Below are 47,653 nucleotides of genomic sequence, written 5' to 3' on the forward strand. Positions count from 1 at the left end.
CCCCGATCCCCCTATGGCAACAATTTTCTCTGTCCATCCTGATAATCCCCAAAGCCGTCGAATACAAGAAATAAAGGAGGCACTGAAGAGTGGAGCAGTAATGCTTTACCCTACCGATACAGTTTACGCGATCGGTTGTGACTTAAATGCTAAATCGGCGGTAGAACGGGTGCGGCAAATTAAACAGCTAGCGAATGATAAACCACTGACGTTTTTGTGTTCTTCCCTTTCAAATGTGGCAACTTATGCTTCGGTAAGTGACACAGCTTATCGAATTATGAAGCGCTTGATTCCTGGACCTTACACATTTTTGTTACCTGCAACCAAGTTAGTACCGCGACTCGTGCAAAGTCCCAAGCGGAAAACTACGGGGATTCGCGTACCAAATCATCCAGTGTGTTTGGCACTGTTGGCAGCTTTAGAAAATCCGATTATTTCGACTTCGGCACATTTGCCGGTAGATAAAGAAGATGAGGAAATTGAGGTAGACATAGAGGATATTCTGTCGCGAGCAGATTTATTTGACCGTTTGGACAATTTGGTAGATGTAATTGTGGATACTGGCGAGGAACCCACATATGAAGTATCTACTATTTTGGATTTGACGGGAGAGGAACCAACGATTACTAGACGGGGTTTAGGCTGGGAGGAAGCAGTAGTTTGGGTGTAATAAGATTACTTCACATACTGCCTCGGTAATTTCGGAAAATGACAAAAAAGATGCTCCAGTTTTTAAATTGTCATACTGATAAGGCTGGGAGCGGCTATGATTGGAATGACGGGAAAAGTCGGAACAGCAACGGTTATAAGCGATTTTCCGCAATGGCACATAGCCTTGTGCCAGTCGCTATCCGGTTGCTAATGAAAAAACCGACACACCGACATCGCCGTAAATGATTGCATATTCTTTATACTCATACATATATGTGAGCAGCCCTTGCGATAAATATCAGTTCGCTTACTTTGGATGCTGTGTCTGCTTGAAGTTACGGTGCTATACCCCTCCTAGGAAAAGTCATGAAAGTTAACCTCGCCAATCTACCCATATCTGAGCCATCTTTAGACAGCCAAGTTACGAGCGAAGAATTGTCAGCAAGCAACGCCGATGCTTTGATCAAGCTGCTATGTAAGGAAATGCAAGCGGTTGTGAAAGCTACGCCTGCGAGTGTAGAATCTGTAGTCACACGCATCGCCAAAGAAGTGGAACGTATTTGCGATAAGAGCCATCGCATCCAAAATTCTGGCGAAATAAAGTCTTGGCAGCTAACATTAGCAAGGCATCGCCAGCAAAAATGCCTGCGTTACTATCAATTGGGTTCTAAACAAGGGCGCGTAGAATTACACAGCCATCTTGGTGCGATTGTTTACCGTCATATTGCCACAGCGGGCGGCGAGTTAAAATTTGAAGCTCGTTACAATCTGATTGAAGATTTCTTACAAGCATTTTACATCGAAGCGATCAAAGCTTTTCGGCGGGAAAACGAACTACCAGAGAATTACACTCCCCGCACTCAGTTGGAATTAGCAGAATACATGGCGTTTACAGAGCAGTATGCCAAACGCCGGATTAATTTACCAGGTGGTGCCAATCAGCAATTGATTATACTGCGTGCCCAAGGTTTTGCCCGTCGTCAGCCACAAGAAACTACAGTTGATATTGAAATGGCGGTGGAATCTGCTAAGGGTGAAGAAGGAGAATCTTATCAGCGGAACTCAGCAGTGCAACAAGTGCGATCGCAGATGCTTGCTCAAGCTAGTTTTGATCCAGCTGAAGAATCTGAGCGCGATCGCGTTATCGCTGAGTTGATGAAATATCTAGAATCTCAAGGTCAATCTGACTGCGTTGATTATCTCACCTTAAAACTCCAAGACCTCTCAGCACCAGAAATTGACTCTATTCTCGGTTTAACCAGTCGTCAGCGCGACTATCTGCAACAGCGTTTTAAATATCATGTAGAAAAGTTTGCCAAGCAACACCATTGGCAATTAGTACATCAATGGTTGGGTGCCGGTTTAGATCACAAGCTGGGACTATCTTCCCAGCAGTGGGAAACCTTTTTGAGCCAACTTTCACCGCTGCAACGGCAAATCTTGCAGTTGAAAAGTGCAAAACATAACGATCAGGCGATCGCCAAAGCAATTAAATGCACCCCCAAACAACTGCAAAAGCGCTGGACTCAACTTCTAGAACTTGCATGGGCTATTCGTAACAATAACTCTGAAGCCCAGGCTGGTTAAAGCTTTCGTATAGTAGGGTAATATTAAGTAATATCAGCAAATTTTTCTACGCTTTATCCTAATTTTGCAAGCTTTTATTCTAGATGTTTTATCTAACCTTCGCTTCAATTAATCTTCCTTATCTTTCCTCCCTACAAAGGGGGGAATTTAAGTATTGGGCGATTTATTATATTTTAAAACTTACGCACTGTTTCACGCATGGGAGAAACCGCATCTCCTATTCTCAGGAATAACAACGTCACCAATGTGGTAATTTGGATTAACACTGCCAGCAATCCCGCTGATTCTTGGTAGTATTGCTCGTGTAACTGTTAATGACTCCGAACTACCTAATGTAATAAGATTATTTATTCTTTCGATTAGTGTATTAGTCGCTATTTATATTTATCCAAAATTATATTTAGTAGTAAATAACGATACCACCCCCGATATAAGCATTTGGCACTGCAAAATTAATCGTAATACGTAGTTGCTATTGCTGTTGTTGTAGCGGTTGTTGCAGTAGTTGGTCTGCTTGCTGTTGTTGCAGTACTTGGTTTGCTTGCTGTTGTTGCAGTACTTGGTCTGCTTGCTGCTGTTGTTGCCGTCGTTGCTCCTCTTGTTGCTGTTGCTGCTGTTGTTGCAGTAGTTGGTTTGCTTGCTGTTGTTGCAGTACTTGGTCTGCTTGCTGCTGTTGTTGCAGTACTTGGTCTGCTTGCTGTTGTTGCAGTAGTTGGTCTGCTTGCTGTTGTTGGTCTGTTTGCTGTTGAGACGTTATGATTGTTGTCCACAGAAAGAATAGAGAAATGAAAACCGAAAACCACACTAAATAAGAGCCAGTATCCATTGAATTATCCTATTTTCTTTAAAAATTCCAATGACATTATTTTTTCACAGATCACCGCACCACTCATTAAAGAAAAAACATGATTCAAAATGTCAAGCCAAACACAAGCAGTAGTAAATAAATTTGAAGCGTAGGGTGTGTTAGGCTTCGCTAACGCACCATATTTAATTGTCGATTTCGGTGCGTTAGGCTAATGCCGTAACGCACCCTACATTAAGTTAATACATTTGTATTTATTTAGTACAAAATTACCATCTTATTTTTACAAAACTAGTCTTTCCCATCTCCAATTGAAAATTCATATTAACTAACTGATAATTTGCTGCTGCTTCTGTGGAATCCTAAATTTAGAAACAAGATAGAAAATTATCAGGATCGAGATGACTCAAGGTGGAAGAGCAGTTACTTCTGGCAATGTCTTGGAAAAAGCTGTAGAAGGTGCTTTACTGGGGCATAGATATACCGAAGTGGGTTATGAGTTAGCAAAAAAACAACGTCTCGGATGTCTTTTAAGCTCAAACAGCATACCAAAACGATATGCAAAACAGGTTCACATTGGACCAGGAATTTATGGTAGTGAAATATATGTAGATTTTTTTATTATTGGTGCTGCCTCAATTTCTTCTGGCTTGATTATTGAGTGTAAATGGCAGCAAACTAGCGGTTCAGTTGATGAAAAACTCCCTTATCTCAACTTAAATATTCAAAATTGCTATCCGGCACAAGCAGTAGTATTAATTGACGGAGGAGGAATGAAACCACAAGCTATTTCTTGGTTAATCAAGCAAGTTGGTGACAATGAAAATTTGCTAGCAGTTCATAGCTTAAGTTCATTTATTGTCTGGTCTAACAATAACCTTTAATATGAAGTTAGTAAAATCTCGTTAATTTTTCCCCTTTTTTTAGCATGAGAATTAATTGACCTTGCTGCTGATATAGTGTGGATATTAAAATCGGTATAAAGATTGCGAATAAACTCGCAATCTGAATTAGATAACATAACTTTTACACCACGTTCAGATAATGTCAAACATATATCTCTGAGTTGAATTTGCTGATTTTCTTTAAAAGAATAATTAGTATAAGATGTAAAATAACTAGTTTCACTTATGGGATAATATGGGGGGTCAAAATAAACGAAATCATCACTAGTAGTTGCATGATTGAGTATTTCTGTAAAATTAGCCTGTTTAATTTCAGCTCCCTCAAGTGCTTCGGAAGCGGCAATTAGTAGATTTTCCGGACAAATATTAGGATTTTTGTATTTGCCTAAAGGTACATTGAATTTATTTTGTGAATTGACTCGATAAAGACCGTTAAAACAAGTTTTATTCAGATAAATTAGACGAGCAGCTTTTTCTAAATCGGTTTTTCCAGGATTAGCTCGTACACTATAATAATAATCTCGACTATGTTTGCTTTCATGCTCTTTTAACAGAAAAATTAATTCTTGAATATGATCTTTCACACAGCGATAAGTAGTAATTAACTCGGCATTAATATCAGTTAAAATACCATTTGAAGGTTGGAGATGAAAAAAAAGAGCACCACCACCTAAGAACGGCTCATAGTAATTTTTATAAGTAGTTTGGGATGGTAAATGAGTAAGATATTGTTTAATCAACTTACTTTTGCCGCCCGCCCATTTTAAAAAGGGACGCGGTAAAGTTGATTGAGATTGACTTAACATTTAATTAAAATAATCGCGACTAAGACTAAATATAGCTAATATAACTTACGAACTATATTTTAGATTGATTGAGCAATTTACCAACCTCATATATTACAATTAAATTGATCGAGTACATCAAAACAAAGCTATAGTCTATAACAAGGCAGTATAAATTCAAATGTTTGACGGATTTTGGGATAATATCTTACGTTACTTCCGCTACTTTATTACTACCCTCTTAGGTGTATTGCTGAATACGTTTGCGCCATTAGCACCGTTGTTTAAAAACCCAGTTACTTCGATCGCTGTTTTCGGGTTAATTCTCGGTAGTCTCGTTTTTGTTACTCTTACCTTACGCGCAATGCTTGGTTTGAGTACGGTTTAGACCATGAGCATACAATTGCTTATAGCGTCAAGGGTGGTGCGATCGCTGCTTTGTTTAACTAGTATTCTATTTGTTTAGTTGAACCTCTGTGAGGAGGCATAATATTTATGGCTACAACTCGCCGTGTTTCCCGCGTTGCTGAATTAATTAAACGGGAAGTTAGCCAAATGCTGCTCAGTGGCATTAAGGATGACCGTGTAGGTACAGGAATGGTAAGTGTTACCGATGTTGATGTTTCTGGCGATTTGCAACATGCCAAAATTTACGTCAGCATTTATGGTAGTGACGAAGCCAAAGCCGAAACAATGGCAGGCTTAAAATCAGCAACAGGTTACGTTCGCAGCGAACTTGGTGCCAGGGTGCGTCTGCGTCGCACCCCAGAGGTGCTTTTTGTCGAAGATCGCTCAATTGAACGCGGTAATAAGGTGCTGTCCCTATTAAACCAATTAGAGAATAGCCGTCCTAAGGAAAATCAGGCATCAGACGACAGCACCGATGAAGATGATGATTTTCCTGATTGACATCCTCACCCGCCATTATCTTGATAAATTGGCGTCAGTATGCATAAGCTAATATCCCTCAGCTTAATTGGGTAATCAATAGTTCCAAATCACATAAAAGTGAAAATTAAATACGCGTCAACCAAACCCCAAGAGACCCGATCAAACGAAGTCTCTACATTCTTTTCCACGACGTTTGTCTAATTAAGCTGAGGGGATTGAGCGCTAAAGCCTTCACTACGAAGAAGAAATTCTTAAAATTCTTCTTGGTTCAGTATTAAAGTGTAAAAATCTTCTAGGTTATTTGATTCTTTTACCTCTGAAATTAGTTTACCTGCAATTGTGAATGCTGCCCAGTAATAAGGGTGATTGTAAAGCTTTTCATCGGCTGCGATTTTTCTAGTTCTATACATTTCTGTTGCTAAATACGCTTTAATTCTAAATTCATCGACAGGCAAAGTATTTAGCAAATTTTCATACCATTTTGTCAATTCTCCAACTGTTAGTTCTTTCAGCCATTTTGTAGCTTCTGCTAAGGCTGTTGCTTCTAATTTGTTTGGCTGTCGTCGTCGATAAAACTCAATCATTAATAAAGCATTTGCAGTTGATTCTACAGTCCACAAGGTACTAATTACATGAGTCGAACCACGACTTAAAAAAGCATTCGCTAAACCTAGATACTCGGTGGTGATAGTTTGGTTAGTAATAGCAGTTTCGCAAGCTGAGAGAGTAATTAGATTGTAGCTTGTAAGTGTTTTTTGGGAGATTTCTTCTAAGGTTAATTTATCTTCACCTGATAATACCAGTTGTGATTTTTTCGGCTCAATAAAATTGTCGATCGCATGACCTGTAAAATGAAATATATTGTAATTACTAGATAAGGCATCTTCCACTACATTTTTAGTTGCTTGTACTCCTTGGTATCGTTTGGGATTATCGAACATTTGGCTTATAGTTTCCGATTCAAGTTTGGCAAATTTTAGTGCCGGATAATCTGTACTGTTAGGATGTTCAATACTTAATAATTTCTCTTGATTTGCCTGGGGTTCTAGTTGGCAATTTAGAGATAAGCCGATTTGAGCGCTTGGCAAATAGGTAATTGTGTAATTTGCATTGCTCGATGATTCTTCTTCTTCTTCTTCAGAAAAAAGATTGAAAAGGGCATGAAGAGGAAATGTGTGTAAGTTGCGGTGGGGAATTAGTATTAATTGGTCGATCCCTTCAAGTTCGTCTTTAATTGTGGAAATATTAAGGATATTTTTCAGATCCAAAAGCCTCTGTTGCATATCCACTAACCAGGAATGGTTATCTTTGCTTTGTTTGTCTTGATCTAAGCTGCGATATTCCTGATACTGTTGATTCCAATCGTCCAACCAATCTTCTAATTCCACCAAAATTTGCACGGCTTCAGGTAAGGGAAATTCATCACCTACCGGGGTACTGATTATGGGTGTAAAGACAGGGATGGGTTCTGGGGCATTATCTTTGATGATGAAGGTGCGTAAAGCGTAAGGGCTGATGTGCCAGTAAATAATTGCGGTTGTAGGATTAAGTAGCTGTTGAATTTCTGGATAATTGGGTGAATCAATGTCATCAGTCCAACCAAAAATCAGCCAAGTGAAACAAGCATTTTTGTTGTATTCGACGATTTCTAAAGCTTGTCGCCATTCGCCAGATTGTATGGCTAAATCAACTGCTAATTGTCCAAAACTAGCAAATTTCAAAGCTAAATCTTTTTGACTTTCTTCAGAACTTTGTTCATTTAATAAACGTTTCCATGCATCTGTAGCGTGTTCTAATAATTCTTGTGCGAATGTGATTTCCCCCAAACCTAAAAGCGTTTTAATGAAGTTTTGCAATACTTCTAGATGCAGTTGGGGAAAGTCTTCTTGTGTGAGGGTTAAAAGCGCCTGATTGTACTCAGATACGGCTTGATGCCAATAATAGCGGGGTGTGGGATGTCTTTTTCCTCGGTCGTAGTGTGCGTTGGCGATCGCTAAATGTAATCTTCCCCAACCTTCTGGGTGTGTATCTTGGCGAACATAGTCCAATCCAGCTTCGTAACTGATCAATTTTGCATCATAATCGCCTTCTTTCAAAATCGGATTTACCGCCATTCCTGCCGATGTACCTCGACCAATCCAAGCTTCCCAATAATCTGGTTGAAGTTGCAAAGCACCATCATAAGCAGCGATCGCTTCTACAAATTCTCCCATATGAAACAGCGAAGAAGCTTGGTTGTACCAAGCTAAGTGAAATTCGGGATTGATTTCTATCGCTTTGTCATAAGAGGCGATCGCTTCAGTTTTCCGTCCTAAATTGTCTAAGGCAATACCTCTATTGAACCAAATTAAGTAAAAATGCGGTTGAATTTCTAAAGCTTTATCCCAAGACTCAATTGCTTCTGACCATTGTCCTAATTGTCCTAGCACTACCCCTCGGTCGATCCAGACTTCGGGATAATCTGGATCAATTGATAGTGCATTGTCGTAAGAAGCGATCGCTTCGGAGTTTCGTTGATCTACTGCTAGTGCAATTCCTCGGTAATACCAGTTTTGAGGGTCGTCTGGTTGCAAATCGAGTGCTTTGTCGTAACTAGAAACGGCTTCTGATAGCCTTCCTAATTTCAGCAGGGCAAAACCTCGGCTAGACCAAGCTTCTTCGTAGTTTGGCTGAATTTGCAGTGCGACATCCAAGGAGGCGATCGCTTCAGAGAACTGTCCTAATTCGCCTAAGATGCCGCCTCGATTGTACCAAGCTTTAGGAGAGTCTTGTTTGATGAAGAGCGCTCTGTCATAAGAGGCGATCGCTTCAGAGAATTGTCCTAAGTGAAATAATGTCAAACCTCGATTAAACCAAATATCATACATCGACGGGTTAATTTGTAAAGCTTGATCGTAACAAGCGATCGCACCTGACAAATCACCAGTCTTGGCTAGCTGAAGCCCTTGATAAAACCATTCTTGTGCCTGAGTATCAGTACTAATTAGTTGTGTTGGTTCAGATGAGTGAATTGCCAGTCCGGAAGCAAGTTGCTGGACTAAACTGGTACTTTGGTCTAGCCTGACCAACAACTCATCGAGTGTTTGGGCTACATCTGGTTCTAAATTTGCGAACGACTCATCCCAAGTTGTTTGTGGGGATGCTTCTGGGCTATTTTCCGCCAAGGTTTCAGAAACAGACATTAGGCGATCGCCTATTACCTCTTCCACAACAGGCGTTATACTTTCAGTTTCTTCTGCTTGATACTCCCATACTAATTCGCCAAAGTTCTCGATCAATTCTTCTTCGCTTTGAGTTTCCTCTGGTGTAGGCGTTATACTTTCAACTTCTTCTCCTTGATACTCCCATACTAATTCGCCGTTTTGTATTGCCCCCTTTGCGGAAGCCCTTGGCACATCCTGAGTACTAGTTTCGCTAACAGGTGCTTCATACTCCCATTCCAGTTCTTGAAAGTTTTCCCCCGTTTCCCCAATTTCGATAGAGGTGAGAATTGCTGTAGACGTTGTAGATTCAGCATTTTCCTCGTTTTCCTCCCAAGAAATTTCCCCTAAATTCCGCGTCAACAACCGGATACCAATGTCATAAGAAAGATCGCCAATTACGCCGACACCAAGTTCACCCAGTTGCACCATTCGCGTTGCTAACTGATTATTCGGTGCGGGTGATGCTAACAATTTTTCGCCAAAACTCAGCAACCAATCAAGCCAGCGGTCAACACTAATCCGATTTTCCATCCGTTGCAGATATTTCTGCGCCCACTCTTTTCCTCGTACCTGATATACGCCTTCTAGTAGTTGGTTATACAAAACTTCCAGATCGGCGTTTGTCAATTCCGGTGCTTGATGCACCACATTTTGTTTTTTGATCCGGTTTTGAGAACGAGTCCGTTTCCTGCCAAAGACGCGTTTCCAAAATTTATTAAGCCACTCTACTAGCCGCTTGAGCATCTGCCGCACTCTGGATGTTGTTTCTCATAGATTTTAACGAGGGCTGTGTTAAAAAAAGCAAGCATTACGTAAAAACCTAGTAGATTATAAGGGGGAATGGGGATTAAGGCTATAAATATAGGAATAATGAAGAATTATATCTTTTGGACAATCCCCAATGCCCAATCCCCAATCCTATTGATTAGCAGCTTGAAATTGATTAAACAATTCCTGGACAATCAATTGCGGATCGTCTGTCTCAATTCCTAACTGTTGGGAAATTTGCCTGCGTAAGCTTTCATCCTGCTGCAACATCACAAACAATTCGTCTAAAGTGACGGTTTGCAATTCTTCTGAGGGCACAGTTTCTAACTCTGCTGTGGGTGCTGGTTGGTTTGGTAATTCTTTCTCCGGCAGAGTTTCTAACTTTACTGTGAGTGCTGTTGCTTTATTTGTTTTTTCGGGTGGAGGACTGGTCTTGATAGCATCTGGTCCGTCATACTCCCATACTGGTTCGCTGACATTGCGTGTCAATAGCCGCATTCCAATATCATAGGCAGCATCGCCGACTTCCCCGACTTCCAACTCACCCAGATCCACCATCCGAGATGCTAATTCATTATTAGGTGCAGGGGAAGCAAGCAATTTTTGACTAAAGCCCTGTAACCATTCCAGCCAACGTTGAGTTGAGATGCGATGTTCAATATTATGCAGCCACTTCAGCGCCCAAGCTTGCCCTCGTGCTTGATGTACTCCTTCTAAAAGTTCGCTGAAGAGAAATTCCAGATCCGTATCTGTCAGGGGTGGAGCAGGTTCTTTTTGAACATCAGCCACAGATGACGATGAAGTCTGTTTTTTGCCAAACAAGCGTTGAAAAAACCTTTTAAGCCAGTGAAGGAGCCTATTGAGCATCTGCTGCACCCCTGAGTGTTGGTTATTTTAAGATTGTAGCGATGTCTACGACATACTTGATCGGGGAAGCGCTGCAATTGCAAATTATAAATTACAAATTAATAATTAATAATTTGTAACAATCTATATGAATTTTTATGTTGATGTAGACGAGAAAATCAACCTTAACCTAACGCCGTAATTCCCCATCCGTCTAAGGGCGTGGGGATTAATTACGCATCAATCCCTCTAGAATTAGTGTTACTATAACTGTAGTTAATATCAACGCTCATTAGCAGTATAAAAGGTAATATTGAGTGCTGAGGACAGTAGTCAAAGTTAGGCTCTGCCAGGGTGGGGTAGTTCACAATGGTTTCATGGCAAACTCTGATGAAGTGCTGACTTAGAAATCAATTGAATTCCATGTCTTACGAACCGCTGCACCATAAGTATCGCCCAAAGAGTTTTGCTGAACTGGTGGGTCAAGAGGCGATCGCCTCTACTCTCACTAATGCCATTCGCACAGCTAAAATAGCCCCAGCATATTTATTTACTGGTCCACGAGGTACGGGGAAAACTTCGAGTGCAAGAATTCTCGCCAAATCCCTCAATTGTCTTAATAGTGACAAACCCACAGCAGAACCTTGCGGCATCTGTGATGTATGTAAGGGAATCACTAAAGGCTATTCTCTAGATGTAATAGAAATCGATGCCGCCAGTAATACTGGTGTCGATAATATCCGCGAACTAATCGAAAAGGCGCAGTTTGCCCCAGTTCAATGTCGCTATAAGGTTTATGTCATTGATGAGTGTTTAACAGGAGACTCTCTAGTTTTAACCAGTGAAGGTCTTGTTAGGATTGATGACTCTAACATTCAGGGTAAAAAGGTTCTCAGTTACAATGATGCAAATCGAAAGTGGGAATTCCAAAAAGTTGTCAGATGGTTAGACCAGGGAGAACGTCAGACTCTGGTTATCAAGACAACAAACGGAGAAATTAGATGTACGGATAATCATTTAATCAGGACAGTTGAGGGATGGATACCAGCAAAACACCTGAAAAAAGGAGCGAAGATATTATCCCCTGGGAGTGTGGAATCTAAATTTAGGCTCGTAGTAGGCACTAAAGTGCCTAAAATAAGCGCTAAAGCGCTTACTACGAAAAATATTCCATACCCGCAATGGACTACAAGTTTGGAAACGGTCGAATCTGTGCACCTCGCTGGAGTTGAGCAAGTTTATGATATTGAAGTTGAGCATAATCACAACTTTGTGGCTAACGGTCTGTTAGTCCATAATTGTCATATGCTCAGTAATGCGGCATTTAATTCGCTACTAAAGACATTAGAAGAACCACCGAGACACGTTGTCTTTGTTTTAGCGACAACAGACCCGCAAAGAGTTTTACCAACGATTATTTCTCGCTGTCAAAGGTTTGATTTTAGGCGAATTCAGGTAGAACCGATGGTGAAGCATTTAAAAGCGATCGCCAGCCAAGAAAATATCAATATATCTGATGACGCTGTAAAATTAGTTGCTCAAATTGCTCAAGGTGGATTGCGCGATGCAGAAAGTTTGCTCGACCAATTAGCACTATTATCGGGTGAAGTGACACCAGAGCGAGTTTGGGATTTAGTCGGTTCGGTAAGCGAACAGGATTTGTTGGTATTGGTGAACGCGATCGCTGACAATAATCCCGAAGCCGTTCTTGACAACACCCGCAAAATCCTTGACCGTGGTCGCGAACCTTTAACTATTCTTCAGAATCTTGCCGCATTCTACCGCGATTTACTCATCGCCAAAACTGCACCCAAACGCCAAGATTTAGTTACTTGTACTGACCAAACTTGGAAAGCGATCGTTGAATTCGCTCAACAGTTGGACCTAACTACAATTTTGGCAGGACAGCAACACCTGCGAACTGCTGAAGTGCAAATCAAAAACACCACTCAACCCCGTTTGTGGTTAGAAGTAACATTGCTAGGTTTATTACCCAGTGCCAACACTCAACCCGCAGTCCCAAGCCTACCACCCATCACTACCGCAACAGCATCACCAAGCAATCATCGTCCCCCATCTCCCTCACCTCCCCCCACTCCCCCTCTCCCCTACTCCTCCACTCCCCCTCTCCCCCACTCCTCCACTCCCCCATCTCCCCCCACTCCTCCGTCGGAATCCAACGATGCAACGCTAGCAGAAACTTGGCAAAAGGTAGTGACTTACCTACCAATTTCTACAGGTTCATTGTTGCGTCAAATGTGCCATCTGATAGAGTTTGATGGTAATGTTGCCCGAATTGGAATTAAATCTCCAGCTTGGTATAAAAGGCTTCAGACAGAGCAGCCGATAATTGCTACAGCCTTTGAAAAAGCTTTTCAGCGTCAAATAAAAGTAAATCTAGAATTAATCAGCGGTTCACCACCTTCTACCCCCCCAAAGCCTAACAGCGTCAAAGCGCAGCCTCCACCGAATTATCAAACCAATAATCAAAGCCATAATAATATAACGCCGCCAGCAGAAGTTTCCCCGCCAGCAAGACAACCTCCTGCAAGAACTGAATCTCCTTCAGTTCCCCAAGCAGTGCAAATGCCCCCACCGCGATCGCTTTTTCCCCCAGCAGCCATTGATGATATGGAAAATGCTGATAAAGTGGCGATCGCAGCTCGAAGTGTGGCGAAATTTTTTGATGGTCAAATTATCCGCTTCACAGAAGAAGTTGTAGAAGTCTCAGATACAACTACACCTGATTCGTTAGAAGAAGCGGAAGAAGATTAGGGAATTGGCAATGGAGAATGGGTAATTGGTAATTGGGAATTGGGCATTAGTCCCGGTGGGGGAACCCCCCTAGTCCCCCTAGTCCCCCTAGTCCCCCTAGGGCGTGTTTTCCCCTCCCTAATCCCTAGTCTCCAGTCCCCTGATGCACTGTTTTCACCCATTTGAGCTGCTTTGGTCTGACTGACACACGGGCAGTGGTGCTGCTCATGACTACAAACCAGTGGAACATGTATATAATTCCGCGTAATGTCTGAAGCAGGGGGACAAAGTAGCTAGAAACGCGAAATTTTTTCTCTTTATCTTGACGTATCCGCTTTAGACCTGCGAACATACCTGCCATTGACATGGTGACTGTCAAGCCGCTGACTGGACTTAATATTGGTAGACGATGCCGAGCGATCGCCATCAATAAATCTGGTACTGCTGCTGTCGGTAAAATATACATAATCAGCAGAAACATTAGCAAATCCCAGGTTTTACTTCTCCCCATACGGTTGCGAAGAATTAAATCCCAGTAATCCAAATAGCGCTGATATCCACCTTCTGCCCAACGATTGCGCTGATGCCAAAGAGCTAGCGCATTCGTCACACCCTCTTCTTCCACCGCTGGATTAAAAGCACAATCAATATCCCAGTCGTTTAGATGCAGACGGAATGTCAAATCCAAGTCATCGGTGATGGTTTCTTCATTCCAGCCACCGCAGCATTCCAAGGCTTCGCGCCGGACAAATTGACCATTTCCCCGCAGCTCGCCGATTCCACCAATGGCAATCCGTCGCTTTTGGAAAACGGCATCAACTGCCATTTCTGCCATTTGACCTTTTGTCCAAAAGTTTTCTTTGGCGTTGGCGATCGCTTTTCGCACCTGCACCGCGCCCAGCTTTTCTTTAGCGAACAAAGGTACTACCCGTAACAACAAGTCTGACGACACAATCGCGTCAGCGTCAAACACCGCTATAATTTCCCCTTGCGTCAGTGGCAAAACTTGATTTAATGCCCCTGACTTACCGCCACTCGCTTCTGCTGAACGTCTTAATACTTTTAGGTTATTGTATTTTTCCGTTAGTTGTGCTAACAACTGCGGCGTTGTGTCGTTGCTATTATCGTCAATTATCCAGACTTCGTAATCACCTTGCGGATATTTCAGACTACAAAGATTCTTGACTAAATTGGCAATAACTGCTTCTTCATTTTTCGCCGCCACTAACACAGATACTTTTGGTAAATTACCCAGCATTTCCTCTTGGTAGGGGAAAATAATTTCTTCCCCTACTAAGTGTTCTTTGCCTGGTCTAGCAAACACAATCCTCAGGGCATGAATTCCTAAGACAGTGGTCAATCCTAGGATAAAAATAGAACCCCAAGAAACTAAATGTAAAGCGATCGTGCCGCTCCAGACAACAGTCAAAACTAGAGCGGCTTTTTTTCTCCGACCTTGAAACCGGGATGGTAAAAACACAGGATCGGTTTCTACCTCTTCTATCTCCAACTCATCATCTCCTGATAGGTCAGAAAATAAAGAGTTGAGCGGATCAAGCTCGTTGTAAGAATCGTTTTCGGGCCAGGAATTCGCTGGCATAAGTTACTTGATTCAATAACCAGTATTTGTCTACACCCATAAAGAAGCTGGGTATCAGGTAACACCAAACCGTGCAACCTTCACACACTTTTAGCTTACCTTGAGATTGGCGATACTCTTCTACTTCTTCAGACTCACGATACAGGTCATAAAGTCGCCCGTTAATCGCAACTCCAGTTTGGGCAAAATGGTAACAAGGTAGTAGCAGTTCGTCATTGGGAGAAATCGCAATCACGGCATCCACCGCCTTACAGCGCGGATTTTTGGTATCATTGCCCCCAGCTTCGATAAAAGCCAATGCAGCCTTATTGTAGCCGACATTTTTATATTTCCTCGCAGCGGTTTCGATTGCCGCTACCATTTCTGGGGTGGGATTCTTATTAGAGTTGTATTGGTCATAAGCCGTAAAAGCGGGATTTAGCCAGACGCGAGCAGCTAGTTTTTGTCCTAATGCTGCGACTTCTTGAATGCGATCGTAGTTTTGGGCAGTAACGGTATGATTTAGTACCGGGTACTCTCCTAAAGATTGAGCGATCGCTACCGACTCTACCAAATTGTCAAAAATCTTCACCCCACGCGACTGGTCGTGAGTTTCCGCATCCCCACCATCCAAGGAAAAATTCAAAAAGTCTACTAAACCTTGAATTTCCTTAGCTTTTTTCGGATACAAAATTGTATTCGTCGTCATGCTGGTATAAAAGCCCTGACGTTTTGCCTCAGTATAAATCTCCCCGACATCATGTCGCAATAAAGGTTCGCCACCCGTAAAATCTACATATTTAGTCCCCAAACGGCGTAAATCTTCTAAATTACGCTTAATAGTTTCAAAATCAGCTTCTTTGCCCGGTTCTAATGCCCAAATGTTGCAAAAGTGACAGCGGGCATTACAGCGATAGGTCAAGTAATAATTTGCAACCAGCGGAGCCATAGTCTAAACCCACTAAAAGTTTTCCTTAAGACATCTTTAAACGGAGTTAACCAACAGTCAACATTCTTTTGGTAGTGGTTGGTGGTTGGTTGTTAGTAGGAGCGTTGGAGCGTGAACCACTGCGTTGCTTATTTTCCACTCGGCACGTTTTGGGGGGAAGCTTCCACTCCATAGCTGCCTTTGAAAGTTGTAGCAAGTGGTGTTAGCGCAGCGATCTTCGATTTGTTGAGCGTCACCCGAAGGGTGGTTAGTGGTTATTGTACCAACCATTACCCATTCCCCATCCTCCATAGTTATGCATCACAATTTTTTGGGAACACTACTCAAAGTTACCTGCATCCCCAGTTGTCAACTAACTAGAGGAGTATTAAATTATGTCTTTTGAGCAACTCCAGCCAGCGACTCAACAACAAGCAAGCGTCTATTTACCTTACGTTCAGGGCAGCAAGCGAGATTTTTTGCGTTATGCCATCGGTCTTTATCAAAAAGGCGTTTTAGAAGGAAAACGCAAAATAGAAGGCAGCGAGCATGTTCCCTTTGTCGCTACTTGGAATATTGCCACCCTACCTTCAGACTTAACTCGTTGCCGATTGCAGTTTGATGGCGATGCGGAGTTAAGTTATGAACTGATGATGGCAAGTTTCGAGTTGATTAATTTTTTAATTGAACTGATGGAAAATTATAAGCGCTATCGCTTGACTGATTTTTCACAAGCATTTTACCGCAAACTGCTGCGTGTAGAGGAATAAACAAGGCAAAGCGGGGAAATATAATTCAATAATTCTCGGTTTTAGCAACTTCGCCCAAAAAAGGTACGATTTTGAGCTATCTATTAAAGTGTCCTTGAAATTTGGGCGATCGCTTCTATAAATCAGTTTGGTAGCAACCGGTAAGCGCAAACTTCGACCTAGAATTAGGATCTAGCTGGGTTCTACTGACTTTTAAAATAAGGAGTGCGTGTGTGCCGAAATCCGCTAAGTATTTGCTGATTGGCTCAACCGAGAGTTACAGTGGCAAATCTGCCACTGTTTTAGGTTTGTCGCATCAGCTACAGAAAAAAGGATTAGATATTGCCTACGGGAAACCGCTAGGTACAAGTTTGAGTGAATTTGAAGGAAACGTAGTTGAGGAAGATGTGCAATTTATTGCCAACAGCCTCAATTTACCTTCAAACCGGATTGCACCAACAATGCTTGCTTTAAATGAAGTCGCTATACAAAAACGCTTCCGTGGAGAAGACAAAACTGATTATCGTGCCTCTTTAGCACAGCAATATTTACAAATATCTAGAGGGGATTTGGTATTGTTGGAGGGTCCTGGGGATTTGTCAGAAGGTAATTTATTTGGCTTGTCTTTGCCGCAAGTGGCTGATGTTGTCGATGCGGCTGTGTTGTTGGTATGTCGTTATCAATCGCTGCTTTCAGTTGAGGGGCTGTTATCTGCGAAAGAGCGTGTAGGCGATCGCTTAATTGGTGTTGTCCTCAATGATATCCCCCCAGCCCAAATAGAAGCTGTTGATACCCAGTTGCGTCCGTTTTTGGAACAACAAGGTATTCCCGTACTCGGAATGTTGCCAAAAAATGACTTACTACGCAGTGTTAGCGTTGGCGAATTGGTCAAGCAGTTAAAAGCCGAAGTTCTTTGTCGTAGCGATCGCCTAGATTTAATGGTGGAAAGTCTAGCAATTGGGGCGATGAATGTCAACTCGGCGGTCAAGTATTTCCGCAAACGGCGAAATATGGCGGTAGTTACCGGAGGCGATCGCGTGGAAATTCAACAAGCTGCTTTGGAAACCTCCACTCAATGTCTCATCCTTACCGGACAACTCCCACCTCCCCTTTTTATCCTCAATCGCGCTGAAGAACTAGAAATCCCCATTTTGTCAGTTGACCTAGACACCCTCACCACCGTAGAAATTGTCGATCGCACTTTTGGTCAAGTGCGCGTCCACGAACCAATTAAAGTTCACTGCATTAGTCAATTGATGGCTGAACATTTCGACATTAACCGCTTGTTGTCTCAACTCGGCTTAAATCCCGCAGTGGCTTTACCCTGAAGCTAAATTTGTTCCAACACTGTGCGGGGCGCTTTTTTCCTAGGATGTAGCAGCAGTCCTTGAACATTATCTGACGACGGTTCGGGAATTTTTCGCTCCAAGTGAGCGGCACAGGGATGAGATAAACGGGTAAAATAACCTTCTGTTACCATGCGGCAGTGAGCCTCCAACCTATTTGGTAGGCTGCTGTCTGCTTGTTCCCAATGAACCACCGCAGCTTCATCGCACCAAGTTTGAATGTGTTGCATGGCTTGGCGGTGTGCCCCGGAGTTACGATAGTTCTTCATCGCCGACTGATTTTCCCAGGTGGTTATCGTCCAATAAGCCCCGTAACCATCTCTGAAAATCTTGCCTTTGAGAAATCCTGAGATATTGATAATTTGCCATGATGAAAGTACATTGTGCCACACAAAAGGTAGTAGATGGCGAGGGGACTTGAGATGTAAGCGCGTGATGGAAACGAACACCATAGTAAAATACCTCTTTTTGCTTGAATCTGGATGTGATTTTTGTGCAACTAATCTAATATTCAATTAGTTGAATATATTTCTAGTATATTCAACTAATTGCATAGGTCAAGTAAAGAATTGTTATGGCTTTAGCGCACGCGATATTGGCATCTCTTGTTGACAGTCCTTGTAGTGGGTACGACTTGGCAAAACGATTTGATGGCTCTGTGGGCTTTTTTTGGTCAGCGAGTCACCAGCAGATTTATCGAGAGTTGTCCAAGCTTGAGGATAACGACTGGATAACTGCCGAGATAATTCTCCAAGAAGGACGCCCAGATAAAAAGCTCTACCGCGTTACAGAGTCGGGACAACAGCAGCTTAACGAGTGGATTGCTACTCCTTGTGAACCCACACCAATTAAAGATGATTTACTGGTAAAGCTTTTTGCCGGCTATGTTGCCGATCGCCAGACAATATTGGCAGAACTAGAGCATCACCGCAAAGCTCATCAAGAACGATTGTCAACATACAAAGATTTAGAGCAGCGGTGCTTTCAGAATCCTCAACAACTACCACAAGCAGAAAAATTTCAGTACCTAACTCTCCTTAATGGCATTCGTTATGAAACGAATTGGCTGGTTTGGTGTGAAGAAGTAACCCAGCTATTAAATTGACCAAGCAAAAAATTGTATTAATCTTTCACCACAAGCAGATTCGTATCTACACTCTGTTTGGTAGAATATCTGGGTTGTTTAATCTGATTCTGTCCATCTTTGAGTCAGTCCATAGACCTTATTAACCTCGATACATTAGCCCAAGAACTGGCAACTATCCAGCAAACAGGTTCTAAACGAATCGCCTTGTTAGGGTCTCGCCACGTTCCGATTACGCATCAAAGCCTCATTGAGATGATGACCTATGCCCTGGTTTTATCCGGGAATCGAATCATTACCTCTGGTGCCACAGGTACCAATTCAGCTGCCATCCGGGGAGCAATGCGGGCTGATGCCAATTTATTAACGGTGATTCTACCCCAAAGCTTGGAACGCCAGCCCAATGAATCCCGCCACCAATTAGAACAGGTAATGCATCTGGTTGAAAATCCCAGTAACGATCATCTGTCTCTTGGTGAAGCTAGTTACCTCTGTAACAAGGAAATTGTTTCTCGTTGCCAACAATTAATTTGTTTTGCTTTTCACGACAGTCGCACTTTGTTGCAAACTTGTGGTGAAGCAGAAGAACAAAGAAAGGTGGTGACACTGTTCTACTTTGATTAGTCATTAGTTATTTGTACGAGTGTCGTTGGTATGTGTATTTTTCACTAATGACCAATGACTCTTAACTAATGACTAATGACTAACCCTCTTTTATCACTCTGGAGAATCAAGCCCTGACGACTGGAAGTCGCAGAGTTTACAGGCACACAAACGCTCGTCCGCATGACTTGGACTAACCTGAAAATAAAGTTTAAAATTTACTCTCGCAAGAGTAATAAAAGAGCGCTAATGACTAATGACCAATAACCAATGACTATTTTTTTGTACTCTATCGTAGCCGCTGCGGTGCTAATTTACCTGCCGTTTTTGGTGGTGGGTTATGCTCGTATGCGTGTGGGATACGATCAGTCGGCTCCCCGTGCTATGTTTGACAAACTTCCACCCTACGCGCAAAGAGCTACCTGGGCACATCAAAATTCTTTTGAAGGATTTATGATTTTTGCTGCCGCAGCTTTGATGGCATACGTAACCGGTGTGAATTCTCCTCTCGCAGCAGTGGCAGCGATCGCCTTTGTTGCGGCTCGGTTGCTATACTCAATCTTTTATATTTTGAATATACCCCTAATGCGATCGCTCATGTTTGCTGTTGGCTCCTTCAGTTGGGGTACTCTTTTCGCTCTCAGCATCATCCAAGTTAGCTAGGGATTGGTTGTACTGGGAACTGGGAACTGGGAACTGGAGACTGGTTGTACTGGGGACTAGAGAATGAAATAAAATTTTTCCTCACCCTAACCCTAGTCCCTAATCCCTAATCCCTAATCCCTAGTACAACCAGTCCCTAATTTCCACTACAATCAGTCCCTAATCCAAAATGTTCTATGGCTTCTACCTATTCCTTTGATATTGTCAGCGATTTTGACAGACAAGAATTGGTCAACGCCGTCGATCAAGTTGTCCGAGATGTTAAAAGCCGTTACGATCTTAAAGACTCTCAAACTACTGTCGAATTAGGCGAAGACAATATTACTATCAGCACCGACAGCGAGTTTACCTTAGAGTCTGTACACACCATCCTGCGCGAAAAAGCCGCCAAGCGCAGTCTCTCTCAGAAAATTTTTGATTTTGGCAAAGTTGAATCAGCCAGCGGAAACCGCGTCCGTCAAGAAATCAAACTCCAAAAAGGCATTAGTCAAGAAATTGCCAAGCAAATTTCTAAATTGATTCGTGACGAATTCAAAAAAGTACAAGCGTCAATTCAAGGTGACGCTGTACGAGTTAGCGCTAAAGATAAAGATGACTTGCAAACTGTAATTCAGCGGTTGAAGCAAGAAGACTATCCGGTGGCTCTACAATTTACCAATTATCGGTAAATAAAGTTGGCAGGAGCGGTAGAGACGTTCGAGTGGAACGTCTCTACGGTAAAAGTAGAAAAGCGCAAGAAGCGGAGTTAGTAGTTAGTAGATGGTGGTTAGTGGTAAATATTAACAACGCTCCAACGCTCTCACGCTCCAACTATCCACTAACCATTCCCGATGCTTTTTTGAAATGCTGGACGTTGAGTCATCTGCTTGATGTAGTTCGATACAGCTGGGTAAGCGCTCAAATCTAACTTCAGCATCATGGGAATGTAACCCAAAATAGAACCCACTGCTACATCAGCAACGGTGAATTCCTTACCTAGTATGAAAGGTTGCTGCTCTAGAATTTGATTCAGGGGAGTCATCAAGCACAGCATTTCTCGCTCTCGACTAGCTTCGACAAAAATTCCTGTAGCCAAGCTGGAATTGGCAAATAACACCCACTGAGCAATTATTGCGCGTTCCTCTACTGAAGATGGCATTTTGCCATATTTTTCGGCGAGATACAGCAAAATTGCTCCTGATTCCCAAAGCTGAAAATCTCCGTCTACAATTGCCGGGACTTTCCCCATCGGATTAATTGAGATAAATTCGGGTTTGCGGTGTTCCCCAGCTTGCATATCAAGCTTGACAAATTCCTAAGGAATAGCCAGTTCTTCTAGATACCACTTGACAATTGATGCGCGACTGCGATCGCCACCGTAAAGCTTCAACATAATTACCAAAGATAAATGAAGTATCAAGGATGAATGATGAACTGAAGAAGTGGGATACAATCCCTGAGTACCAACCGTGAGATTTACCTCATATTTTATACTTCACAGCAATTGAATCTTTTAAAGAACTTTGTGCGTGTGGGAATGTTGTTTAACGTTATCTTCCTTGTTAACAACTCGTTTAGCATTTAGTACCCGCTTGCGCTCAGTGGAATATTTGAAATCTGTATAAGTTGTACCCAGAGGAATCAGGGATTTTGCGATTTCGCGACGCTTGTATGTGCGAGCAGCTGCAAACGCTCTCGGCACGAATTCCTCTCCAAATTGAGCGTTGACAGGAAAGCCATCTGGTAAATATTGCGTATTTCCATCCAATACAGATGCCAAAGTTGTTCCACAAGCCAGCTTATACGAGGTGGGAATACCTTTGAAAATCGCTTCTAAAGCCGCAGAGGGGATAGGTTCTATAACTTCGACTTCATGAACTTCTCCATCTTCTTTGATGAAGCACGTAGCCAAGCCGATCACGATGTAATCATCAGTTGCTAAGTCGGGAGCGTTCGCGTAGGAAATTGCAGTTGTCATAAGAAAATTTTCGCTCTTATCTAAAAGTCAGATTCAGAAATTGGGTAGTGGAAAGAAAATTCTTACTTTTTTTGCAAAAATTTCTTCATTGATGTGAATGATCGCAAATTTTCTGGGAATAATAAACCGTCGAGGTTTTTAGGTTCGCCTAAACCCCTTGAAAAATAAGGGTTGTGTAAATTCATGTTTGAGTTTTACATTACCAATTGCTCATACCCAGTATCCCCTTTGTCTCTACAAAGGGCTTGTTGGCATTCTACCAAGTTGTCGCTCTTACTTGTTGACTAGTCTATTGGATTGAGAGATTGCTATTTCTGGAATAGGACTTGGGGATGAAGTATCTATTATCAGGTTGAAGCATCAATTATTGGTATAGGGCGAACACTCCTACTTATTCTTAATACTTGTACTCAAGTACTCATAGACACCTTAATAAGTGACACAGGGACGAGACCACTCTTAACAAGAAAATTATAAGTTGATCTTACAGAGCAAGAGGCTCAGGCAGGAAAATATGAATACAAACCCATTTTTAGCATCTGAGAGTGAGCAAAATTATTTAGAAAATATTGTATTAAAGAATACAAAAAATGCTCGACGACATCAGGCTAACAGTAGCGGGGAATCTGCTAATAAAGACAGTTACTTACGCTCTTGTGCTTTGAGATTAGCCCAAATCGGAGATTACACCGAAGCGATCGCCCTACTAAGTCAATTAATCAACCGCCATCCCCACAATGCCGTAGACTACAATAACCGGGGGCTGATTTATTTTCAAAGTGGTGAAAGACAAAAAGCCTTCTGGGATTACAACAAAGCACTACATCTCAACCCCAGGTTAGCTAGCGCTTATAATAATCGCGCAAATTACTACGCGGCTTGTGGAGAATTAACATCGGCAATCGCTGACTACGATCGGGCGATTGATTTGCACCCCAGCCATGTTCGGGCACAGATTAACCGAGGCATTACCTTACGTGACTTAGGACAATACGAAGAAGCAATTGACACTTTTGAGGTAGCATTGCTTTTCGGTCAACTAGAACACCATATTTTAGCTGAACGGGGCAGAACTTATCATCTGTGGGGCGATTGGAATTATGCGATCGCTGATTATCGCCGCGCTTTGAATCAACTACCGCTCCTAAGCACTCATAAAGATGAACCTAGCTGGCGTTTGCGTTTACAAGTCGAAAATTGGTTGGGTGAGTTGCTGTGTTCTTAGTCAGAAGAGAAAACACAGTAATATATTCTGACTTTTAAATCCTAACTTTTAACTCCGAGTATTTTTAGGGCGATCGCGCTTGCTGGAAGTCTGGGGCTATACGTACAAAGCCTGCTTAGGCAGGCTTCAAAAGGTTCAATAAATGGCAATACGGTTCACATAAGCCGAAAAAACAGTGGTAGAGACACGATTTATCACGTCTCTACATAGCTATGTGGGCGGGTGTTGTACCATTGCAATTAGTTGCTGGTGAAGCGATCGCTGATTCTCATTTCCAACCAGGATTACTCCACCGACTCCCGCGACACTCATTACACCCGCGTGCAGATAAAATTAAATGCATCAATTATGCCAATTGACGTAAGAAAAACTTCCGTCCCAATGCTCGTACTTTTCATAACATCTGTCAATCAGATTAATGTAACAGTATTTCCCATGAGCATCTAACTTGATTAACCCTTTCCAGGTTTGAGGATTAATCACACCATCGGCGGTCATTTGGCAGGATACCTGAAAATCTTTGACAGCAGCAGCAGTTTTTTGTTGAAAGACACCATCGACTGCACCAGAGTAGTAACCAGCGTATCTTAGTGCCTCTTGAACAGCTTTAACTACCGAACTAGCAGTGCCAACACGCAACCGTGGCAAGCTCCCAGGTCCTTCAGACAAGAAAGCCCAAGTTTTTGGTCCGACAATGCCATCTACCGGTAAAAAAGTCAGGCATTGCAGGTATTTAACTGCAATTAAAGTGTTTTGATTAAAGTAGCCAGTTTCTGCCACATTTTGGGGAAACGACGATGCGGTATCAAATTCGCTTAATCGCTGATTGAGAACTTTTTGCATTTGTTTGACCTCTTCACGACTTGCACCTAATTCTAGGGTCGGTCTGTGGAGAAAACATGGAATTACCCTCACCATAATCTAGATATCTCCTTGATGCTTTTTGGCTGATAAAAAAATATCCATATGGTTTATGCTGATTCCGGAGAATCTTTGGTGTAATTTTTTAGGTGTAGCTTGATGCCTACAGAAAATTAGTATAAATGCCCAAAGTATCCATTGGATTGGTAATACATTACCGAAAAGGGGAAAGGGGAAAGGAATTAATTCTTCATCTCCCCCCCTGCTCCTTTTGAGTAGTCAAAATGAAATTAACAAATTTTATACATATTAATCTAGAAAATACTGAACCATGAACTTGATAGCCAAGCTATATTAATAACTCACGTCATGTAAATGAAGTGTGCAAGGAGACGGGTGCATTTACTTACCATTGAATATGAATCAACATCAACCCCCAGATTGGGAAGATGTCCGTGCTGCTTTTCAAAAAATTTGGGGTTATGATGATTTTCGTCCGCCACAAGGAGAAATCATCCACTGTCTGCTGACAGAAAAGGACGCATTAATTATTATGCCCACAGGTGGCGGAAAGTCTATTTGCTTTCAGTTGCCGGCACTGTTACAAACAGGATTAACGCTAGTAATTTCGCCGTTAGTGGCCTTGATGGAAAATCAAGTGCAGGAACTACATCAGCGCAACTTGAGTGCAGCACTTTTGCATAGTGAATTGCCTTCTAGCCAACGACGTAGGGTTTTGCAAGCTTTGGAACGACAACAGCTAAGATTGCTGTATTTATCGCCAGAAACTTTACTGAGTCCGCCAGTTTGGGAAAGATTGTGTCAGCCGCAGTTAAAAATTAATGGATTGATATTAGATGAGGCACATTGTCTAGTTCAATGGGGCGACACATTTCGACCAGCTTATCGAAGATTGGGGGCGGTGCGACCAGCGCTGCTCAAATTCAAACCACAGGGAACACACATCAGCGTAGCCGCTTTTACCGCCACCGCCGATGCTCTGGCTCAAAAAACTATTAAAGAAGTCTTAAGATTAGAGCAACCAGCGTTTTTTCGTGTTAATCCGTACCGTTCTAATCTTAACCCCAGCGTTCGCATTGTTTGGACTCCAAGAGGCAGAAAGCAACATTTATTAAAGTTTATTCAAGAACGGAAACAAGAACCTGGGCTAGTTTATGTACGCACTCGGAGAGATAGCGAGAATTTAGCTGAGTGGTTGACACAAAAGGGTTATTCTACAGCTTCTTATCATGGGGGATTGGGTGCAGAAAAACGCCGTGCAGTAGAAGCGAGTTGGCTAAGTGGAAAAATCATGTTTGTTGTTTGTACTTGTGCGTTTGGGATGGGGATAAATAAGCCAGATGTGCGTTGGGTGATTCACTTCCACGCACCGCATTTGCTTTCGGAGTATGTGCAAGAAATTGGACGCGCTGGAAGAGATGGGAAACCAGCAGAAGCGTTGATGTTGATTAGTGAACCTACAGGATGGTTAGATCCAGAGGATAAGCAAAGACAGAAGTTTTTTGAGGAAGTAATGCGATCGCAACAACTTTCCGCACAACAATTAATGAAAAAACTGCCGAAAAAAGGGGAAGTAAATGCAGTAACCAAACAATTTCCCGATGGTGCTGTTGCTCTTTCTCTTCTCCACAGCAGCGGTCAGTTAAACTGGCTTGACCCTTTCAATTACAGCATTGGAGAAAGCCTTCCCAAGCAGTTAACGACGCAATTACATGCTGCAAAGCAAATGAATCAATATCTTACTACCAGACAGTGCCGCTGGCAATTTTTGTTAAATGCCTTTGGTTTTGACAAAGAAGCGGCAAACTGCCAATGTGGACATTGCGATAATTGCAGGAAGTAGTTAGTTCATGGTTGGAGCGTTGATGGTTGGAGCGTTGATGGTTGATATTTATTCACAACTAACCACTATCCACGCTCCTCCCAACTCCCAACTCCCAACTCCCAACTCCCAACTCCCAACTCCAAACTCCCAACTCCCAACTCCCAACTCCCAACTCCCAACTCCAAACTCCCAACTCCAAACTCCAAACTCCAAACTCCAAACTCCTAACTCCAAACTCCTAACTCCAAACTCCTAACTCCTAACTCCTAACTCCTAACTCCCAACTCCCAACTCCCAACTCCCAACTCCCAACTCCCAACTCCCAACTCCCAACTCCCAACTCCTAACTCTTTTAAAACTGCCGTAAAAAGCGCAAATCGCTATTGTACAATCTGCGAATATCATCCATTTGGTGTAGCACCATCGCAAAGCGTTCAACACCAAAACCGGCGGCAAATCCAGTGTAAACTTCTGGGTCGTAACCTACAGCTTTCAGCACATTAGGATCGACCATACCGCAGCCCATAACTTCTAACCAGCGACCATTCCACTGCAAATCGACTTCCGCAGAAGGTTCTGTAAACGGGAAATAACTGGCACGGAAGCGAATTGGTAGCTCACCAAACATTGCTTCTAAAAACAACTTAATAGTGCCTTTGAGGTCTGTAAAAGTTAGTCCTTCGTCAATTGCTAAAAGTTCGATTTGATGAAAAACTGCTGAGTGGGTAGCGTCTACATCATCTTTCCGATAAACTCGTCCTGGGGCTACAATCCGAATCGGTGGTTCTTCGGCTTCCATGTAACGAATTTGTACACAGGAAGTTTGAGTACGTAGGAGATTTCCGTCTGGGAGGTAGAAAGTATCCTGCATATCACGGGCAGGGTGGTCGGGGGGGGTATTCAGAGCCTCAAAGTTGTAGTAATCTGTTTCCATCTCTGGACCTTGAGCCACGGTGTAGCCCATACCGACAAAGATATCCAGCGCTTGGTCGATAATGCCATTGAGGGGATGAATACGTCCTTGAGGGCTGTAAATTCCCGGCATTGTTACATCTAGAGTTTCTGCTTCTAGTTGTGCGTGAATTTGAGCAGCTTCTAAAGAAGCGCGTTGTTTGTCTAAACTAGTTTGAAGGGTTTCTTTGACTGTATTGCCGATCGCCCCAATTGAGGGTCGTTCTTCGGCACTTAATTGTCCCATACTCCGTAACAGCGTGGACAATTCCCCTTTTTTCCCAAGGTAGCCGACTCTTAGTTCTTCTAAGCGTTCTAAGCTATCGGCAGAGAAGATCGCTTTTTCTCCTTCAATTCGCAGTGCTAAAAGTTGAGCCTCTAAATTGCTCGGCTGATTCGTCATTTCTTACAGTTATTAGTCATTGGTCAACAGTCAACAGTCAACAGTCATTGGAAAAATGACGCTAGACAAAAACCTTGATATGCCATTGATGAGTCAAAGGCAAGGGTTAAAGCAAACCTCTTTTTACCAGTTTAAAGGCTATTGTCCAAGGGAAGCATGTTTTTTTGTTCTTTGCCTGTGATGCCTGACATTGACAATTGTCTCTTAACTATTGACTATTGACTATTGACTATTGATTGAAGACTTATGAAATTATTAATTAGCAATGATGACGGGGTTGCGGCTTTAGGGATTCGGACTTTAGCCAATTGTTTGGCACAAGCTGGTCATGATGTGACTGTAGTGTGCCCGGATCGCGAGCGATCGGCAACCGGACACGGACTAACTTTACACCAACCAATTCGCGCCGAAATCATTGAATCTGTCTTTCATCCTGCTGTGAATGCCTGGGCTTGCGATGGTACTCCCTCTGATTGTGTTAAATTAGCGCTGTGGGCTTTGCTTGAGTCTCCCCCTGATTTGGTTGTTTCTGGCATTAATCAAGGCGCTAATTTGGGAACCGAAATTCTTTATTCCGGAACTGTTTCCGCCGCAATGGAGGGTATAATTGAAGGTATTCCCAGTGTGGCACTGAGTCTTACTAGTCACACCTGTAAAGATTTTCAACCTGCTGCTAACTTTGCAAAAATTTTGGTAGATCAAATATCGGCGAACCCCTTACCAGAATTGATGTTGCTTAACGTCAACATTCCTGCCATCAACTGGTCAGAAATTGCTGGAGTGACTATCACCCGTCAGGGAGTGCGACGGTACGTAGATGTTTTTGACAAGCGCATCGATCCGCGTGGAAAAACATACTACTGGCTAACCGGAGAAGTTTTAGAAGATGTGGAACCGCCATCGGATTTAAACTTACCACAAAATGTGCCTACTGACGTGGATGTTATCCGTAAAAACTACATCAGTATAACGCCATTGCAATATAATCTCACCTATGCAGGTGGCGTTAATCACTTGTCTGAGTGGGAATTTAAGTTGACTTGAATAATTTATGCACAAGCGAGGTAGAAAAGCTTGTTAAATGCATGACAAAAAAATTTAGGCTATAAAGTAGGAGCACTCTTGTAAAAAGATGATACATATACGCCGAAAAAAGTCAATAAATTTGCCTTGCAGGCTCCAATCAAAAGCAAGAGCAAGATAACCAAATTAAGCAAAACTTCCAAAAGGGTATGCTGTTTTCCCAATAAATTCTCCGTCTGACAAAGCGCGGAGATACAGCATAAACTTGACAAAATAAGTAACAATTTCTTTTATCGATCGCCCGCTCAGTATGCAGCAAGGCAACACCCATGTCTAGTAGGATAGAGAATCAATTTACCGTACAATTTTGGGGCGTTCGCGGCAGCATCCCCAGTCCAGGATTACATACCGTTCGTTACGGGGGTAATACCCCTTGCGTTGAGATGCAAGTAGGCGGTAAACGCTTAATTTTCGATGGTGGTACGGGACTGCATGTTTTGGGGCAATCGTTATTGCGCCAAATGCCCATAGAAGCTCATATATTCTTCACGCACTCGCACTGGGATCACGTGCAGGGATTTCCCTTTTTTAGCCCAGGTTTTGTCAGGGGAAATGACTTTCATATTTATGGTGCGATCGCTCCTGATGGTTCCACCGTCGAACAGCGGCTAAATGACCAAATGCTGCATCCAAATTTTCCCGTACCTTTGCAAATCATGCAAGCAAATTTGGATTTTTACAATGTCAAAGCCGGAAAGCCAATCAAAATTAATGATATTATCGTCGAAACGGCACCTCTAAACCATCCGGGTGAAGCCGTAGGATATCGAGTTAATTGGCGGGATGGTGCGGCTGTTTATATTACTGATACTGAGCATTTTCCCGACAGGTTGGATGAAAATGTGATGTGGCTAGCTCGTAACGCCGATATCCTCATTTATGACTCCACTTATACCGACGAGGAATATCATTCGCCAAAGTCGCCGAAAATCGGTTGGGGACATTCCACATGGCAAGAAGCTGTGAAAATAGCCAAAGCAGCTAACGTCAAAACTTTGGTAATTTTCCACCACGATCCAGCACACGACGATGAATTTTTGGATCGTGTCGGTCAAGAAGCGGCAGTGCAATTTCCTGGTGCGATCATGGCACGGGAAACAATGCAACTTCAGGTTCCCATATCCATGCCCTTATCAGAACCTATTCCTGTTAGTGAGTTTTCTGCTTAAAGGTTGTAGTCGAAGCGATAGGAGATTTTAGTTTAGATTGGTGATAAACAGCTTTATCGCCATATACCCCAACTATGAGCCGCGAAACCGTTAAAGGCTGGTGTAGACAGTATGATCCCCAACTTGAATTACAGGAATGCGGGTTCTTGCGTAGGAGCGCTCTGAAGCGGATGAATGGCAGTTAAGCTGAACGGCAGAAGCGAAAAGTTTGTTGAGGATGAATTTATTCTCCCGAAAACTCGCCTAGAAAAATGAATTTTTCCTGAACTGCTTCACAAACCTAAAATCCCCGAATCGACGTGGTAAATCTGTCTCAAAATGGGTGTGCTGTCTGGGTTGCTTCTTCTACCGAAGGGCTGAAGACGCCTACTGCTGTTGCACTGGGCAAATTTGATGGTGTCCATCGCGGGCATCAAAAAGTAATTGCACCAATTTTGCAACAAGCAAAGAGAGAAAATAGAGAGAAAGAAAGTAATACTAATTACATCTACTCAACAGTTGTCACCTTTTATCCCCATCCCCAAGAATTTTTTACAGGGATACCTCATGCTTTGTTGACACCAGTGGATGAAAAAGTGCAACAGTTGCGATCGCTTGGCATCGAACAACTAGTACTATTACCCTTTGGCAAAGAATTAGCCGCGTTGACTCCCGAAGAATTCGTAGAACAAATTCTCGTGCAACAATTGCAATGTCAGCAAATTAGCGTCGGGGAAGATTTTTGTTTTGGTAAAAAGCGCAGTGGTACCGCCAAGCATTTACAATTTATCGCCGCCAAGTATAACATTCCCGTTACCATCGTTGCCATCCAAACTCATGCAGGCAAGGAGAGTATCACTGACACACTAGAGGAGGCTCGTATTAGCACTTCACTAATTCGTCAACATTTGGCAAACGGCAACATCGAACTAGCAAACCAACTTTTAGGGCGTCCTTATACCCTCATCGGTGTTGTCGTCCAAGGTCAACAAATTGGTAGAACTATTAACTTTCCCACCGCTAACTTACAATTACCTAAAGAAAAGTTTTTGCCCCGTCAAGGTGTTTACGCGGTTAGCGTTTGTATCGAAGACAACCAAACTTCCCCCATCAAAGGCGTAATGAATATAGGCGATCGCCCAACTGTAAATGGCACTAATCTAACTGTAGAAGTGCATCTGCTTGATTGGGTTGGCGATTTGTACGGCAAAAATCTGACAGTGCAGCTCGTCAAATTTTTGCGCCCAGAACAAAAATTTTCTTCTCTAGAAGACTTAAAAACGCAAATTCAACTTGACTGCATTGCGACAAAACAAGTGCTGAGTGGGAATACTAATGAATGAGAGTTAGGAGTTAGGAGTTAGGAGTTAGGAGTTAGGAGTTAGGAGTTAGGAGTTAGGAGTTAGGAGTTAGGAGTTAACTTTTGACTGTTGACTGTTGACTATTAACTGTCAATCAACAACGCTCCAACGCTCCAACGCTCCAACGCTCCAACGCTCCAACCAACCATTCCCCCAGTACATGAGAGAAAAAATTGACGCCCTAACACAAAATCTCGCTCTGACCATCGTTGGCAAAAGTGAGGCAATACGCTTAGTGCTAGTTGCTTTGCTAGGTGGTGGTCACGCTTTACTAGAAGATGTCCCCGGAGTCGGTAAAACCCTGCTTGCCAAGTCTCTAGCTCGTTCTATTGATGGCAAATTTCAACGCCTGCAATGCACCCCAGATTTATTACCTACTGACATTACTGGTATCAATATTTGGAACCCAAAAAGTGGCGAATTTAGCTTTCTCCCTGGTCCAATATTTGCCAATGTGCTGCTAGCTGATGAAATCAATCGTGCGACACCCCGCACTCAGTCGGCTTTGCTGGAAGTGATGGAAGAGGTGCAAGTAACGGTAGATGGTGTTTCTCGCGCTGTTCCGACACCGTTCTTTGTGATTGCGACTCAAAACCCCATCGAATATCAAGGTACTTTTCCCTTGCCAGAAGCGCAGATGGATCGGTTTATGCTTTCCTTGAGTTTGGGCTATCCTTCTGAGGCAGAAGAATTACAGATGCTGCAAAGCGTCGATAAAAATATCAAAGTTGCTGATTTGCAGCCTTGTATTACTTTGGCAGAGGTGCAAGAATTGCGCCAAATTTGCGCTCAGGTAAGAGTGGAAAGCTCATTACAACAGTATATTTTGGAATTGGTGCGGGCGACGCGCCAAGATGAGGAAATTTCTCTTGGCGTCAGTCCTCGCGGTACAATGGCTCTGCAACGAGCTACTCAGGCGTTAGCTTTTCTGTTAGGACGTGATTACGCGATTCCCGATGATGTGAAGTTTCTTGCTCCTTATGTTCTTTGTCATCGTCTGATTCCAGCGGGAGGACGCAGAGCAAGAAGTGTGATGGAGCGGTTATTGCGGGCTGTGCCGATTCCATAAATCTGGTTTCTCGTTCCCAGGTTCTACCTGGGATAGGACTTACGCACTGTTTTGTCGTCATTAATGCTATTCACCAAACAGTGGACAAAACTAAACATCTAGTTCAGCCACTGGACAGATAGCCAGCCAAGCGCGAAAGCTACGTTTTGAGAATCATGACACCTACAAGTGCTTTCTTTTCTTGTAGCTCTGTCGTCAAAGATTAAACAGGTCTATTTGGTTAAACCAGTGTCCTTGACCTAACAAGTTCTCAAAACATTGGCGAGGAAAACCTTACCCCAGTAATGGGAGGACAATAAATGTCTAATTTTGTATTTGTACTTGACACTAACAAGCAACCATTAAACCCAGCGCCGCCGGGACAAGCTAGGCGATTGCTAAAAGCAAAACAAGCTGCCGTGTATCGCCGTTATCCGTTTACAATCATCCTAAAATATGCGGTTCCTAATTCTGAGACAGAACCACATCAGTTAAAAATAGATCCAGGTTCCAAAACCACTGGATTGGCAATTGTGCAAGGTGAGAAGGTAATCTGGGGTGCTGAATTAACTCACCGTGGACAACAAATCAAAAACGATTTAGAGTCGCGTCGCGCTATTCGCCGCAATCGTCGTAATCGGAAAACTCGTTACCGCCAACCTAGATTTTTAAATCGTACTCGCCCTACTAGTTGGTTAGCGCCAAGCCTTAACTCTAGAGTTGAAAACATCCTAACTTGGGCTAATCGGATAACTCGATATGTGCCGATTACTGGCATATCTCAAGAGTTGGTTAAATTTGACCTCCAAGCAATGCAAAATCCACCAAATTCAGGCTCATATTATCAGCAAGGTGAACTTGCAGGCTACGAAGTTAGGGAATATTTACTTGAGAAGTGGGGTAGGAAATGCGCTTACTGCGGTGTTGAAAATGTCCCTTTTGAAGTTGAACATATTCACCCAAAATCAAAAGGGGGTAGCGATAGAGTCTCAAACCTCACGCTTGCTTGCCGTGATTGCAATCAAGGGAAAGGGAACAAAGATATTAAGGATTTTTTAGCTAAAAAGCCTGATATTTTATCCCGTATTTTGAGACAAGCGAAACTTCCTCTTAAAGATGCAGCCGCAGTTAATTCAACTCGTTGGGCATTGCTTAAAAAACTCAAAGGGATGGGTTTACCAGTAGAAACAGGCACAGGTGGCAGAACAAAATATAACCGTGTCCGGCTTGACTTACCCAAAACTCACTGGTTAGACGCTGCCTGCGTGGGGAATGTGGAAAGCCTGGAAGTTCTTACCGCTACGCCCTTGTTGATCGCAGCTAAGGGGTGGGGGAACCGACAAATGTGTACACAAGAGCAAATATGGCTTTCCTGTGAAACATAGAACACGGTGCAAAACGTTTTTTGGTTTCCAGACTGGCGACATGGTTCGGGCAATTCTCCCAACAGGGAAGTTTGCAGCTTCTCCTCATGTTGGCAGACTAACAGTTCGAGAAAGTGGTGTTTTTGAGATGAAGACATCGATAGGCAGAGTTAGCCCAGTTCGTCATAAATACTGTAAATCAATTCATCGTAACGACGGTTATATGTATGGATTTTCCACAAATGTCCAACGAATCAGTGATTAGAGGTATAGCGATCGCATGAAGCAGAACGGTGCGAGCTGGGTTTCTTCGTACCAGATTTCTGACCACCGACGGTTCGCGCTGCCAATTTTTTTGCTGATGTTTGTGGTGACGATTTGGCACTTTTTACTGCCGTTTGTTGATTACGTCCAGTTTTTGGTCTGTGTTTACTTATATCTTGAATTGGTTCGGACGATTCGTGTGGGTTGGGTTCAAAGCCTGCGATCGTTTCTCTGGGCAACCTAATAGCAATCAGTTTTTCAATATCCGCCAATATTTGATATTCATCAACGCACACTAGCGATACAGCTTCACCTTTTGCACCAGCACGACCAGTGCGACCAATACGATGAACATAATCTTCCGGTACATTGGGCAGATCGAAGTTGACTACATGGGGCAACCCGCTGATGTCAAGACCCCGCGCAGCAATGTCTGTTGCCACCAGTACCTGTAAAGTGCCATTTTTGAACTTTGTCAGAGCGAAGGTACGTGCCGACTGGCTCTTATTACCATGAATTGCCAGCGCTTGAATGCGGTCTTGTGTCAACTGCTTAACCAAACGGTCAGCTCCATGCTTCGTGCGGGTAAACACTAGCACTTGATACCACTTATCTTGCTTAATCAGATGAGCAAGTAATTGGGGCTTCTTGCGGTACTCCACCTGGTATACTTTCTGTGCCACCGTGTCGGCGGTAACGTTCCGACGTGCCACCTCGATCATCGTCGGGCGATGGAGCAGCCCTGCGGCGAGTGTCTTAATTTTATCCGAGAATGTGGCGAAAAATAGCAAATTTTGTCGCTGTTTGGGCAGGAGCGAAACGATGCGACGTATATCACGAATAAAGCCCATGTCTAGCATTCGGTCAGCTTCATCTAACACCAAAACCTCAATACCTGACAGGTTCACTGTACCCTGCTGAACATGGTCTAGAAGTCGTCCTGGCGTAGCAACCAGAATATCTACGCCATTTCTCAAACGCCGTTTTTGCGGATTAATGCTGACACCACCGAACATTGCCATCGATCTCAACTGAAGGTATTTACCATACTCATAAACACTTTCCTGTACCTGTGCGGCGAGTTCGCGAGTTGGGGTCAGAATTAGCGCCCGAATCGGTGCGTATCCACTCTTGTTGTTTTTGAAGCTATTGTCGGACGACGACAACTGATGTAGGAGCGGCAGGGTAAAACTCGCAGTTTTTCCAGTACCAGTTTGGGCACCAGCTAGTAGATCGCCACCTGATAATACAGCAGGAATTGCCTGCATCTGGATTGGCGTGGGTTTGGTGTACCCCCGCTCGGTGACAGCACGGATAATTTCATTGGACAAGCCGAGTGTAGAAAAAGACATAGTACTCCAGAAATAACATCAGCCTGTCGCTAATGGCGGCATCAGTCTAAGGCGGACGCTTACATGTTTGAAGGGCTAGATAGGCACTAACGCAAAGACGCAAAGCGAATGCCGCAGTTCTGGATCATAACAAAGTTCAGTCCGTTATGCTCATTCCTGACCGCAATCCGACATCGGAAGTAGCGGTAATTCATGAATTACCGCTACTGTTGCGGAGGCTTTTCAATTATTTTTGCGCTCATTCCTAACGAATTACAAGAAACAGACGGGAGTCTGAAAGCCCCGGAGGAACAATTGCTACGCAATGTATTCCGTGCTTCAGACCGGGGATGAAAGACGACTCGGTAGGCTTTAGCCTACCTGTAATATATCTGCAATTTCAGGCAGAGTATCAAGCAATTCCTCTACAACTTGGGTAATAGTTTTATCCTTTTTTGCAGCATACAACCGCAGTTTATTCATTCTGCGTTCAGTGATTCTGATGTGTAATTCTTTTTTTGACATAGCGTGACACAATGACGACACATTTATGTTAGCATATAGTGAAGGAGGTAAAACAAATGTATGGATGCCAACAAAATCTAATTAATCCAAATGAGGAATTAAAAGCTATCTTAGAGTTTATTTGTTCAGAGTCCCACAAGTTAACAAACTGTGGTATTTATTATGCACGCCAACTCTTTTTCAAAACTGGCAAGCTAATTGGTAAATACGATTTAGAGAAAGAGTACAAAGGAAATACCCACTATCAAGTACTTCATTCTCAAGCGGCACAGCAAATATTGAGGTCTGTAGCAGAGTCATTTAAATCATTCAAAGAATTAGAGAAGAAACACAATAAAGGCAAGTTACATTTTAAGCCAAGGATACCAGGATATCGTAAAGGTGCTGGCTACGCATTGGTGACTTATCCCAAACAAGCATTAAAACTTATTGGTGGTATTATCAAAATACCTTTAGGCAATACAGTTAAGTGCTGGTTTAAACTTGATAGTTTCACAATCCCGATGCCCCGTAATTTACGGTTTGAACACATAAAAGAACTGCGAATATTGCCAAGAAACCAGTGCTTTTATGCTGAGTTTGTTTATGAGAAAGAATTAGCCTCAACTGCACATCTGAACGAAGACTACGCTCTAGCGATTGACCCTGGCATCAACAACTGGTTAAGCTGTGTGACCAACACGGGAACAAGCTTTATTGTCGATGGGCGCAAAGTCAAAAGTCTTAATCAATGGTATAACAAGCGAGTCGCCACCTTAAAAGAAGGTAAACCGCAAGGGTATTGGGATGAACAGCTAGCCCACATCACAGAGAAGCGTAATCGCCAAATGCGATCTGGCGTAAACAAGGCAGCTAAATTAGTTGTTGACAATTGCATTAAGCATAATATTGGTACGGTTATCTTTGGTTGGAACCAGTGGCAAAGACAGGAGGTTAATTTAGGTAAAACAACTCAGTCTTTTGTTCAGATACCTACTGCCAAACTCAAAGAACGGATTAAACAACTGTGTGAATATCATGAAATTAAGTTTGTAGAAACTGAAGAATCCTATACAAGTAAAACAAGTTTTCTAGATGGTGATTTTCTGCCTACGTTCGGCGCAAAACCTGAAGGGTGGAACAAGAGCGGAAAACGAATTAAACGAGGAATGTATCGCACTGGTACAGGAATCCTAATCAATGCTGATTTAAACGGCGCGGCGAATATTTTTCGCAAAGTAGAGACACAACTGGGCTTAAACCTAGTCAAGGTCTGTAGGCAAGTTTTGACCCTTGCTACCAGATTTCGCATCTGGGAAACCAAAACTAAAAAGCTACACAGGGTGGCTTTAGCCAAGGCATTGGGGGGAAACTTCCCCCCAATGCCTTGGCTGTGTAGCAACAGTTTAGAATCCCCTCGGCAATAGCTGCGGGGAGAGGTCAATAATTATGAATTTTTGCGCTACCCTAGCAGAGTTGACAAAAACACGACTTGCTGATGATTAAGTCAGTTCTACAAACACACCGCTGCGGGAAAACTCTTCTTCTTCAGGAGTGAAGTAGGGAGCTTTATCAACAAGGTCAGGATCAAAACAGTATGTTTCTTGTAAAAATTGTCCGCTGATCACAGCCGACTCCAAATCATTGATGTAATCTTGTGCAACCAGACACGCTTCCTTGATGCCTTCCCAATCACCCTTTTGCAACAGCTTTTGCAATGTGGTTCTTGCCCCGGAGAGCCGCGATGCCGGCTTGAGCATACCATAAAGGCGGTAGATGCGATCGCTTGCAATGCTAACATGTTTGAGTGCTTTGGCTCGTGCCAACTCAGTGTCAAGGCTAGGCCAGTAGCGGGTGGTGTAGAAGGCTTTCTCATCTTTGTGATACCACTCCTCTGAGCGAGCGATGGAAGAGGAGACGGTGTTGTGCAGCTTCCAAAAGAATAAGCGCAGGGAGGAGCCATCCACTACAGTGGAGAGTTTTGCCTCCATTGACACCTCAAAGTTAGTCAATTGTTGGTCACGTCCGAGCAAAAGGTACTCCATTGGATACATTTCCACCTCTTTATTCTGCACCACATACATATTCAGGTGATGGCGGCAATAGGGGCAGGGGTACATGGTGGCAAATAGTTTGAAGAAATCCTTAAAAGCTGCCACCAGAGCTTTTTGCTCTACGTCGGTCTTGGTAGAAACAATTTCCGCAGTGGTGTGGAAAAAGCGCCATACTCCAGGTCCAATATAGTATGGGAAGCTCACCCGCATTTGCGAGTCCTTGATATCACTCCGACCTACATATATGTCAATGAATGCCACATACTGGGAAAGTGCCCCCGACTCCCGTCCAAATTCCTGACGTTCGCGCCGTTTTTGCACTCCATTCAAGTAATGGTGTGTGAGACGCCATGCTTGCTTGAGCATCAGCTTTTGTTTTGGGGTGGATTTGGGAAAGTTCTCTGCAACATCTGCCCCATAAAAGCGAAACTCCCCCGATGCCTTAGTTGTCTCATACCACTTGTCCAAAGCAGCCTCGTCAGGTACTGTGTTACTTTGAATGTCTGCGGCAGTGCTGACGCTGAATGCAGCCAGCAGCTTCGGCATGAAATCTTCATACCAATAGCGAACTTCCATCATCGCACCATCCACTTCCTCTGATGCTTGGGAGAGGATGACACGGTTCCACTTCTTCAGATACTCTTTTGGATGTTCCTCTGATTTGGCTGGTGGTGGAGCCATTTCTTGATTCAGCTCCATCTTCCGCAGTCGGTTGAGTTCGTTGATGGCAAGGACACCTTCAGCGATGTCGCGCAAGCTGAAATGCTTTTTCTTCAGGGTGATTGCAAATTCCACTCCTGCCGCAAATTTATCTTTGACATTGGCTGATTTGCGACGCGCTTCGACGATCGCTTTTTCTTCTGCCAACATCTGTGTTGTCTTTTCTATTGTCTTCCAGTTCTTGATGCGGTCTTCTAGTCGAGCATATTCATCTGTAAGGGATTCAACTACTGCATCAAGTGCGGGATGACAAGCGGATTCTACTACACCTAACCCTTTATAAAGGGCGATCGCCGTCTTCACAAACTCCACGAAGTCAGTAATTCTATAAGGTAGGTTTCTCACCCGCAGGTGGGTTTCGTGATTGGCAGAGAAACTTTCGCGGAAGCAACGGTAGGCTGCTCCCTGAATCAAACGGAACAAACCAATCTGCATTTGCAAGCGGGACGTACCGCGTTTTTGCTCGCTTTGTGGGTGTTGCGCTAGTTGTTCTTTTAGCCGCTCGATGTCCGGCTCGATCTCCGTGGCGGAAGTTTGTGTAGTGTCTTCAGTAGTGGAGGCAACTTCATCGGTTGTTGCGGTTGTTTTTGGCGTGACGAGGGGAATTGGTGAATCTGTGTAGCCGATCGCGGTTTCTGACTTTTCTGGCACTAGTTTACAGAATTCCTGAAAGTCAATTGAAGCATCGCCATCATGATCGACTTCTTTGATTATCTCATCGAGTTCTTGATCTGTCAGCCCAAATTGGCTCATCACCGCACGCATCTCGTCTGCGGTAATTTGACCGCTGCCGTTCTCGTCAAACACGCTGAATGCTAGCGTCAAACGGCTTTTGCGATCGCCTTGCTGGGACACCATCAGCGCTTTGAACTCTTCAAAATCGATAGTGCCCGACAAGTCAACGTCTACCTCCTTAATCATGTCGCGCAGCTCTGTGTCGCTGGGGTTCTGTCCTAAGGAACGCATTACCTGCCCTAGTTCTTCTGCTGAGACGGTACTGTTGCCGTCCTCGTCAAACATTTGGAAAGCTTCCCACAGCTTCCCCACCTCTTGTTCAGTCATTACCTTGTTTTCATGCTCCACAGGCATCATCAATAAATCCTCAATAATTGTTGAACTTTGCTATTTAACAGTACTGTAACAGTGCGGTTTGGCGGCACAGTGGCAGGATTGGAAAAAGCAATCGAATTGTCACTACCGTTAAAACTGCTCTTGGGTAAGCTGGAAGCGGCGTTAAAACCCGAAGAAAATTCAATCGTGTTCGCACTATCAAAGTAAAATTTGGAGTTGTGCGGGAACGCGATCGCGCAATCACGAGATTATCTTACGACCCGCATCATTCTATTAGTCAGGTTGTTAAAGCTTTTAAAGGGCGTTCCTCGCGTTTTCTAAGAGAAGAATTTCCCTTGTTTGTGCTAACGCACAAATTCACTCAGGGGACGTTTCACTGGTTACCCTCCATTCCTCCCACCACGCTCCCTGAGTACAGTTTTGATGGGGGTCTCCTGGAGGCTTGAGATGAATAAGTTCAGAAAATACGCTGTAGATAAGGATAAAACGTTAACTCAGTTGATAGAAGAGATAGTTAAGGAATCGGCAATAAAATAAAATACTGTGTTCGCTGGTCGGCGATGGCTTTAATGTTTTATGGTGTAGCCGTAAAACATTAAAACCATCTTTTCCCAACTCACTCGCAATTCATCTCAACACCAAGGGGAGTAGCACTATGGTGTGATCCTTCTTGCTGTTTTAGGTAAATTACTGTATCTCCAGGTTCAGAGAAAGGCGCGATCGCATACCCGAAAATCTCTGTGTGACAGGTGTTTTAGTTTTTGGATGTCATCAATAATCGGCAGTGAAGTGGAAAAAGTATTTGCACTTCACTGCCGATCTTTTTTGCCAGATAAAGAAAACCGAGTTCTTAATTTTGGATAAAGCCGAGCTTAGATAGTTGGCATTTGCAATTCCTTCTCAACGGGGGCTTGACCATCAGCAGATTCATGCACACGCTCAAGCCATTTTTCGGCTTTTGAGTAGTTGTCATGCTGTATCTCTTTGATGGCTTGTTTGAAGTTCAGCACCACACCCCAAACATCGCTGAAGAAGCGTTTTTCTAGCTTCATTTTGTCGAAGAAATTAACAGCTTCAGTGTTCGAGAGTCCACCTTGGGTTTTCGCGATCGCCATAAACACTTCAAACACATTGTCTGCCATCTTGGCATCGCCACAGACGTAGTAGTGACATTGCGGATGGCTGAGTATTCGCCAGACTTCTTGAGCTTTTTCTTGCATCAAGCTTTGCACATAGACTTTCTTGTCGGTCAAACGTGAGAAGGCTACTTCTAACTCAGACAGCACACCTTGATTCTGCCAACTCACAAGTTGCTCTCCATAGAGCAAGTCATTGCGATCGCGACAGCCGAAATACAAGCAAGCATCACCTAATTGTGTTTCCTGCTGCAATAGGGCTTCCCGATAATGGAGGAAGGCAATCAACGGCGCTACCCCCGTACCCGGTCCAACCATAAGCATTGGCGCGAGTGGATCGGTGGGTGGACGGAAGCTAGACGTGCGGACACTGATGCGAACCTTTGCTCCCGGTTCAAGTCCGGCAAGGTAGTTGGAGCAGAGTCCCTGACGGGTTTGGAGTGCATCCGTTTTAACTTGCAGCACTCCAACTGTGATTTGGATGTGCTGGGGATGAAGCGGAGCACAGGAGGAAATGGAGTAGAGACGTGGCTTTTGCTTCGGCAATAACTCTAGCAAGACTTCCAGTGTAATTTGGGCAGAAGGAAACTCATTGAACAGATCGACAACGCTCATGAAGTTGTCCGTAATGGTTTTCTTGAGCGTGATGCTGTCGGGATGGTCGTCTCCTTGCCGGAGAATTTCCAACCAGATTTCCAGGCGTTGTTTATCCTGGGGATTTTGTGCTACCGAGTACAGGTAGGTCAGCAGCTCGTTGAATGGTTCGCGCAAAGCGAGATCGAGGTCTTGGGAGAGAACCTGTCCGATGGTTGTGGGAACGGTAACAGGAGGTTTTTCTTCCAATTCTGTACCATCGGGCATTAGATAACGAGCTGTGAAATAGGTGTTGGGGGATACTGAGAGGCGATCGCACAACCGATTCACCAACTCCGCCGGATTGCAAGGATAAACTGCAACATGATCGCCTGTTTCATACTCCAAATCGGTATCAGAAATATCAAAGACAACATAGCGAGTAGAACGGCTACCGGGAATCACTTCTTTGAGCAGTTCGTTATTGGCAAGCACAGATACTTCGACACCTCTGTCTTTGCTCACTTCTACTGGTGAAACATTTGCGGCTTCGGTTTCACTCAAGAACGTGACGTTCAGTTTAGGTGCGGTTGCGGCTGTAGCATCGGCTGAGGTGGCATCCTCACCCAGAACGCGGCAAACCAATCCTAACCATTGTTTGAAGGTGTCGGCTTGTCCCTTGATTTCATCGCCTTTGTGGAGTGGCACAATACAGTTACCTCCCACCTTGGCGAGTGCCTTATCTACCGAAATTCCGGCAGCGCAGAAGTGGTCGTAAATGCTACTACCAATGCCCAGAACGGAGTAATTCAAACCGTCGAGGGAACCCGCAGGTTGTTGCTTCAACCAATCGAGGAACTTCTTGCCGTTTCCAGATATCTCGCCATTGCCGAAGGTGGACGTGACGATGAGTATCAGTTTCTCCGATGCCAGGGTGTCGGTGTTGTATTCATCCAGCGCCATCACTTTGGGACGGAATCGCTGGAGTTGACGAGCGGCTTTGCGCGCAAAGCCTTCAGCAGTACCTGTCTCGGAAGCGTAGAGAATGAGGATGCGGTCTTGCTTGTTTTCGTCCTCGTCGGTAAGCGTAGAGAATTTTTCCAGGTCAATACCATCTTCCACTGCCCAGCGATCGGCAGCATGGTGATAGGCTGGCTCTAGGTAGAAGTCGCGCATCTGGTGGTGCCAGACCGGACAGGCACTTCCCCCCGATGCGGGTACGACCCAACCCCAATCCCCCGGACACTCGCGTCCTGCTTTCTTCTCACGTAAGTCGTGTGCCAGGAATTGACGAGAGGCAGATTGATGGTCTACCATCGTCACCTTCGCTTTCTGGAAGGAGTACAGGATGGCAACGTTGAGTTCCAATGCTACGCGATCGCGCCACAATGTCTGCTCCGAACTGCTATCCAGCTTGAGAACTTTGGCGATGTCCTCCATCTTGTTGTAGCGGTACTCATCCAGGAAATCGCGCATAATCTCAGTACCCATGTACCAGCCATTAAAGGGGATGCAGCCGTAGTTGATGCCACCAACGTGCATTGAGAAGTTGCTAATGGCAGGGACAGCATACCAACGCAAGCCCAATGATTTGAATTCAGGAATCGTGGGATGTTCGATTTCCACTTCCAGAATCTCATCCCTATCCCAGTGGTACATCTTCGGTTCCATACCGGGAGCTTCAATCACTAGAGGCAAAATGTCGTAGTCCGTGCGTGGTTCAGAGGGTTGCCAGCCCAATTTCATAATCGCTTTGGTCAGATCCAGGTTAGCAGGATCGCCCATAATGCTACCATTCGGTTGCTCGTATGCTGCATAACGAGCTAATTGTGGATTCCAGATGCGTGGACCCCAGCGTTCCTTAGGATGTTTGGGACGAAAGACGGTCATGGTAATCTGGAGGTTACCGTCGTTTGTAGCGTACTGTAGGTGTTCTTTGAGTTCGCGGAATATCTCATCAGGGTCGGTAACGTGGCGGCGATCGCGTACCACCATATTATTCCACTGAATCCGCCCCACACACTTAGAAGCATTGCGCCATGCCACTTGTGCCCCATACGCCACTTCTTCATAGGTGTGGGTATAGGTTCCGGTGGCGCGTACTTCCTCTTGAATTTCCGCCCATCGTCGTGCCTTATCCTCTGCTTCCCATGCCTGCTCAGTGGCGATTAGCTCCAGGTACTGCTTGGCTTTTTTGAGCAATCGTTCCTCATTCAGCTTGGGCAGCTTGATTACATTGATAGCGCGAGCGATTAACGTCTGCCATCCCTGCCGTAACTCTGGTGTGAAGTCCGGTACGTACTTCGATAGCATGACTAGCAGGTTGTCTGCTATAGCCGGATAGGCGCAGGAGGGTATATCATCAAAACTATTCACCTGCGCTCCTAACTGCTGGAGTATCAACTCCTCAAATTCCTCGAAGTCAATCTCGCCGCTACCATCGACATCTACGCGAATAAACAGAGCCTTCAATTCGCTTAGGGAAAGGCGTAGCCCTGACTGGTGCGAGAAATCAATAAGTTCCTCGATAGAAATTGTTCCACTCCCATTTATGTCAATGCTATTAAAGATATACACACGCATATCTTGAATTAGTTGGTCTCTGCTACCACCGTCGAAGCGGTGAACCAAGAATTCCAAGACCTGAAACAGGTTCAAGGACAGATAATCCATGTTTGTCCGTCCAAAGATAGGCAGTATGAAGGGGTACTTTTCAAATAGGGTTTGAAAAAATGCCTTTCCAATCTGCTGCTGATTGTCTTTGAGTACGGTTAACGAGTCCGCCATGCGTTGCCTCACCTCTGGAAGCATTGCCTCTTCGTAGCGACGGATTGCCTCCACCATAGGCACAATTACATAGGTGTTAAAAAAGCGGTAGAGGGCAGAGTTTCCGCCTTTTGCTAAATCTTGGTGATCGTACTCTTCCAGGTAAGAAATCGATGGTAGCATCCACATCCACACCTGCCGTGCCTTCAACCAGTGCTGGGGACGCATCCCGATATCGGCAAACAGCGCACCGTAATCCTCAACCGTGTCAAAGGAATCCCCTTTTTCTGGAGGTACGCCCATTAAGGGTTCTCCAATTACATTTTGAGTTTCAGGCTGAAGTTGGTGTACGCAGCAATCAAACAATTCAAAGAAGAAATCACTCATGCTGTTGATCGCTTCCCCGAAGATGTACTCCAGTTCAGGTTCCTCTAGCAACAGGCGCTTCAAGAACTTTTCCATCTGCAATTCTTTCCATGCCCGCAGCTTGTTCCAAGAGTCTTTGACAATCACTTCTTCTGGGGGCGAGAGAAAAACAGATTCTGGCATCTCGAACTCACCCTCTATCTCAGTCCCTTTGCTGTGAGTGGGGCGAGTACCGTTCTGATTCCCCAAGATTGTCAAGGTGCTGCTACTTCCCTCACTGCTACTCTGAGTCAGGCGAGTTTTCAGCTTCAATTGAGGTGCCTGGTTCCAAGTTGTAATGGGAAATTCTAACTCGGCACTGCGCTCTCCATTCAGGCACTCCTGGGTGGCAAACGTGACTGTTCCAGCATCCTGCCAACGTTGAGTAATGTCTCCTTCCCGATAACGCAAAGTAATGGCAATCGTGCAGTCTCCCTTGTTTTTCAAATCCATCAACCAACTGGGTTGCGTGCGGTTCAGCAGATCCTTTTCCAACAAGCTTTGTCCCTCTTCGGAAACTACCTGCACATGGCATTTATACTTATAGTCATTAGAAACTGGGAAATCGCTTACAGAGACCTCAGTTAGGTGGATAATTCGTTGATTGTAATTCATACTTGAAAAATCAATGACTCAGATTTTGGGGTGAATTGATGGTATGGTCACGGCTTTTTGTAGAAACGTGACACAATAGCCTCTCTACAATAAATTATGATAAATGTAGACCACGAATCGTCATCGCCTGAGGCAATATTGTAAAAATAATATCAGGTTTTTAAGCGATCGCACTACTCCCTTCTTTTGATAGTTAGCGGTTGCAATTCCTCCTCAACGGCGGCTTGACCATCAGCAGATTCATGCAGTGCGATGAACCAGGAAAGAACAGTCCCAAGGCTATACATACAAAGGAAGCAACGCCAAAGTTCCGGGGAATCCTCACCTTCAAAACCCTAGGCTCGTAGAGCCAAGGTTTCAGGTGGGGGAGGATGTAAAAATTAGCACCAAACGCCACCTTTAAATATCTGTGAGTGAGACGAATGTCAAATCTAGTGAAGCGCAAATCCCGCCCAACAAAGCGAAAAACTATCGGTTTCATGGTGATAATTTTAGCGTGGAGTCTGGCTATGGGCTGGCTTCTGGCTTTGGCAACTAATGTACAAGCAGCTAATACGTCAGAAATCGGTACGGTTGATGTAGTGCCGGCACAATATCAGTTGGGACAGCAACTATATCTAGAAAACTGTTCTAATTGTCACATTGCCCTTCCCCCGGCTGTTTTTCCTACCCAAACCTGGAAAAATCTTCTGCAAGATTCCCAGCACTACGGCGTACAACTCAAACCTCTAGTCGATCCACCGCGCATTTTGGTGTGGAAATATCTGTTAACTTTCTCCCGTTCCCAGCAAAAAGAAGAACAAACACCTTATCGTCTCAAGGATTCACGCTATTTTAAAGCTTTGCATCCCAAAGTGCAACTACCACGCCCCGTACAAGTTGGTAGCTGTGTCAGTTGTCATCCAAGTGCCACCGACTTCAACTTTCGCAGCCTAAGCCCAGAGTGGAAGTAGGGGGAGTGGGGGAGTGGGGGAGTGGGGGAGGAAATTTCTCCTTGTCCTCCCCTCTCCTTGTCCTCCCCTCTCCCTATCCCCCCCTCTCCCCCTTGTCTTGAAGAATAAGCGTAACAACTCCAATTTATGTAAGCACGAGCTAAATCGTTGTCGTCTGTCCAATTTTGTGATTCGATTAAACCTTGGAGTCCAGCACCGTAAGCACCTGGTTTAGAACCAAAAATTCGGTAACGCGATCGCACTTGGGCTTCTTCTGAAGTTAAACCTTGTGCCTTCCACAAATCTGTTTCTTCCTGTACTTGCGCTGCGAGGGGGTTTTGTGCTTTTGGTTCATCCAACGCCGCCACTGCTTGCACCGCCGTATCGAATAAATCAATTAAATTGGGGAAAGCATCCCGAAAAAAGCCAGAAATCCGCAACGTCACATCTACACGAGGACGCCCCAAAACCGAAAGGGGCAAAATTTCCAAATCCACCACCCGCCGCGCCATACCATCCCACACAGGCTGCACACCGAGCAAAGCCAACGCCTCAGCGATGTCATCACCGCCAGTCCGCATTGTGGCAGTTCCCCACACAGATAAAGCCAGCGTCTTTGGATACTCCCCATTCTCCTGGGTGTAAGTTTCTACGAGAGTTTCCGCTGCCTTCCTGCCGATATCCCAAGCCGTTTCCGTGGGAATGGCGCGGATATCAATTGAGTAAAAATTTCTACCTGTAGGCAAGACTTCCGGACGTCCGCGTGTGGGAGCACCAGCAGGAGCACTAGGGACATATCCCCCATCAAGTCCGTGTAACAAATAAGTAATTTCTTCGTGAGTTTGTTGCAGAGCAGGAAAAAGACGCGATTGTATCCAGTTTAAAACAGGGGAAAGTGGGGAGTTGGGATTTAAATCTAGAGACGCGAAATACGAAGTCTCTACAGAGTCAGAAGTAATTAATTGTTCGACTAATTCGGCTGCATATTCTTCTAAAACTTCAACAACATCACCTAAAGTACGACAAGAATTAAGCCTCACGCAAAGACGCGAAGACGCAAAGGATGAATCTAACTTTGCGTCTTTGCGACTTTGCGTGAGAAAAAACTCATCTCCCAAATCTGCTGTGATGGGGTCGAAATCTAAACCTAAATTTTCAGCGATCGCGCGGGTGAATCCGATATGATGACGATTGGGAAGACGTGCGATCGCCACAATTAAATCTCGCAACTGACGACCATCAGGACATTTCCCAAAAATGTGCAACCCATCGCGGATTTGAGCCTCTTTTAATTCACAAAGATAACCATCAATAGAAGGTAAAACCGATAAGTCAAAAGGTAAAACAGAAGACTCTTGATTTAGCTTGACTTGAAAATCTTGATGTAAATTTTCTTGAAGAATTAATTGAGTAATGCGATCGCCTATCGTCCGTAAACGCGAAGGATCTAAACTTTCAGCCTCATAATACTCATCAATCAAATTTTCCAACTGCTGCAAAGAACCATAAAGCTCCGCACGAGTCATCGGCGGCGTCAAATGATCTATAATCACCGCTTGAGCGCGACGCTTTGCTTGTGAACCCTCACCAGGGTCATTCACAATAAACGGATACAAATGCGGAAGCGCACCCAAAGCCACTTCTGGATAACAACTATCCGATAAAGCCACACTTTTACCAGGTAGCCATTCCAGATTGCCATGTTTCCCCACATGAACCACAGCATCAGCAGCAAAACATTTCCTTACCCAATAATAAAAAGCCAAATAACCATGAGTCGGTTCCAAATCTGGTGCGTGATAATTCAAACTAGGGTCAATATCATAACCCCGCGCCGGCTGAACACCCACAAAGACATTACCGAACTGAATTCCGGGAATGGGGAAAG

At 44.0% G+C, this 47,653-nt stretch carries 39 protein-coding genes and 3 pseudogenes; 24 read left to right on the forward strand and 18 right to left on the reverse strand.

Features of this window, described 5'->3' with window-relative positions; genetic code table 11:
• Positions 1 to 13 precede the first annotated feature (13 nt).
• On the forward strand, positions 14 to 670 hold the full coding sequence (locus OGM63_RS05110; protein ID WP_263744454.1) for an L-threonylcarbamoyladenylate synthase: 657 nt from the start codon (positions 14 to 16) through the stop codon (positions 668 to 670).
• Positions 671 to 1,017: 347 nt separating this feature from the next.
• Positions 1,018 to 2,238: a HetZ-related protein gene (locus OGM63_RS05115; protein ID WP_263744419.1), complete on the forward strand. Its 1,221-nt coding sequence runs from the start codon at positions 1,018 to 1,020 to the stop codon at positions 2,236 to 2,238.
• A 472-nt stretch (positions 2,239 to 2,710) separates the two neighbouring features.
• Here OGM63_RS05115 and OGM63_RS05120 read toward each other — a convergent pair whose 3' ends face one another.
• Positions 2,711 to 3,064 carry a hypothetical protein gene (locus OGM63_RS05120; RefSeq protein ID WP_263744420.1) on the reverse strand — a complete coding sequence of 118 codons (354 nt, stop codon included), beginning with the start codon at positions 3,062 to 3,064 and terminating at the stop codon, positions 2,711 to 2,713.
• A gap of 380 nt (positions 3,065 to 3,444) precedes the next feature.
• Here OGM63_RS05120 and OGM63_RS05125 point away from each other — a divergent pair, with 380 nt between their 5' ends.
• Entirely contained in the window at positions 3,445 to 3,927 is a 483-nt protein-coding gene (locus OGM63_RS05125) for a PD-(D/E)XK nuclease superfamily protein (protein ID WP_263744421.1), read from the forward strand.
• Here the strand turns inward: OGM63_RS05125 and OGM63_RS05130 are convergent.
• Positions 3,924 to 4,754 carry a DNA adenine methylase gene (locus tag OGM63_RS05130; RefSeq protein ID WP_263744422.1) on the reverse strand — a complete coding sequence of 277 codons (831 nt, stop codon included), beginning with the start codon at positions 4,752 to 4,754 and terminating at the stop codon, positions 3,924 to 3,926. The genes OGM63_RS05125 and OGM63_RS05130 overlap by 4 nt on opposite strands.
• Positions 4,755 to 4,914: 160 nt before the next feature.
• Between OGM63_RS05130 and OGM63_RS05135 the strand changes: the two genes are divergently transcribed.
• Positions 4,915 to 5,121: a DUF751 family protein gene (locus OGM63_RS05135; RefSeq protein ID WP_263744423.1), complete on the forward strand. Its 207-nt coding sequence runs from the start codon at positions 4,915 to 4,917 to the stop codon at positions 5,119 to 5,121.
• A gap of 107 nt (positions 5,122 to 5,228) precedes the next feature.
• Positions 5,229 to 5,642: a 30S ribosome-binding factor RbfA gene (rbfA, locus tag OGM63_RS05140; protein ID WP_263744424.1), complete on the forward strand. Its 414-nt coding sequence runs from the start codon at positions 5,229 to 5,231 to the stop codon at positions 5,640 to 5,642.
• A gap of 233 nt (positions 5,643 to 5,875) precedes the next feature.
• Here rbfA and OGM63_RS05145 read toward each other — a convergent pair whose 3' ends face one another.
• Positions 5,876 to 9,571 (reverse strand): CHAT domain-containing protein, encoded by a 3,696-nt coding sequence (locus OGM63_RS05145; protein ID WP_263744425.1) that lies wholly within the window; start codon positions 9,569 to 9,571, stop codon positions 5,876 to 5,878.
• A gap of 174 nt (positions 9,572 to 9,745) precedes the next feature.
• Positions 9,746 to 10,462: a hypothetical protein gene (locus tag OGM63_RS05150; protein ID WP_263744426.1), complete on the reverse strand. Its 717-nt coding sequence runs from the start codon at positions 10,460 to 10,462 to the stop codon at positions 9,746 to 9,748.
• Positions 10,463 to 10,864: 402 nt separating this feature from the next.
• On the opposite strand from OGM63_RS05150, the gene dnaX reads away from it, so the two are divergent.
• Positions 10,865 to 13,216, forward strand: a complete 2,352-nt coding sequence (dnaX, locus tag OGM63_RS05155; protein ID WP_263744427.1) for a DNA polymerase III subunit gamma/tau — start codon at positions 10,865 to 10,867, stop codon at positions 13,214 to 13,216.
• 124 nt (positions 13,217 to 13,340) lie between these two features.
• Here the strand turns inward: dnaX and OGM63_RS05160 are convergent, their stop codons facing one another.
• Genes OGM63_RS05160 through OGM63_RS05170 form a run of 3 tightly spaced genes read right to left on the reverse strand, consistent with a single transcriptional unit; the run spans position 13,341 to position 15,993 of the window.
• Positions 13,341 to 14,795, reverse strand: a complete 1,455-nt coding sequence (locus OGM63_RS05160; protein WP_263744428.1) for a glycosyltransferase family 2 protein — start codon at positions 14,793 to 14,795, stop codon at positions 13,341 to 13,343.
• Positions 14,749 to 15,723: a radical SAM protein gene (locus OGM63_RS05165; protein WP_263744429.1), complete on the reverse strand. Its 975-nt coding sequence runs from the start codon at positions 15,721 to 15,723 to the stop codon at positions 14,749 to 14,751. The genes OGM63_RS05160 and OGM63_RS05165 overlap by 47 nt, the downstream gene beginning before the upstream one ends.
• Positions 15,724 to 15,780: 57 nt before the next feature.
• Positions 15,781 to 15,993 carry a hypothetical protein gene (locus tag OGM63_RS05170; protein WP_263744430.1) on the reverse strand — a complete coding sequence of 71 codons (213 nt, stop codon included), beginning with the start codon at positions 15,991 to 15,993 and terminating at the stop codon, positions 15,781 to 15,783.
• A gap of 104 nt (positions 15,994 to 16,097) precedes the next feature.
• Between OGM63_RS05170 and ebsA the strand changes: the two genes are divergently transcribed.
• Both ebsA and OGM63_RS05180 read left to right on the forward strand, forming a co-directional pair.
• Entirely contained in the window at positions 16,098 to 16,472 is a 375-nt protein-coding gene (gene ebsA, locus OGM63_RS05175; protein WP_263744431.1) for a type IV pilus biogenesis protein EbsA, read from the forward strand.
• Positions 16,473 to 16,684: 212 nt separating this feature from the next.
• Complete coding sequence (locus OGM63_RS05180; RefSeq protein WP_263744432.1) at positions 16,685 to 17,779, forward strand: phosphotransacetylase family protein; 1,095 nt, start codon at positions 16,685 to 16,687, stop codon at positions 17,777 to 17,779.
• 2 nt (positions 17,780 to 17,781) lie between these two features.
• On the opposite strand, the gene OGM63_RS05185 is transcribed toward OGM63_RS05180, so the two are convergent.
• Entirely contained in the window at positions 17,782 to 18,249 is a 468-nt protein-coding gene (locus OGM63_RS05185; protein ID WP_263744433.1) for an antibiotic biosynthesis monooxygenase family protein, read from the reverse strand.
• A gap of 122 nt (positions 18,250 to 18,371) precedes the next feature.
• On the opposite strand from OGM63_RS05185, the gene OGM63_RS05190 reads away from it, so the two are divergent.
• From OGM63_RS05190 to OGM63_RS05205, 4 genes are all read left to right on the forward strand, one after another.
• Positions 18,372 to 18,902 (forward strand): PadR family transcriptional regulator, encoded by a 531-nt coding sequence (locus tag OGM63_RS05190; RefSeq protein ID WP_263744434.1) that lies wholly within the window; start codon positions 18,372 to 18,374, stop codon positions 18,900 to 18,902.
• A gap of 99 nt (positions 18,903 to 19,001) precedes the next feature.
• Positions 19,002 to 19,505 carry a DNA-processing protein DprA gene (locus OGM63_RS05195; protein WP_263744435.1) on the forward strand — a complete coding sequence of 168 codons (504 nt, stop codon included), beginning with the start codon at positions 19,002 to 19,004 and terminating at the stop codon, positions 19,503 to 19,505.
• Between the two features lie 249 nt (positions 19,506 to 19,754).
• Positions 19,755 to 20,147, forward strand: a complete 393-nt coding sequence (locus OGM63_RS05200) for an MAPEG family protein (RefSeq protein ID WP_263744436.1) — start codon at positions 19,755 to 19,757, stop codon at positions 20,145 to 20,147.
• 176 nt (positions 20,148 to 20,323) lie between these two features.
• Positions 20,324 to 20,815 (forward strand): YajQ family cyclic di-GMP-binding protein, encoded by a 492-nt coding sequence (locus OGM63_RS05205; protein ID WP_263744437.1) that lies wholly within the window; start codon positions 20,324 to 20,326, stop codon positions 20,813 to 20,815.
• 149 nt (positions 20,816 to 20,964) lie between these two features.
• Here the strand turns inward: OGM63_RS05205 and OGM63_RS29515 are convergent, their stop codons facing one another.
• From OGM63_RS29515 to OGM63_RS05215, 4 genes and pseudogenes are all read right to left on the reverse strand, one after another.
• Positions 20,965 to 21,285 carry a glutathione S-transferase family protein gene (locus OGM63_RS29515; RefSeq protein WP_318528407.1) on the reverse strand — a complete coding sequence of 107 codons (321 nt, stop codon included), beginning with the start codon at positions 21,283 to 21,285 and terminating at the stop codon, positions 20,965 to 20,967.
• Positions 21,286 to 21,300: 15 nt separating this feature from the next.
• Positions 21,301 to 21,429, reverse strand: a pseudogene (locus OGM63_RS29520) (glutathione S-transferase N-terminal domain-containing protein); the annotation flags it as partial.
• Between the two features lie 12 nt (positions 21,430 to 21,441).
• Positions 21,442 to 21,579 carry a thioredoxin domain-containing protein gene (locus OGM63_RS29525; RefSeq protein ID WP_318528406.1) on the reverse strand — a complete coding sequence of 46 codons (138 nt, stop codon included), beginning with the start codon at positions 21,577 to 21,579 and terminating at the stop codon, positions 21,442 to 21,444.
• A gap of 60 nt (positions 21,580 to 21,639) precedes the next feature.
• Positions 21,640 to 22,104 carry a hypothetical protein gene (locus OGM63_RS05215; protein WP_263744438.1) on the reverse strand — a complete coding sequence of 155 codons (465 nt, stop codon included), beginning with the start codon at positions 22,102 to 22,104 and terminating at the stop codon, positions 21,640 to 21,642.
• 514 nt (positions 22,105 to 22,618) lie between these two features.
• Here OGM63_RS05215 and OGM63_RS05220 point away from each other — a divergent pair.
• Both OGM63_RS05220 and OGM63_RS05225 read left to right on the forward strand, forming a co-directional pair.
• A complete protein-coding gene (locus tag OGM63_RS05220; RefSeq protein ID WP_263744439.1) occupies positions 22,619 to 23,329 on the forward strand; it encodes a tetratricopeptide repeat protein in 711 nt (236 codons plus the stop codon).
• 212 nt (positions 23,330 to 23,541) lie between these two features.
• Positions 23,542 to 23,688 (forward strand): hypothetical protein, encoded by a 147-nt coding sequence (locus OGM63_RS05225; RefSeq protein ID WP_263744440.1) that lies wholly within the window; start codon positions 23,542 to 23,544, stop codon positions 23,686 to 23,688.
• Here the strand turns inward: OGM63_RS05225 and OGM63_RS05230 are convergent.
• Positions 23,672 to 24,247 carry a peptidoglycan-binding domain-containing protein gene (locus OGM63_RS05230; RefSeq protein ID WP_263744441.1) on the reverse strand — a complete coding sequence of 192 codons (576 nt, stop codon included), beginning with the start codon at positions 24,245 to 24,247 and terminating at the stop codon, positions 23,672 to 23,674. The two genes, OGM63_RS05225 and OGM63_RS05230, sit on opposite strands and share 17 nt — an antisense overlap.
• A 361-nt stretch (positions 24,248 to 24,608) precedes the next feature.
• Between OGM63_RS05230 and OGM63_RS05235 the strand changes: the two genes are divergently transcribed.
• Positions 24,609 to 26,054: a RecQ family ATP-dependent DNA helicase gene (locus OGM63_RS05235; RefSeq protein ID WP_263744442.1), complete on the forward strand. Its 1,446-nt coding sequence runs from the start codon at positions 24,609 to 24,611 to the stop codon at positions 26,052 to 26,054.
• A 334-nt stretch (positions 26,055 to 26,388) separates the two neighbouring features.
• Here OGM63_RS05235 and pheS read toward each other — a convergent pair whose 3' ends face one another.
• Positions 26,389 to 27,390, reverse strand: coding sequence for a phenylalanine--tRNA ligase subunit alpha (gene pheS / locus OGM63_RS05240; protein ID WP_263744443.1), 1,002 nt, complete (start codon positions 27,388 to 27,390; stop codon positions 26,389 to 26,391).
• Between the two features lie 246 nt (positions 27,391 to 27,636).
• Between pheS and surE the strand changes: the two genes are divergently transcribed.
• The 5 genes and pseudogenes from surE (at position 27,637) to iscB (ending at position 33,659) form a co-directional block, all read left to right on the forward strand.
• Positions 27,637 to 28,434, forward strand: a complete 798-nt coding sequence (gene surE, locus OGM63_RS05245) for a 5'/3'-nucleotidase SurE (protein WP_263744444.1) — start codon at positions 27,637 to 27,639, stop codon at positions 28,432 to 28,434.
• 308 nt (positions 28,435 to 28,742) lie between these two features.
• A complete protein-coding gene (locus OGM63_RS05250; protein WP_263744445.1) occupies positions 28,743 to 29,642 on the forward strand; it encodes an MBL fold metallo-hydrolase in 900 nt (299 codons plus the stop codon).
• Between the two features lie 299 nt (positions 29,643 to 29,941).
• Positions 29,942 to 30,964 (forward strand): bifunctional riboflavin kinase/FAD synthetase, encoded by a 1,023-nt coding sequence (locus OGM63_RS05255; RefSeq protein WP_375340456.1) that lies wholly within the window; start codon positions 29,942 to 29,944, stop codon positions 30,962 to 30,964.
• A gap of 178 nt (positions 30,965 to 31,142) precedes the next feature.
• Positions 31,143 to 32,051, forward strand: coding sequence for an AAA family ATPase (locus OGM63_RS05260; protein ID WP_263744446.1), 909 nt, complete (start codon positions 31,143 to 31,145; stop codon positions 32,049 to 32,051).
• Between the two features lie 299 nt (positions 32,052 to 32,350).
• A pseudogene (gene iscB / locus OGM63_RS05265) lies at positions 32,351 to 33,659 on the forward strand (RNA-guided endonuclease IscB).
• Here iscB and OGM63_RS05270 read toward each other — a convergent pair.
• The gene (locus OGM63_RS05270) at positions 33,649 to 35,010 is read right to left on the reverse strand and encodes a DEAD/DEAH box helicase (protein WP_263744447.1); all 1,362 of its coding nucleotides are present in this window, start codon (positions 35,008 to 35,010) and stop codon (positions 33,649 to 33,651) included. The pseudogene iscB and the gene OGM63_RS05270 overlap by 11 nt on opposite strands.
• A 560-nt stretch (positions 35,011 to 35,570) precedes the next feature.
• On the opposite strand from OGM63_RS05270, the gene OGM63_RS05275 reads away from it, so the two are divergent.
• Positions 35,571 to 36,920, forward strand: a complete 1,350-nt coding sequence (locus OGM63_RS05275; RefSeq protein WP_263744448.1) for an RNA-guided endonuclease InsQ/TnpB family protein — start codon at positions 35,571 to 35,573, stop codon at positions 36,918 to 36,920.
• A gap of 75 nt (positions 36,921 to 36,995) precedes the next feature.
• Here OGM63_RS05275 and OGM63_RS05280 read toward each other — a convergent pair whose 3' ends face one another.
• The gene (locus tag OGM63_RS05280) at positions 36,996 to 39,329 is read right to left on the reverse strand and encodes an EF-hand domain-containing protein (protein ID WP_263744449.1); all 2,334 of its coding nucleotides are present in this window, start codon (positions 39,327 to 39,329) and stop codon (positions 36,996 to 36,998) included.
• 57 nt (positions 39,330 to 39,386) lie between these two features.
• On the opposite strand from OGM63_RS05280, the gene OGM63_RS05285 reads away from it, so the two are divergent.
• The gene (locus OGM63_RS05285) at positions 39,387 to 39,545 is read left to right on the forward strand and encodes a hypothetical protein (RefSeq protein WP_263744450.1); all 159 of its coding nucleotides are present in this window, start codon (positions 39,387 to 39,389) and stop codon (positions 39,543 to 39,545) included.
• A gap of 41 nt (positions 39,546 to 39,586) precedes the next feature.
• Positions 39,587 to 39,673, forward strand: a pseudogene (locus OGM63_RS05290) (transposase); the annotation flags it as partial.
• Between the two features lie 537 nt (positions 39,674 to 40,210).
• Here OGM63_RS05290 and OGM63_RS05295 read toward each other — a convergent pair.
• The gene (locus OGM63_RS05295) at positions 40,211 to 44,833 is read right to left on the reverse strand and encodes a nitric oxide synthase oxygenase (protein ID WP_263744451.1); all 4,623 of its coding nucleotides are present in this window, start codon (positions 44,831 to 44,833) and stop codon (positions 40,211 to 40,213) included.
• Between the two features lie 422 nt (positions 44,834 to 45,255).
• On the opposite strand from OGM63_RS05295, the gene OGM63_RS05300 reads away from it, so the two are divergent.
• Positions 45,256 to 45,786 carry a diheme cytochrome C gene (locus OGM63_RS05300; RefSeq protein WP_263744452.1) on the forward strand — a complete coding sequence of 177 codons (531 nt, stop codon included), beginning with the start codon at positions 45,256 to 45,258 and terminating at the stop codon, positions 45,784 to 45,786.
• Here OGM63_RS05300 and cobN read toward each other — a convergent pair.
• Positions 45,732 to 47,653: cobaltochelatase subunit CobN (cobN, locus tag OGM63_RS05305; protein WP_263744453.1), on the reverse strand; the 1,922-nt coding region annotated here is incomplete at its 5' end. The two genes, OGM63_RS05300 and cobN, sit on opposite strands and share 55 nt — an antisense overlap.

Source organism: Plectonema radiosum NIES-515 (assembly GCF_025753815.1).
Classification (GTDB): domain Bacteria; phylum Cyanobacteriota; class Cyanobacteriia; order Cyanobacteriales; family Nostocaceae; genus Hassallia; species Hassallia radiosum_A.

Bases quoted from the DNA above. Each gene is read 5' to 3' on its own strand.
- OGM63_RS05110 (WP_263744454.1), top strand. From the start codon at position 14: ATGGCAACAATTTTCTCTGTCCATCCTGATAATCCCCAAAGCCGTCGA.
- OGM63_RS05115 (WP_263744419.1), top strand. From the start codon at position 1,018: ATGAAAGTTAACCTCGCCAATCTACCCATATCTGAGCCATCTTTAGAC.
- OGM63_RS05120 (WP_263744420.1), bottom strand. From the start codon at position 3,064: ATGGATACTGGCTCTTATTTAGTGTGGTTTTCGGTTTTCATTTCTCTA.
- OGM63_RS05125 (WP_263744421.1), top strand. From the start codon at position 3,445: ATGACTCAAGGTGGAAGAGCAGTTACTTCTGGCAATGTCTTGGAAAAA.
- OGM63_RS05130 (WP_263744422.1), bottom strand. From the start codon at position 4,754: ATGTTAAGTCAATCTCAATCAACTTTACCGCGTCCCTTTTTAAAATGG.
- OGM63_RS05135 (WP_263744423.1), top strand. From the start codon at position 4,915: ATGTTTGACGGATTTTGGGATAATATCTTACGTTACTTCCGCTACTTT.
- rbfA (WP_263744424.1), top strand. From the start codon at position 5,229: ATGGCTACAACTCGCCGTGTTTCCCGCGTTGCTGAATTAATTAAACGG.
- OGM63_RS05145 (WP_263744425.1), bottom strand. From the start codon at position 9,571: ATGCTCAAGCGGCTAGTAGAGTGGCTTAATAAATTTTGGAAACGCGTC.
- OGM63_RS05150 (WP_263744426.1), bottom strand. From the start codon at position 10,462: ATGCTCAATAGGCTCCTTCACTGGCTTAAAAGGTTTTTTCAACGCTTG.
- dnaX (WP_263744427.1), top strand. From the start codon at position 10,865: ATGTCTTACGAACCGCTGCACCATAAGTATCGCCCAAAGAGTTTTGCT.
- OGM63_RS05160 (WP_263744428.1), bottom strand. From the start codon at position 14,795: ATGCCAGCGAATTCCTGGCCCGAAAACGATTCTTACAACGAGCTTGAT.
- OGM63_RS05165 (WP_263744429.1), bottom strand. From the start codon at position 15,723: ATGGCTCCGCTGGTTGCAAATTATTACTTGACCTATCGCTGTAATGCC.
- OGM63_RS05170 (WP_263744430.1), bottom strand. From the start codon at position 15,993: ATGGTTGGTACAATAACCACTAACCACCCTTCGGGTGACGCTCAACAA.
- ebsA (WP_263744431.1), top strand. From the start codon at position 16,098: ATGTCTTTTGAGCAACTCCAGCCAGCGACTCAACAACAAGCAAGCGTC.
- OGM63_RS05185 (WP_263744433.1), bottom strand. From the start codon at position 18,249: ATGGTGTTCGTTTCCATCACGCGCTTACATCTCAAGTCCCCTCGCCAT.
- OGM63_RS05190 (WP_263744434.1), top strand. From the start codon at position 18,372: ATGGCTTTAGCGCACGCGATATTGGCATCTCTTGTTGACAGTCCTTGT.
- OGM63_RS05200 (WP_263744436.1), top strand. From the start codon at position 19,755: ATGACTATTTTTTTGTACTCTATCGTAGCCGCTGCGGTGCTAATTTAC.
- OGM63_RS05205 (WP_263744437.1), top strand. From the start codon at position 20,324: ATGGCTTCTACCTATTCCTTTGATATTGTCAGCGATTTTGACAGACAA.
- OGM63_RS29515 (WP_318528407.1), bottom strand. From the start codon at position 21,285: ATGCCATCTTCAGTAGAGGAACGCGCAATAATTGCTCAGTGGGTGTTA.
- OGM63_RS05215 (WP_263744438.1), bottom strand. From the start codon at position 22,104: ATGACAACTGCAATTTCCTACGCGAACGCTCCCGACTTAGCAACTGAT.
- OGM63_RS05220 (WP_263744439.1), top strand. From the start codon at position 22,619: ATGAATACAAACCCATTTTTAGCATCTGAGAGTGAGCAAAATTATTTA.
- OGM63_RS05225 (WP_263744440.1), top strand. From the start codon at position 23,542: ATGTGGGCGGGTGTTGTACCATTGCAATTAGTTGCTGGTGAAGCGATC.
- OGM63_RS05230 (WP_263744441.1), bottom strand. From the start codon at position 24,247: ATGGTGAGGGTAATTCCATGTTTTCTCCACAGACCGACCCTAGAATTA.
- OGM63_RS05235 (WP_263744442.1), top strand. From the start codon at position 24,609: ATGAATCAACATCAACCCCCAGATTGGGAAGATGTCCGTGCTGCTTTT.
- pheS (WP_263744443.1), bottom strand. From the start codon at position 27,390: ATGACGAATCAGCCGAGCAATTTAGAGGCTCAACTTTTAGCACTGCGA.
- surE (WP_263744444.1), top strand. From the start codon at position 27,637: ATGAAATTATTAATTAGCAATGATGACGGGGTTGCGGCTTTAGGGATT.
- OGM63_RS05250 (WP_263744445.1), top strand. From the start codon at position 28,743: ATGTCTAGTAGGATAGAGAATCAATTTACCGTACAATTTTGGGGCGTT.
- OGM63_RS05260 (WP_263744446.1), top strand. From the start codon at position 31,143: ATGAGAGAAAAAATTGACGCCCTAACACAAAATCTCGCTCTGACCATC.
- OGM63_RS05270 (WP_263744447.1), bottom strand. From the start codon at position 35,010: ATGTCTTTTTCTACACTCGGCTTGTCCAATGAAATTATCCGTGCTGTC.
- OGM63_RS05275 (WP_263744448.1), top strand. From the start codon at position 35,571: ATGTATGGATGCCAACAAAATCTAATTAATCCAAATGAGGAATTAAAA.
- OGM63_RS05280 (WP_263744449.1), bottom strand. From the start codon at position 39,329: ATGACTGAACAAGAGGTGGGGAAGCTGTGGGAAGCTTTCCAAATGTTT.
- OGM63_RS05295 (WP_263744451.1), bottom strand. From the start codon at position 44,833: ATGAATTACAATCAACGAATTATCCACCTAACTGAGGTCTCTGTAAGC.
- OGM63_RS05300 (WP_263744452.1), top strand. From the start codon at position 45,256: ATGTCAAATCTAGTGAAGCGCAAATCCCGCCCAACAAAGCGAAAAACT.